The following is a 50,806-nucleotide window of genomic DNA, read 5'->3' on the forward strand; positions in this document are numbered from 1 at the left end:
CGAGCGTCAGTCGGAGCGTCTGGATCGCTATGCCGAGGCTGCTGACAAATTGCGCGAAATGGGCCGCTTCTATGAAGCGTTTGAAACGCCCACTGAACTGGACCTCAAGCGCAAGAAGCAACTGAACATGGGCAAACCGCCGGTTTACGACCGGGCCGCGCTGAACCTCAGCGATGCCGAGAAAGAGGCGCTGCGCGCCGAGCGGGGCAATGGCGTCTGGCGGTTCAAGCTGGATCATGAGCGGATCGAGTGGACCGATGGTATTCTGGGCGATATTTCGATCGATGCGGCCTCGGTCTCTGATCCGGTGCTGATCCGGGGGGACGGTCAGGTGCTTTATACCATCGCGTCGGTGGTGGATGATACCGAGATGGGCGTGACGGACGTCGTGCGCGGCTCGGATCACGTGACCAATACTGCAACGCAGATTCAGATCATTCAGGCGCTGGGTGGTAATTGCCCACGCTTTGCCCATCACTCGCTGCTGACCGGACCGCAGGGCGAGGCGCTGTCCAAACGTCTGGGCACGCTGGCGCTGCGCGATCTGCGTGAGCAGGGCGTTCAGCCGATGGCTTTGCTCAGTCTGATGGCGCGTCTGGGTTCTTCTGATCCGGTGGAATTGCGTTCGGACATGGCCGAATTGATCGACGGCTTCGATGTCAGCCGTTTCGGAGCGGCACCGACCAAGTTCGATGTACAGGACCTGTTCCCGCTGACCGCGAAACATCTGCAATCGCTGCCGCTGGCTGACGTGGCCGGGGCAGTCGCGGATGCGGGCGTTCCCGCAGAGCTGGCCGAGCCGTTCTGGGCCATGGCGCGCGAGAACATCACCACTCTGGGTGATCTCAAAGGCTGGTGGGAACTGTGCCGGGACGGGGCTGAACCTCTGATCGATGACGAGGATCGCGCATTTATTGCCGAGGCCATGGCGCTGCTGCCCGAAGGCTCGTTCGACGGCGAGACATGGGGCAGCTGGACCAAGGCGGTGAAAGAGGCCACAGGCCGCAAGGGCAAGGGGCTGTTCATGCCGTTGCGCAAGGCGTTGACGGGTATGGAGCGTGGGCCGGAGATGGCAGCGCTGCTGCCTTTGCTGCAGGTGATCCGGGCGCGCGGGTAGCGGAATCCCGCCTTACGGCGCTTGCTAACGGCGAAAATATTGTTGAACAAAAGAAGGGGCGGGCCGGTGTGCCTGCCTCTTTTCTTTATGCGGGGTGGGTGATCCTGCTGCCCAAACGGGTCAGGTGGTCGTCGACAAATCGGATCTCGTCCGGGTTCAGCTGCTGGTGGCGCGGATAGCGGGGTTCAGCGCGGTCGTTCAGGATTGGCGCCTCCCAGCCATCGGTTGTTGCAAAGAACCGAGCTGCGCCTTCGGGGCCGAACGCACGCAGGTAACCCTGCACTACGACATCGATATAGCTGAGCAGCAAGGGATGTTGATCTGATGGCTCGGTGTGCCTGCCCTGCGGAACCGCATAGACTGCGATATCGACCGCATGCGTAAGCGGGTGCGTGACGGCGTGAGTGGCGGCGATGCGGTCATAGGCCCATTCACGCTCGTCCAACGCCGCCCAGTCGTTTCCGGGCACATGGGCAATCATGCCGTCGATCTCTGATTCCGGATCGGGGATTGCCGTTAAAAAGGCAACGGGGCGCAGGTCGGTATGCCTCCAGGCGCGCCGCCAGCCTTTCAGCCGGGCCGGTCGCGGATCGGGGAAGTCATGCGTCGCGAGGTTCACGAGGCTGCCATAGCCAAAGAAATAGGGGTCTGCCATGCGGGCCACGTCCTTCGGTAACAATTGATGTATGTCAAACAGTCTTTTTACGAGACATGCAATAAGGCTTCATCTTGTTATGAGGGAGGCCGCTATGCGGATTACCAAACGGACAAATATCGCCGTGCGCCTGTTGATGTATTGCGCAGCCCATCAGGATCGGCTGGTAACCAAATCCGAGATCGCCGAAGTCTGCAACATCTCGGAAAACCATCTGGCGCAAGTGATCAATCAGCTTAGTCAGCTGGAGTATCTGAGCACACAGCGTGGCCGCAACGGTGGCATGGCGCTGGCCCGGCCTGCGGACCAGATTCGCATCGGGTCGGTCTTTCGCCACGTGGAAGGCGGTCTGCCGATCGCCGAGTGTTTTGCGGATGCCGACAACACCTGCCCCCTGACCGATGCCTGCCGGCTGCGGCTGGCGCTTCAGGACGCGGCCGAGGTGTTTTATGCCTCGCTGGATGAAATCACGCTGGACGCATTGGTTTGCGACAACGATCAGCTGCTGAAGATTTTGCAACCCGTTGCCTGCATGCGCTGAAATCAATCGCTGGCGCGCAGGATGCGCGCTGGCCGAACCGAGAGCGGGCGCAGGGCGAAGGCCACGCCCGCGCCCAGCGTCGCACCGATGCCCGCCAGCACAATGCCGAGGGCCGAGGACCAGATGATCGTAAACCCGGTATCGAAGATATAGGTGGCAACGGCCCAACCGCCCAGGATTCCCGTCAGCAGCGCGACACCGCCCGCGGCCGCGCCCAACAGGATCGCGCGCAGGGCAAAGCTTCGCAGGATGCGACCGCGGTCAGCGCCGAGCGTTTTCAGGATCGCCGCCTCGTAGCGCCGTGCGGGTTCACCCGCCGCTGCGGCGCCGATCAGAACAAGGAATCCGGTCAGCAACGAGACACCTGCGCCATAAGAGGTGGCTGCGGCAAGCCCTGCAAGCAAGCCGGAGACACGGTCGATGGCGTCCCGCACCCGGACCGCGGTAATGTTCGGGAACCGCCCCGCCAGATCCCGCAGGATGGCGGCTTCGGCCTGTTCTTCGGCATAGACTGTCGCAATGAAGCTGTGGGGGGCGCCTGCAAGCGCCTGCGGGTTCATGGACATGACGAACCCCATGCCTGCGGTCGAAAAATCAACTTCGCGCAGGGATGTCAGTTCGGCGGTGATATCGCGGCCGAGGATGTTCACCGTCAGTTCATCGCCCAGTTTCAGGCCCATCTCGGCGGCCTCTTCGGCGGCGAAGCTGACTTGCGGCGGGCCCGAGTAGCCCTCGGGCCACCAGCTGCCATCCGTGATGCGGGCGTTTTGTGGTGGCTGGTCCGAATAGGTGACACCCCGGTCGCCTTCCAAAACCCAATGATCCCCCGCCACCTCGCGGGCGGGCCGGCCATTGATCCGGGTGATGATCCCGCGCAACATCGGCGCGCTTTCGATGCGGCTGACGGCAGGGTCGGTTTCCAGCCGCTTGGTGAAGCCCGGCATCTGGTCTTTCTGGATGTCGACGAAGAAATAGGATGGCGCCACATCCGGCAGGTTGCCCGAGATGGCGTTGCGCAGCGTTCCATCGATCTGGCCCACCGCTGCCAGAACCGACAGGCCAAGCCCCAGAGACAGGACCACGGAGGATGCGCCTTCACGCGGGTCGGAAATTGCGGACAGGGCCCACCGCATGGCCGGGCGGCCTCGGGCCCATGGTGTTCCGGTCTGGGCCAGTTTGCGGATCAGGAAGGCCGAAAGCGCCAACAATGCAAGCGCACCGGCCAGACCGCCGCTGGTCCAGAGCGTCAGCCTGACTGATCCGCTGAACCACGCAGCTGCGCCGATCAACAAGGCCAGACCGACGGCTGTTGCCACAACATAGATCAAGCGCGGCAGACTGCGCGCCGTAGACAAGGCGTCGCGGAACAGGGTCGCGGCGCGCACTTCTTCGGTTCTGGCAAGTGGCCAAAGGGTGAAAAGGAAAGCGGTTAACACCCCATAGAGCGCGGCCTCGGCCAGTGGGCGGGCGTAAAGCGAGAAGACGGCGGGAACAGGCAGACGGGTTTCGATGATGGGGGCGATCAACAGCGGAATCGCGCCGCCCAGAACGAGGCCAAGGATGATACCAACGCCCGAGAGAACTCCGATCTGAATCATGTAGGTCTGGAAGATCGTTGCCCGATCCGCCCCGAGTGTGCGCAGCGTGGCGATGGTTTCCGTTTTCTGGGCCAGATAAGCGCGCACAGCGGCGGATACGCCGATGCCGCCGACCGCGAGGCCGGAGAGGCCGACGAGGATCAGAAAGGCACTCAGGCGGCCCACGAACTCGGATATCCCCGGCGCGCCGTTGCGCGCGTCGGTCCAGCGCATTCCCGTGCCGTCGAATGCTTGCTCTGCCCTGGCAGCCAGCGCCTGAAGCGCTACATTCGGCGGCAGGTCGAGCCGGTATTTGGTCGAGAACAATGTGCCCGGTGCCAGCAGGCCCGAGGTCTGCAAGTCCTGCGTACGGACCAACGTGCGCGGCCCCAGGGCAAACCCGTCTGCCGCGCCGTCCGGCTCGTGTTCCAGCGATGCCATCAGGACAAAGGACTGGGTTCCGAGGGCGAACCGGTCGCCTATGGAAAGGCCCATCCGGTCGATCAGAGACGGATCCATCACTGCGCCCGGCAAACCGTCGGACCCTTGGAACGCGTCGGACAAGATCATCTCTGGCAGCAATCGGACTGTGCCCAGCAATGGATAGGCATCATCCACCGACTTCACCTGCGTCAGGCCACGCTGAACTTCGTCGCCGTCACCCGCAACGGCCATTGACCGGAAATCGACGACCTCCGAGACCGCCTGAGCGGTGTTTCCCATCCACGCGCGTTCCTGATCATCGGCAAAGCGATAGGTGAATTCCAGCTGCGCATCGCCGCCCAGCAGCGCGGCTCCTTCCTGCGTCAGACCGGTCTGAATCGCCTGCCGTACCGAACCCACTGCGGCAATCGCCGCGACCCCAAGGGCGAGACAGGCAAGAAACACCCGAAACCCGCGCAACCCGCCGCGCAGCTCGCGCCGCGCCAGACGCCCGGCCATGCGCAAGCTCATTCGGCGGCCTCGCGCCTTGTATCTTCGGCCACCCGGCCATCCCGCAAACGTATGACGCGGTCGCATTTCTGCGCCAATCTGTGGCTGTGCGTGACCAGGATCAGGGTTGCGCCGTGACGGTCGCGCAACCCGAACAAAAGGTCAACGATCGCGGCCCCGTTGGTTTCGTCCAGATTGCCCGTGGGTTCGTCCGCCAACAGGATTTGCGGGCGCGGGGCCGCCGCACGGGCCAGAGCGACGCGTTGCTGCTCGCCCCCTGACAATTGCGCCGGGTAGTGGTCCCGGCGATGGGACAGGCCCACAGCGTCCAGTTCGGCCTGAGCGCGCGAAAACGCGTCCATGTGGCCCGCCAGTTCCAGCGGAGTAGCCACATTTTCCAGCGCCGTCATCGTCGGAATCAGGTGAAAGTTCTGAAATACGACCCCCATCGCATCGCGCCGGAACCGGGCCAGAGCGTCTTCGGTCATCGCACCCAGATCGTGGCCCAACGCGCTGACGCGACCCGCGGTGGCCTGTTCCAGGCCGCCCATCAGCATCAGCAATGATGATTTGCCCGACCCGGACGGGCCGACCAGCCCCAGCGTTTCGCCCTTGTCCACGGTCAAAGAGATGTCATGCAGGATATCCACCCGACCGGCATTGCCATCCAGCGATAAAGCGGCATCTTGGAGGGAGAGAACAGGTATCGTCATCAATCAGCCCAGTAAGGGGAGTGTGGTCCATTGGGATATGGCGTGAAACGGAAGCTACGCAAGGCTTTGATCCCCGTCGCGTTGATCTGTTGCGGTTTTGCAGCGACAGCCGAGCCGATCGTGATCGCCGCGCTGGGGGATTCTCTGACGCAAGGCTATGGCTTGCCGGAGCAGGAAGGCTTTGTCCCGCAATTGCAGCGCTGGCTGCAGGATCAGGGTGCAGAGGTCCGGCTGATCAACGCAGGCGTGTCCGGTGATACCACCGCCGGAGGGGCGGCGCGGGTCGACTGGACCCTGACGCCTGATGTGGATGGAATGATCGTGGCGCTTGGCGGCAATGACCTTTTGCGTGGCATTGACCCGGATGTTTCGCGTGCCAACCTTCAGGCGATCCTCAGCGCGGCCGATGCCTCGGAGGTAGAGGTGCTGCTGATCGGTATGCAGGCCCCGGGCAATTACGGGGCCGATTACAAGCAGCGTTTCGACGGCATGTACCCTGAACTGGCCCGGCAATTCGACGCGCTTTACGCCGAGAGCTTCTTTGAAGGCCTGACCGCCTCGGGCGATCCGGCGGCAGCGCGGCAGTATATGCAACCGGATGGGATTCATCCCAACGCGCAGGGCGTGTCTTTGATCGTTGAAGCGTTGGGGCCCGAGGTGTTGATCCTGGCCGAGGAGGCCGCGAAATAGGAGGGGTCCGATGCCCGGACGGTTCTTTCTGACACGACCGGTATCTCAGATCGCCGACGATCTGGGGGTTCAGCGCTGCCTCCCTCAGCAATCGCCACGCCATAACATCCAGCCGGGGCAGGAAGTGGTGGTTCTGACCGATGATGGGCTGGCCTTCATGCGCTGGGGGATGATCCCCGTTGGTCGGGTAAATGCGCGCGGACGACCGGTGATGGAGACCATCATCAATGCCCGATCCGAGACGGTTTTCGACAAAAGCGCCTTCGAAGGCGTCGGACGTGCGGTGATTCCGGTTGACGGCTGGTACGAGTGGACCGGAGAGAAGCGGCGCAAAACAGCCTGGCGTATTTCAGCCGAGGATGGATCACCTCTGCTGTTTGCCGCAATCACCGACGCCTGGCAGGCACCCGGAGGGTTGCGCGTCGATCAGGTGGCTGCGGTGACCTGCGCGCCAAATGCGGACGTGGAGCCGATCCATCATCGGATGGGGGTGTTGCTTGACCGGGATGCGGTTCAGATGTGGCTGACCGGAACGGAAGAACAGGCCAAAAGCCTTGTGCGCCCATGGCCCGAAGGGCGGTTGCGCATCGAGCAGGCGGGCGATGTGGATTGGTCGGGTCCCTAGATCACTGTCACCACGGTTCCGATCGGCACCCGGTTGTAAAGGTCGATCACATGCTCATTCAGCATGCGAATGCACCCGTTCGATGCCGCACGTCCAATGGTCTGCGGCTGCGTCGTTCCGTGAATGCGGAAATACGTGTCAACCCCGTTCTGGAACAGGTACAGCGCGCGGGCCCCCAACGGATTATCCCCTCCGCCCGGCTGCACATATTCGTTGTCCTTGAAGCGCGCATAGGCCACCGGATCACGCTCGATCATCTCTTCGGTCGGTCGCCAAGTGGGCCATTCTTTCTTGACATCGATGGTTGCGGTGCCGGTGAACTCCAGCCCCGCCTTGCCGACGCCGCAGCCATAGCGAACCGCTTTGCGCGGCTCGGTCACATAATACAGATAGAAAGATCGCGGCACGACCAGCAACTGACCGGGCAGAAATTGCTTTTTGACCCGAACGAATTGCGGTGTGGGATCATACTCCACCGCCTTCTTGGCGCTGGCGATACCCGGCATCAGGCTGGCAGCCGTTCCGGCAAGAAACACGCGGCGTGTGAACATGGTGGGCCTCTTCAATTGACCAATTCAATCGTGACGTCACTGTCAGGATGATAGCAAATCTGGTCAATTCTAGGGCAGGTATTACCAAAATGTGATGTGTTCTGTGGCCCTGACATCACGCAATACGAGTAGGGGCGAGGATTGCGCCTCACCCCATTCCCGAGCTTATGCCAGCTCGATATTGTCTGCGCTTTCGCGACCGTCACGGCCGGCGCGCAGTTCGTAGGTGACTTTCTGGTTGTCGGCCAGACCGGTCAGGCCCGAGCGTTCCACGGCCGAGATGTGCACGAACACGTCTTTGCCGCCTTCTTCTGGTGCGATGAAGCCGAAGCCTTTGGTGGTGTTGAACCATTTTACGGTGCCTGCGGGCATATCCGTTATCTCCTGTTTGTTGCTGCCCACGGAGTTGCGGCAGCCTGGCGTCGTCGGTCTGGATCGAGTGACTGAGCGCCGTAGAAGGAGACAGTAGGTCGAAATAGAAAAACGTATGCCCTTTGCATATGGCATCGGGGCGGGAATGTGGCAAGGGTGGATTGTCTGGTTTGTACAAGGGTTAAAGGGTGGATCGTCCGACTTGTACAAGATTCCGCCGATGGGTTTGGTTATCAATTTTGGCTCTTTGATAGCGTTGAATTATACATCCGCCGCGCCCGGCGGGTATTCAGAATCCATTAACCCATCCTGTGATCAAGTCTTGGCATGAGCAACTACCGCCGCGCCCGCATCCCCGGAGCCAAGTATTTTTTCACCGTGTCTCTGGCCGACCGAACATCGGATGTGTTGGTGCGAGAGGTGGCGTATCTGAGGGCAGCCTTTGCGGTGACGCAGGGGGAACGGCCGTTCTGGTGCGATGCGTTTGTTGTGTTGCCCGATCATCTGCACGCGGTCTGGACCCTGCCGCCGGGGGATGCGGATTATTCGACGCGGTGGGGCGCGATCAAATCGAGGTTTACGCGTGGGGTGAAGGCGTCGGGAGTGGTGGGGTGGAACCCCATCCTACGCTTGCTTCGCCCGGTTCGTAATTCCTCAAGGAGTTATTAGCCCATTCTCTTCCAGATGTATCCGAGGATAAATATCCCCCCATCGACCGCCAATATACATCGCGTAGTTATCGAGGCTGCGATTAATGAGCGCATCATTGTTTTCTTTGATGGCGGCACTTGCAACTTTATGAAGTTGTTCTTTGAATATTTTCCGCACATCAAAAAAGTCAGTGTGAAAATCTTCATATTTTTTTGCATAAGGAAAGCTATTTCTAGATTCTAGAAGCCACTTCGCATTGTGCGGCTTATCCTTATCTTCTTGGTCTCTATTTTTTATCGCACTAGCCAAATGCGCGATCCCGCGGCGCGCAAATCTGTCATAGGGCGTTATTAGTTTTGGGGAGTGAAATGTCAGAAGTTTCGAACATAGGGAGGTAAATCGCCCTCTATTTCCAGAGGAGACCTTTATTCCGACTTCTTTCAAGGCTTCGGACAAGAGTTCTTCGAGCTTGGGAACTGAGTGCTTATTTATATTATTAATGGTTAAAAAGTTGCCACCTTCGTGGAAAATTTCGCTCAACGTTCCTCGGACGTTTGCTCTATTCTCTATTGCTCTCTTTTTTCTTTCTTTATCGTTTAGGCGGTCGTTTTTTTCTTCACTTTGGATGGTCCTTGATAGTGAATATTCCTGCATAAATTTTTCAAACCTTGTGGATTTGGGATCTTTCAGGAGATCCAAGAACCCTTCTTCGGTTTCATATTCTTCTTTCCAAGAGCGCCAGTTAACTTCCGCTGACAGCGCCGACGCTGTTAATATTCGCGATACAAGTTTCATATTGCCAAGTTTCCAGAAATAAAACCGTGAGACAAGAATGAGAATTTCGAAATTAGGTATACGCAAAGCCCCTGCGGTAAGGGGCTTTGCTTGCAAGGTTTTCTCCTATTTGCTCTACCGCGCAAATTTCTTATGCTTCAACCGCTTGGGCTCCAGTGCGTCCGGTCCCAGACGGCGCTTTTTGTCCTCTTCGTAATCTTCGAAGTTGCCCTCGAACCATTCCACATGCGCGTCACCCTCAAACGCCAGAATGTGCGTGGAGATCCGGTCGAGGAAGAAGCGGTCGTGCGAGATGACCACGGCGCAGCCGGCGAAATCGACCAATGCGTCTTCCAGCGCGCGCAGGGTTTCGACATCCAGATCGTTGGTCGGTTCGTCGAGCAGTAAGACGTTGCCGCCCTCTTTCAGCAGGCGGGCCATGTGGACGCGGTTGCGCTCACCGCCTGATAGCAGCGAGACCTTTTTCTGTTGGTCGCCGCCCTTGAAGTTGAAGGACGAGCAATAGGCGCGGGAATTGACCTGCGCGTCGCCCAACTGGATGATCTCGGCGCCGCCGGTGATCGCTTCCCACACGGTGTCGTTGTCCTTGAGGTCGTCGCGGGACTGGTCGACATAGGACAGTTCGACCGTGTCGCCCAGCGTGATGGTGCCGCTGTCGGGCTGTTCCTGACCGGTGAGCATCTTGAACAGGGTCGATTTACCGGCACCGTTGGGGCCGATGACGCCGACGATGCCGCCGGGGGGCAGGGCGAAGTCCAGCCCTTCGATCAACTGCTTGTCGCCCATGTGTTTCGACAGGCCCTCGACCTCGATCACCTTGCCGCCAAGGCGCTGGCCGTTGGGGATGACGATCTGGGCGCGGGTCAGCTTTTCGCGTTCGGACTGTTCGGCCAGCTCGTTATAGGCGTTGATCCGGGCCTTGGATTTGGCCTGACGGGCCTTCTGGCCCTGACGCATCCATTCCAACTCTCGCTGCAGGGTTTTCTGCTTGGACTTGTCCTCGCGGGCTTCCTGCTCCAGCCGTTTGGCCTTTTGTTCCAGCCATGCGGAGTAGTTGCCTTCGTAGGGAATGCCGCGGCCGCGGTCGAGTTCAAGGATCCAGCCGGTGATGTCATCCAGGAAATAGCGGTCGTGGGTGACGATCAGGATGGTGCCCTTGTAGTCGATCAAGTGCTGTTGCAGCCAAGCGATGGTCTCGGCGTCCAGGTGGTTTGTCGGTTCATCAAGCAGCAGCATGTCGGGCGCTTCGAGCAGCAGCTTGCAGAGCGCCACGCGGCGTTTCTCACCGCCCGAGAGGTTGGCGATGTTGGCGTCGTCCGGCGGGCAGCGCAGCGCCTCCATCGAGACGTCTATCTGGCTGTCGAGGTCCCACAGGTTCTCGGCGTCGATGGCGTCCTGCAGGGTGGTCATTTCCTCCATAAGCTCGTCCGAGTAGTTCTCGGCGATTTCCATGGCGATTTCGTTGAACCGGTCGACCTTGGCCTTTTTCGCGGCCACGCCCAGCATGACGTTTTCGCGGACGGTCAGCGATTCATCCAGCTGCGGTTCCTGCGGCAGATAGCCGACCTTGGCGCCCTCGGCGGCCCACGCCTCACCGGTGAAGTCGGTGTCGAGGCCGGCCATGATCTTCATCAGCGTCGATTTACCCGCACCGTTGACGCCGACGACGCCGATTTTCACGCCGGGCAGAAAGCTCAGGTGGATGTTTTCAAAGCACTTCTTGCCACCGGGATAGGTCTTGGAGACACCCTGCATGTGGTAGACATATTGATAGGCGGCCATGTCGCGTCCTCTGGGTCGGGGAAATTGAGTTGGGCGGTGTGATAGCGGATGCGGTTGGTGGGGGCAATGAGAAGGCTTGAAGGTCGATTACCTATTTTTGCAATAGCGCACTCGTGTCGTAGGTCTCCAGATACAGTTCGCATATTTGGGATAGCGACAATCGGGTCGCAGAACCCGCTTCACGGTTTCCGCTATCTGAATTGAGAACTTCATCCCAATAGCTGGTGTCTACATCGTTACAATGGATGAACTGCTGAAGCTCTTCGAGAGTTAGGGCGTTACGGCGCATCTTCTCATATGGAGGAGTGGCGCAAGCTTTCAGCAAGCAAGCCAAAGCGACACATTCATAATACTGAGAATGTCCTCGCCGATAAGGCACTAGCGCCAGAATCGAGAGAAAATGCTGTATTGTACGCAGCGTCAGGGGGGCAGACCTATGTAGTTCTCGACTTTGTGGCGTGCTGGGCGATGTAACTCTGCGTGAATTTCCATACTGCCTGCAGCGAAATCGAAGTAGCGCAGATAGTCAGGAAGAAGATCTGATATTTTGGGCAAGCGAAGCGCAATTGAATAGAACTTCTGGAGATAGATCGCCGCGTCCACATTGCTCCCATATCTAACACGAACGCTATTTTGCAGTTGCTCTAGGTTCACCCCAAGAACGAAATGCACCCCATCAACATCAAAAAAATGCTTGATGATTTCCAGCAGCGACAGAGCATAGTCAAGGCGGCAGCGGTCTAATTCGTCAACGACAACTACGAGTTTACGTGTGGGTTGGCCATCTTTGTCGCGCTCTGTAAGATCTTCCAACGCTTGTTTGAAGCCCTTCATCGCCGCACGTTTGCCTTTTTCTTGTTCCCAGAAACTGTCAATCGCGCCCCTAAGCTCATCTGGGATTGTTCCGATTGCAGCATCCGCCAATTCGTCTGCACTAGCCACCAACCCTGATGTCGCGACGGAAACACCGGTGCGGATGATTGCCCGACCGATGGCAGGGGCGACGCGTTTGGCTTTCTCCCAAGAACGTTGCGCCGATGTGTTGTTGTCAGCTTCAAATTGTTCGGAAATCGCTCCAGTCAGGGCGATCAAACGATCGTCCAGATAGTCATGCTTAAATGCGTCGAAATATACGGTTTCGGTCGAACGTCCGTATTCTTCTTTGACATGTTCGTGCACCCAGCATTTTAAGAAGAACGATTTGCCTGAACCCCAGGCTCCGTCCAGCGCAATCACCAGAGGATCATTTATTCTCTCGACAAGCTCGGAGAGTTTTTCTCCGGTCACGTTGCGCGAAAGCTTGTCGTGCTCTCCGAAGCCTTGCTTGAATAGTTCTTCTTTGGGTTCGGGGATGGTCAGGCGCATGTTTGGCTCCAATTCACAAATCAATCAGCGTTACTCTTAGCGGCTGTGTGTGAGAGGACCAGACTGCTAGATGAGGGGAGGTATGGTGTAGGAAAGGCCTGATATGTCTCTGAAAGACCTCATTGCAGGGTGGGCTCAGCCCGGTCGTTTGGACTGGATCGGTCTCAGACCGGATCGGCGGGTTGGGACGGAGATTGTGGACGCGGCCATGATCTCACCCGACGGTCTCGACGGCGACCGTGGCCGTGCAGGCAAGCGAGCGGTGACGCTGATTCAGCGGGAGCATTTGGCGGCGATTGGGTCTTATCTGGGGCAGGAGCCTGTGGCACCTGAAATCCTGCGGCGCAATCTGGTGGTTTCGGGGATCAATCTGGCGGCGCTCAAAGGGCGTGAGGTGCAGGTGGGCGAGGCCATCCTGCGCTTTACAGTGATCTGCGCGCCGTGCAGCCGGATGGAGGAGGCGCTGGGCAAGGGCGGCTATTCCGCCGTGCGCGGGCATGGGGGGTGGTGCGCTGAAGTGATCACGCCCGGGCGGGTTGTGTTGGGGGATGTGGTGCAACCTGTTGATTGACAACGCCGCCCGGTTCTGAACATCAGCAGGATATGGAACGCTATGACATTCCATATGCGCGGCCCGGGCAGGTTGTCGGGCTGTTCGGCGGGTCTTTTGATCCGCCGCATCGCGGTCATGTGCATGTGACGCGTGAGGCGATGAAGGCGTTCGGGCTGGACCGGGTGTGGTGGCTAGTGTCGCCGGGGAACCCTCTAAAAGCGCGCGGGCCTGCGCCTCTGGCGCGGCGGATCGAGGCGGCGCGGGCCGTGATGCAGCATCCGAGGGTCGAGGTGACCGATATCGAAGCACTGACGGGGACGCGGGCGACGGCGGATACTCTGGCAGCGCTCAGGCGACTTTATCCGCAGGTCTGGTTTGTCTGGCTGATGGGGGCCGATAATCTGGCGCAGTTTCATCGCTGGCAGAATTGGCGGGCGATCATGGACAGCGTGCCGGTGGGCGTGGTGGCGCGGCCGGGGGATCGGATCTCGGCCCGGATGTCGCCTGCGGCGCGGGTCTATTCAAGCTATCGCATCGACGGGCAGGCGCGGCATCTGCTGGGGCGGGCACAGGCCCCGGCCTGGTGTTTCGTAAACGTGCCGATGGTTGACGTCAGTTCAACTGATCTTCGCAATCGCGGCATCTGGGGCGATGAGGTGTTGCCGGAATGACTCCGGTCGGCGCATAATCTTAATCTGGTGATTGTCTGCATTTAAACTCTGGGATTCAAATAGACCCATGGTTGATCGTATTTCACGTCGTTTGTTTCTGGGCGGATTGGGGGCATCTTTGGTGCCGGGCACGGGTCTGGCCGAGGCGCCTTTGGTATCTCTGCGCCCGGTGCTGCGGGGGCCGCAGTCCAGCGGCGCCGAGCGGCTGGTGCAGGCAGCGGGGCTGAAAGGTGAGGTTGTCTTTGCCGTTGCCGATGTGAAGACCGGCGCCCCCCTTGAGGTGTATGGCGAAGGGGCAAGCCTGCCGCCTGCGAGCGTCGCAAAGGCGCTGACCGCGCTTTATGCACTGGATGTTCTGGGGCCGGAGTTTCGGTTCGAGACGGCTCTGATCGCTGATGGGCCGGTCGAGAACGGGATTTTGCAGGGGGATCTGATCCTTGCGGGCGGCGGAGACCCGCTGCTGGATACCGATGCGCTGGCGCGTATGGCGGCCAATCTGCGCGAGGCGGGGATTACCGAGGTGCGCGGTGCGTTCAAGGTTTATGACGGGGCGCTGCCTTATGTGTTCAGCATCGATCCCGGGCAACCGGATCATCTGGGCTATAGCCCCGCGATCAGTGGGATCTCGTTGAATTTCAACCGGGTACATTTCGAATGGAAACGCGAAAGCGATGGCTTTGGCGTGACAATGGATGCGCGCAGTGCGAATTACACGCCCTCGGTCGACATGGCCGCGATGCGGATCGAGAACCGCAGCCTGCCGATATACACCTACCAGCCAAGCGCGCGGCAGGATCGCTGGACCGTGGCCAAGGGGGCGCTGGGCAATGGCGGGGCGCGGTGGCTGCCGGTGCGCAAACCTGCGCTTTATGTTGGTGATGTGTTCCGAACGCTGGCGCGGGTGAACGGGATTGTTCTGGGTCGGGTGCAAGTGACGCGGCAGGTCCCGGAGGGGGTGCCTTTGGTGGTGCATCAAAGCGACCCGTTGCAGAGCATCCTGAAGGGTATGTTGAAATATTCGACCAATATCACCGCCGAGATGGTCGGGATGGCGGCCACCAAAGCGCGTGGCCTGAAGCCCGAGAGCCTTGCAGAGTCGGCAGCGGAGATGAACCGCTGGGCGGCTGAGCGGTTCGGTGCGGACGGGATCGCGATGGTGGATCATTCGGGTTTGGGGGATGCTTCGCGCATGGTGCCGGTGGCATTAACCCAGGTGTTGGCGGCGGCGGGCCATTCGGATCAATTGCGGCCTCTGCTGAAACCCTTTGTGCTGACCGACAAAAACGGGCGACCCGTCAAGGATCACCCGGTTCAGGTGGATGCAAAGACGGGGACGTTGAACTTTGTCTCGGGTCTGGGCGGATATCTGACCACGACGGACGGGGCCGAGTTGGCCTTTGCCATATTCACCGCCGATGTCGCCCATCGCGCCACGATCCCCCGCGCCCACCGCGAACGGCCCGAAGGCGCGCGCCCGTGGAACCGGCGGTCGCGTAACTTGCAGCGGGCGCTGTTGGAGCGTTGGGGATCGCTTTACGGCAGCTAGACGGTGTGCCGCGCCCGTGCGCCGCGTTCGATGGCGGCGGCGTGCAGGCGGTCGATGCTGAGCTCATAGCGGATTTCTTCCAGCAGGCGCAGTTCGGTCTCGGCCAGCGCACCATCGGCGGCGGCGACATCACAGGCCAGCGCATAGGCGGTTTCGTTCAGACGCTCGGGCAGGTTGTCGCGGATCAGGCCGAACAGGGCATCCAGCCCGTCCTCCTGCTCGAACAGGTCGAACACGATCTGCGAAACGACGCGGGTGCGGTCGATATCATAACCGGCAAAGACCGGCAGCATGTTGACGGCGGCCTCGATCTTGACCAGTTCGGCGGTGCGGATGTTTTCGTCCGAGGCGGATACCGCGACCATGATTGCCACAAGGCAATCCTGCGGGGACATGGGGTGTGGGATCTGCTCGGTCATGGAAACGTCCTGAATGTTTGTGCAGGCGCACGATAGGAGGGGGCGGGGCCGGGTTCAACTGGAATATGCGCATCGCTGAGGCCCGCGCATTTGCGGACGATTCATTCGAGATAGACCCAGTTTCCGATCCCCAGTTTTTCGAGATCGATCACGTGCATCCCGTCCCGAAAGCTGTGGGCGTCGTTGGCTGTTTTTCTTGGATCGGGAAAGGCAAGCTTCAGGTCGGGTCGCGCCCTGATGTGAAGTTGCCCTGCCAGCGGTTCGATCCGGAACGAGCGTTCTTCGGGGGCCGCGCGCCCGGACAATGAGACGAGAATGCGCCCTGATTGCGTGATCTCTTTGGTGTCGATGCTTTGTACTGCGACGGCGGCCATTGGGTTTTCGACATTGAAAACGACATCCGTGGTGGTGACGGTCTCGCCGGAAAGCTGACCGGCCACTGCCTGGGTGCTGGCTGTATCGACAACGAATAGACCCTCGGAGAACGCACGATAAAAATCGCCGGTATCTGCGGTAACGGTTTGCGCGTCCGCGTCCAGATAAGAGCGTTCGAGGTCCAGAGTTTCAAAGGTCTGATCCTTCAAATCCGTTGCCTGCAGCCAAGGCAGCGCGGGGGTGTCTGGCATGCAGGTGACCAGCCTGCTCTGTTCTGCGATGGTTCTGATGCCGATCGATGAGGTCGGAGTGATCGCGTTGCCGAAAAAGACCTCATGATCGGGGCAGATCGCATAGGTCTTCGCCGCCAGTCGCACATGGCCTTGCCGATAGAGCAGGGCCGCTGCGGGCATCATTGACATCATCACTGGGTCTTCGGCCATGCTCCAGTTGCTGGGGCGCAACGGGCCGTTCAGCGGTTGCTGCGCATAGCCGTAGACGATGGGCGCATCCCATCCCTGATGGGCGGCACGAACGGCGACGCTGAGCGGCGCGATAAACCGGTCTTCGCCGGGAAATTCGTGGATGTTCCACTCAGAGACGCTGAACGGCAGTCCGACGACCTGCGCGATGGCCAGCCAGTCCAGAAAGCCGGATTGTGCCTTCGGGTCATAAAACACCTCACCCGCCATGCCATAGCTGTGCCCGTCGATCATCGAGCCCCGCGTCAGTGAGGGCAGCCCGGCAACCGACATGCCACCCCAAATGCTGGTGGTGGTGATCAAGCCCTCAAATCCAGTCGTGTCGATGTTTTCGATCATCCTGTCGTTGAAGCGACGCTCAAGGTCATTGAGGAACAGCTTGGATGGCCCGTGCTGCCACGATCGCCAGGTGGCTTCCGGGTCGAGACCGTTTTCAGCCGCAAAATCGCGTGCGGCTGCCATGTAGGTTGCGTTGTGGCGGGGGACGTTCTTGTCCGGCAGCAGCGCGTTGCCGAAATGGTGGGTCAAATCGTTTTCGTTGGTGATCATCACCGCAACGACGGCGGGGTCTTCGGCATAGGACAGGCCGGTGATCTTGTTGACGTGCCGCAGATAGCTGTCCTGAAAATCCAGCATCAGCTGTTCGATGCCGGGCGAGATGTAGTTGAAACCTTTGATACTGGCCAAAGGTTCGCCCTTGGCGATTTCTTCGAAATCCGCGATCCCGTCTGCGGCGGTGATCCTTCGACCGACATGCAGATCGAGCCAGATGTAAATGCCTTCGGCCTTCAGCGCTGCGATCCACTGGTCGAGCTTTTTCATCGAAAACCCGTCGAGTTTGCGGGTTGTCGGAGCTTCGCTTCCAAAGACGTTCGGCTGCACCCAATGCGAGTCGTGGTGATGGATGCGCACCAGATTGAACCCAAGTCGCGCAAGGCGCTGAGCATGGGCGCGCATGAAGCGGGGCTCGGTTGTGAACAGCGCATAAGCCTGCAGGTTCGCCCCCCAAAACCGGATGGGGGTGCCATCGGCAAAGAAAAGGTCCTCTCCGACAGCTTGTATCTTGCCGTGGATGCCCGCGGGGCGGTGGTTCAATCCGCTGAGATCGGGGACCGGCGTTTGCAGCCAAAGCGCCCCGTTTGGCCAGGATTGCGCACCCTCGCTGGTTTGCGATTGCGCAGCCATGGGCATAAACCCGATGCAAACCGCCACAATGGCCAGAACAATACGGATATTTGGGCGGGCCATCGGGCACCTCGTGATCGGGCTGCGTGTTGAAGGGCAAGGTAACGCGTTGTCCGGAAATTCAAAACGGTTCTGTTTGCCGGACCTGGCGTGAATTTGGCAGGGTCGGATTCAGAAAAAGCCCTCGGTTTTATTGACTCATGCTGCACCAGCACAATAACAGGGGCCGGGCTGGGCGCATGGGGTGTCCGGCACGTTTCCCTATGGAGTATCTCAATGTCTGACCTGCGTGAAACCGCGATGACGTCCAAGGCGTGGCCGTTTGAAGAGGCGCGGCGGTTGCTCAAACGGTATAAGCAGGGCGCTCCGGAGAAGGGATATGTGCTGTTTGAAACCGGCTATGGCCCCTCGGGTCTGCCGCATATCGGCACCTTTGGCGAGGTGGCGCGGACCACGATGGTCAAGCGCGCATTTGAGGCGCTGTCGGATATTCCCACCAAGCTGATCTGTTTCTCGGACGATCTGGACGGGATGCGCAAGGTGCCCAGCAACGTGCCGAACCCAGAAGCGCTGGAAGAATATTTGCAGCGCCCGCTGACCTCGGTGCCTGATCCGTTTGGCACGCATGACAGCTTTGGTGAGCATAACAACGCCATGTTGCGCCGGTTCCTTGATACCTTCGGGTTTGAGTACGAATTCTATTCGGCGCGCGACTTCTATCGCTCGGGGCAGTTTGACGAGATCCTGAAACGGGCAGTCGAGAAATATGATGACGTGATGGCCATCATGCTGAAAAGCCTGCGCGAAGAACGTCAGCAGACCTATTCGATCTTCCTGCCGATCCACCCGGAAACGGGCCGGGTTCTGTACGTGCCGATGAAGAAGGTTTGCGCCGAGACCTATACCGTCACCTTCGATGACGAGGACGGCAAGGAATGGACGCTGCCGGTCACCGGTGGCAACGTCAAGCTGCAGTGGAAGCCCGATTTCGGCGCGCGCTGGGCGGCGCTGGGCGTGGATTTCGAGATGTACGGCAAGGAACACGCCACCAACGAGAAAATCTATGACGCGATCTGCCGGGCTTTGGGCGGTCGCGCGCCGGAGCATTTCAGCTACGAGCTGTTTTTGGATGAGAACGGGCAAAAGATTTCCAAGTCGTCGGGCAATGGTGTGTCCATCGATGAATGGCTGACCTATGCGCCGACCGAGTCGCTGGCCTATTTCATGTATCAAAAGCCCAAGACGGCCAAGCGGATGCATTTCGATGTGATCCCCAAGGCCTATGATGAGTATCATCAGCAGTTGCGGGCCTATCCGGGGCAGGACCTGAAAGCGCAGCTGAACAACCCTGTCTGGCATATTCACGGTGGGGATGTACCGGTGTCCACGCTGATGGTGCCGTTTGCGATGTTGCTGAATCTGGCGTCCGTGTCCGGGGCCGAGGACAAAGAGGCGCTGTGGGGCTTCATCCGTCGCTATGCGCCCGAGGCCACTGCCGAAACGCATCCCGATCTGGATCAGGCTGCGGGCTTTGCGGTGCGCTACTTCAACGATTTCGTCAAGCCGACGCGTCAGCACCGTGCTCCGACCGATCAGGAGCGCGAGGCGCTGGAGGCGTTGAAGGCGGCCTTGGAGGCCTATGACGGGCCAGCGGAAGACGAAGCGCTGCAATCGGTGGTTTATGCCATCGGGCGCGAGCGGTTCGATCCGATGAAGGGCTGGTTCACTGCGCTGTACGAGGTGCTGCTGGGCGCGTCTCAGGGGCCTCGGTTCGGTGGGTTCATCGCGCTTTATGGTGTGTCCGAGACCATTGCCCTGATCGACAAGGCCCTGGCCGGAGAGCTGGTCTGATTTGACCTGATCCCGTGTGGGGCTACCCTTCGATCAGGAGGGGACCCCATGCGTCGACTGTTGCTTGTTGTATCTTTGAGTGCCGGACTGGCCTCGGGCGCGTTTGCGCAGAACGCCGAGATCGAGGCGAATATCTCGGCACAGATACAGGCTTTCAAGGCGGATGACTTTGCCACCGCCTTTACATTCGCCAGCCCTAATATTCAGCAGCTGTTCGGTACGCCCGAGAATTTTGGCACCATGGTGCGGCGTGGTTATCCGATGGTCTGGAGGCCTGCGGACGTTCGTTTTCTGGAACTGCGCGAGATCAATGGCGCCTTGTGGCAGAAGGTGATGGTCGTGGATGGCGACGGCCGTATTCATATCCTCGATTATCAGATGGTCCGGCAGGAAAACGGCTGGAAGATCAATGGCGTGCAACTGCTGGGCAACTCCGACCCGGCGGCGTGATGCAACACCACCGTCACGGTGACTAGAGCGGCGGTTAATTCCTTTTCGATAGCAAGACCTTCGCGCTTGGGGCATGGCCCCGGGCCTTTGGGATTTGGCGCGCGCTTGGCGCGATTGGGAAAGGGATTTTTCATGAACAAGACAATCACAGACGGCATCGTGTTCATGCCGCCCGCGTTTGCAGACGGTCTGGGCGTGTGGTCCAGCGGCGACGGCACGCCGGGTTCGCCGACCTATGATGGCTCGGGTACGGGTTTCTTTGTTCCGGCGGATTCGGATTTTGCGGGCTGTCTGGAGATTTACAAGACCACGGCCACGCAGCAACTGCGCTATATGGGGCAGACGCAGTTGTTGCCGGGCTGTTATCTGCAGATCAAGGCGCGGGTGAAGGCAATCAGCGGCCCGCTGCCCGAAGTGCGGATTGCGGGTTGGGCCGGGGGTGCCGGCGATGCCCATGTGACCGGCCTGATCGAGCAGGGCCCGGCCACGCAGCTGACAGGCTATGGCACCGTGCATGAGATAACGGCGATTGTGGGCATCGGTCAACGGTCGGGCGTGGACATGCCCTGGGGTCCGGCGGCGCTGTATGGTCATTTCGGGTTGAATATCGATGGCAGCAACGGCGCCGTGGTGCGGGTTGACGATCTTGAGATCGTCGACATCACGAGCGCATTCCTGCGCGATATGATCGGCGTGGTCGATGTGCGTGATTTTGGCGCTATGGGCGATGGCGTGACCGATGACTCGGCAGCGTTCGAGGCGGCGGATCAGGCCGCGAACGGACGCAAGGTTTATGTGCCGCAAGGGGTGTTTCAACTGGATCAGGACACCAGTATCGGCTCGGACGTCGAGTTCGACGGCACTGTGACGATGCCCGACGACAAGATGCTGCTGCTGACAAGGAATTTCGACCTGCCCACCTATATCTCGGCCTTCGGGGACGAGATGCTGGCGTTCAAGAAAGCGTTTCAGGCGCTGCTGAACAATTCGGACCATGAATCGCTGGATCTGGGCGGGCGCAAGATCGCGGTGACCGAGCCGATTGATATGGCCGCTGCCGTGCCCAATCGTACCGGCTATGCCACCCGCCGCGTGGTGCGCAATGGACAGTTCGATGTCAAAAGCAGCGCTGCCTGGGATACCGAAACTTTCACCTCGGTCGCGACCTATGATCCGGGCGATTCCCGCAAGCTGACCAACGTGGCCAATATCGCCAACATTCCGGTGGGATCGCTGGTCACCGGCAGCGGGGTTGGGCGTGAGATTTACGTGCGGTCCAAGGATGACGGCGCGGGCGAGATCACCCTGAATGAGCCGATCTATGACGCGGCGGGGACGCAGGACTTTACCTTCACCTCGTACAAATATCTGTTGGATTTCAGCGGCTTCAGCGCATTGCAGAAATTCAACATGGAAGGGATCGAGTTTCAGTGCAATGGCCGGTGCAGCGCAATCCGCTTGTCGCCCGGCGGTAATACATTTGTGCTGAAGGATTGCTTTGTCAGCCGCCCCAAGGATCGCGGCATCACGTCTATCGGGCGGGGGTGTCAGGGGATGCTGATCGACGGATGTCAGTTCCTGTCGACCGAAGAAAGCCTGGATGTGGCCGACCGCAGCTCAATCGCGCTGAACACCAACGCCAATGACGTCAAGTTGCGCCATAACCGGGCCACCCGGTTTCACCATTTCGCGGTGCTGGGCGGTGACAACAATCTGGTGCTGGGCAACCACTTCTTTCAGGGCGATGGCGTGCCGAGCGGCGTGCGCAACGCGGGGCTGGTGCTGATCGGCAGTTACAACAGTTCGTCGATTGCCGAGAACTATGTCGATAACTGCTTTATCGAATGGACCAATGAGCGGGACCCGGATCCCGATTACAACTCGGGCTATTCCTTCAGTGCGCTGAGCATCACCGACAACATCTTCTATGCCAGCGATGTCGCGCCCTGGTTCAGCTATTTCGTGATCCGGCCTTATGGGTCCGGGCACTACTTGAACGGGCTGACGGTGACAGGCAACAAATTCCGCATCAGCGGGGCGGATACCGAGCGGGCCGAACGTGTTGACACCAGCTTTGCTGATCTCAACGCCGAACGGCATGCAAATGTCAGCTTTGAAAACAACACGTTCCACGGCATCGAGACGCCATGCTCAAACCCGCTGCGCGTGCGCCATTCGCAAAGTTCACACGCGTCGTCATGGACAATCAGCTCGCAGGGGCGCCTTCCTTTTGGCGGTCGTGCGCGGGGTTGCGATGCGGTGGTAGCGATCGGATCGCTCAGGACGGTATTGGATTCGCGACGCTATACCGCGCCGTATGTCGAGCTGAAGCAAGGGTCGAACCAAAACAATATCCGCTTGCGCTGGTCTGAGGGCCTGAGGGGCACGGTTTCGGCCATTTTGCGGATCGATACCTGATGCAGGGGTGGCTCAGAAATCGACCCAGACAGAAACTCTGAACCCGGTGTGGTCGCGGGCCGAATTCCGTTCGGCCCCGACGATCCAGTTGGTATTGCCGGTCTTCGGGCGATAGATCAGCGACGGCCGGGCGCTCCAGTACCAGGGGCGGCCCGGCACATAGGAGGTTTCGATCTGCAGCAACGGGTCAAGCCGTCGGCCCGACGACAGGCCGGCGGTGAAATCCAGCTTGCGGATCAATGCCTCATGCGTGCGGTATTCCAGTGCCGTATCGACGGCCAGCCAGCCCGCGCCCAGCCCTGTATTGATACCTTTGCCATAGGACAGCGTAGCCTTGTACATCGCCCAGGCATCATATTGCCGGTGATGCGCGCCGACACCGAATTCAGCGGCCAATCGCCCGGCGGCGCCGAAATCCGCAACGGGAATGCGGGCGAAGATCAGGGCGTGCCCGTAGAGATTCTGATGTTCTTCCGCATCAAGCCCGATGGTGAGATTGTCGCGCGCGCCCCATTCGGCATAGAGTCCGGTTTTGTACTTGAAGATGCCATCTTCTTCGCGAAACCCGGTGACCGATGTCGCGGCGAAGCCGGATTCTTTCTCGCGCAGCCACGCCCCGGCGCTGACGGGGCTGCCGAGCAGGAGGTTCAGAATGAGGATGACAGCAAAACGGGCCATGGGCGCAGCATCTGCGGACATGGTTAACGGATCGTTAGCTTCCTGTTCATTACTCGGAAAGATTTTTGCAAAAGCAGGGATTTGACACAGGAAACAGGTTGCGTTTTCGAAAGCTGTGCTAGGCTGGGTTCAGCCACGAAGGAGAAGCCACATGCCGCAGATTTCCAAATCCAACAGCTATCAGACCGTCATCACCACGTTCGAGATGACCCCCGGCACCTGTCAGGACCTTCTTGAGGCGCTGACCGATGCTTATGCGCAGTTCATCTCAAAGCAACCCGGGTTCATTTCGGCGGGTCTGCATGTGAATGACGCGCAGACGCGGATCGCGAATTATTCGCAATGGGAACGGCGCGAGGATTTCCTGTCGATGTTGCGCACCCCGGAAATGCGCGAGCGCAACCGCCAGATAAATGAGCTGTGCAAGAGCTTTGAGCCGGTCATGTATGACGTGGCTGAGACATTTGGCGATAGCTGACCTGGATCAAGGCGGCGCTGCCGGTTTACGGCGACCATTGTGGCGCAATGAAGGAGATGTGCCATGTATCACAATATTCTCGTACCGATATCCTTTGATGCCGAACGGGATACCTCGGCACCTTTGAAGCTGGCGCAGATGTTGGCAACGCCCGACGCGAAGGTCACATTATTGCATGTGGTCGAGCATATTCCGGACTATGCGATCTCATACATGCCGACCGAATACCTCTCGGAGGCCCGCAAAGCCATCCAGTCCGAGCTGGATTCGCTGGCGGCCAAGGTTCCTGGCGCGCAGGGGGAGGTGATTGAGGGGCATTCCGGGCGCACGATTCTGGACTGGGCAGAGGTGAATAAGCCGGATCTGATCATCATGGCCTCGCACCGTCCGGGCATGCAGGATCTGCTGCTGGGTTCGACTGCGACTCATGTGGTGCGCCACGCGAAATGCGCGGTGCATGTGGTGCGCTGATATTTTGCGCCAGCGGTGCCGTTGGCCATGGCTTTGCCACATAGGCATCGTATTACGGCCCGTATGAGCCCCGCGAGACAAACAGAAGAAACAGAGCCTGGCCCGCGTTTGACCAGACGGCAGCGTCGGGCCGAAGCTGTGCGCCGAAAGGCGCTGTCGCCGATCCGGATCCTGACGATGGTTCTCGCGCTGCCGCTGACCACCGGGATGATTGCCGTCGGTGTCTATCTGCGCACCACGGATTATGACCGGCCTGCGGCGGTGGTGCATCTGGTGGCTCTGGCGGGGTGCGATGTTGTACAGAGGCTTGTCGCAGGGCCATTTCGCGAAGGGGAACCGGGATATCACCGGCGCAATGACCCGGATGGCGATGGCGTGGCCTGCGGCTCCATCACTCCGGTCGCGGCCAGTGACGTGTCGGCCGAAGTTCAGACGCCCCGGCAAAGGACGGTGGGAACCGCCAAATTCCTGAAGCCGTGAGGGGGCGAAATCTTGAAAAGATTTCGGGGCCGCGTTCTTTTCAAGAAAGCGATGCGCGGCTCAGGTGAGCCAGCGCACCGGGGCGCGGTTGCAGAAGATCACGATCTGACCCGAATTCTCGGCCACCTGAAAACCGCGCCGGTGTATCTCGGTCATGAACCGCTCCATCCCGGCAAAGCGTTCGATGTCCCGCGCTTTGCGCCGGATCACGCCGCCCTGCTGCACCGCTTTTGAGGCGAAGAGGTCCTTGAGCCAGAGGTCGGGCGACAGCGGAGAGTTCCTGTTGTGCATGACCACAGATGTGCCGCATCAGAGTTAACGGCGGGTTAAGCCGAACAGGCCACCGAGCTTGCCTCCCCCGACCGGAACCGCCATGGTCGCCACTATGACCCGCGATGAATTCAACACCTTCTGCGCCAGCCTCAAGGCCACAAGCCACGTTGTGCAATGGGGCAACGCGGATGTGTGGAAGGTGGGCGGCAAAGTGTTTGCGATCTGCGGCTGGAACGACGGCAAGGACGCCTTCACCTTCAAGGCCACCGATCTGGCTTTTGAGGTGCTGAGCGACGAACCGGGCATCCGGCCTGCGCCTTATCTGGCATCGCGCGGGATGAAATGGCTGCAGGTTTATGAGGCGCGCGGAATGAGCGATGCCTCGCTGCGCGAGCATATCGTGACGTCGTATGCGATGGTCGTGGCGAAACTGACCAAGAAGGCGCGGGCCGAGTTGGGGGTGTAGGATGGGGTTTTACCCCATCATTGCGTGACGATTGGACAAGATGGGTGCGTGCACCCATCCTGCGCTTGCCACAAATATCAGTTCATCATTTGATCGTAAGCTTTGCAGATCAACCCTATGAGGAACTGATCATTCAGTCCCTCATCATCGGACTTCAAGCTAAATTTATAGGTTCCATACCTTTGGTTGTAGCCAAGATAATCGCACTTAGATTCTTCGATTGATGCCAATATCTCGGCTTCTTGAGGTAGCTTAACCTCAAGGACCATTGTCGATTTTCTGGGATGAAAGACACAAAAATTTCGCGAACGACCTTCGATTTTAGGTCCAATATAATGTCTGGCAAAATTTAGCTCAGAGTTCGGTATCTGATCTTTTATCAATTTGAAAACCCGTTCAACAACAGCAATTGAAGCTGAAGATGCTCGTTCAATCCAATATGAGCGATCTACCTCAACGTACTCGTCGAGTTCCTTATCGCCGCCATAATACTCTTGTCGTGTATCTAAGATTTTGGCAAACATGATACTCAAGCCGAGATCACTTTTTGTGGCCGAAAGCTTAATAGCAACTATCGGCACTGAGTTTCCTAGCAGTGTAATCACGTTAAAAAAGCGACCGGTGATTTCTTCTGCAATCAACACGCAAACGTGATCGATTCCTTTGTAACGCGAGCGCTGCAAATCCCAATACTCTATTGCTCGAATAATGTGAGAGGGGTCAGTTTTGCCAAGTTGAATTTCTACTCAATAACGAGCCGGCTCATCATCTTGAAGAAGAAGATCGAGAAAGCCGCCGCCAACCTGCGGAACTTCAACGCCAACCAAATCCAATTCACCTAGTCCGAGGCACCCCGGTGATTTCTTAATCAATTCCGCAATTTGTTTTTCGCTAACACTTTTCTCGTTTTTGAGGTTAATTTCATTAAGTATATCTAATTTCATACTTTTTCCCTACTATTTGCGGAGCGAATCCATCATCGCTTCCTCCGTTTCACATTCCCACCCCGCTGCCCCGGCCGTCCAGCCGTTGACCGTCCGCGAGACTTCACCGCATCCTCAGACGCCTTCTCGACCGCCCATTGGCGCGCCATGGGGTCGTCGGCCACCGCCAAATCGACCGCTTCCAGACGTTTGATCTCATCGCGGATATTGGCGGCCTCTTCGAATTCCAGGTTCTCGGCGGCTTTGCGCATTTGCTCGCGCAGACCGTCTAAGTGCGCTTCCAAATTCGCGCCGTGCATCGGTTTGTCGATGGTGGCAGTGACGCGGTTCATGTCGACGTCGCCCTCATAAAGCCCGGCCAGAACGTCCTCGACATTCTTTTTCACCGTCTCGGGGGTGATGCCGTGTTCTTCGTTATAGGCGAGCTGTTTGGCGCGGCGGCGGTTGGTCTCGTTCAGGGCGCGTTCCATCGAACCTGTGATCTTGTCGGCATACATGATCACCCGGCCATCGGCGTTGCGCGCGGCGCGGCCGATGGTTTGCACCAGCGAGGTTTCCGAGCGCAGGAAGCCCTCTTTATCGGCGTCCAGAATGGCGACCAGCCCGCATTCGGGGATGTCGAGCCCCTCGCGCAGCAGGTTGATGCCGACCAGCACGTCGAAGGCGCCCAGCCGTAGGTCGCGCAGAATCTCGATGCGCTCCAGCGTGTCGATGTCCGAGTGCATGTAGCGGACTTTGATGCCCTGTTCGTGCAGGTATTCGGTCAGGTCTTCGGCCATGCGTTTGGTCAGCGTGGTGACTAGCGTGCGGAAGCCGTTGGCGGCGACCTTGCGCACCTCGTCCAGCAGGTCGTCCACCTGCATCGACACGGGGCGGATTTCGACTTCGGGGTCCAGAAGGCCAGTGGGGCGGATCACTTGTTCGGTGAAGACGCCGCCGGTCTGTTCGATCTCCCACTTCGCAGGCGTCGCCGAGACGAAGACGGATTGCGGGCGCATGGCGTCCCATTCCTCGAACTTGAGGGGGCGGTTGTCCATGCAGGACGGCAGGCGGAACCCGTGTTCGGCCAGCGTGAATTTGCGCCGATAGTCGCCCCGGTACATGCCGCCGATCTGCGGGACGGAGACGTGGGATTCGTCGGCGAAGACGATGGCGTTGTCGGGGATGAATTCGAACAGGGTCGGGGGCGGCTCGCCCGGTGCGCGACCGGTCAGGTAGCGCGAGTAGTTCTCGATCCCGTTGCAGACGCCGGTGGCCTCAAGCATTTCCAGATCGAAATTGGTGCGCTGTTCCAGACGCTGCGCTTCCAGCAGTTTGCCTTCGCCGACCAATTGGTCCAGCCGGATGCGCAGTTCCTTTTTGATCCCGATGATGGCCTGCTGCATCGTCGGTTTCGGAGTCACGTAGTGCGAGTTTGCATAGACCCGCACCTGTTCCATGGTGGCGGCGCGTTCGCCGGTCAGCGGGTCGAATTCGGTGATGGTTTCCAGTTCCTCGCCGAAGAACGAGAATTTCCATGCGCGGTCCTCAAGGTGGGCGGGCCAGATTTCCAGTGAATCGCCCCGCACCCGGAACGAGCCGCGCTGAAATGCCTGATCGTTGCGGCGGTATTGCTGCGCGACCAGATCGGCCATCACCTGCCGCTGATCGTATTCGTTGCCGACCTTCAGATCCTGCGTCATCGCCCCATAGGTTTCAACCGAACCGATACCGTAGATGCACGAGACCGAGGCCACGATGATCACGTCGTCCCGTTCCAGCAGCGCCCGGGTGGCCGAGTGGCGCATCCGGTCGATCTGTTCGTTGATCTGCGATTCTTTCTCAATGTAGGTGTCCGAGCGCGGCACATAGGCTTCGGGCTGGTAGTAGTCGTAGTAGGAAACGAAATATTCGACCGAGTTCTCGGGGAAGAAGCCCTTGAATTCGCCATATAGCTGCGCCGCCAGCGTCTTGTTCGGGGCAAGGATGATGGCCGGGCGCTGGGTTTCCTCGATCACCTTGGCCATGGTAAAGGTCTTGCCCGTACCGGTCGCGCCCAGCAGCACCTGATCGCGTTCGCCGTCATTCACACCCCCGGCCAGTTCCTGAATCGCGGTTGGCTGGTCGCCTGCGGGGGCAAACTCGGTATGCATGACAAACTGCTTGCCGCCTTCCAGTTTCAGGCGCGCGCGCACGTCGTCGGCGGTCAGTTGGGTCTTGTCGGAATGGGCGTATGGCATCGGCAGGCTCCGGGTCAGGCCCCTACATTTGTTCTTATTTTGTCCGTCTGCAAGGGCTGATCCGGATTCATTTCCTATCACGCGGTCCTTGGCTGCGCGTTCGGGTTCGCTTGCGCCCTGAGTAACCGATCCTGATGACAGTTTCTGACATAAGCCTCCGCGACAATTGTCATCTTGTCCCGGCGCGCTGTGTGACGCATAAACGGGCCTAGCCAAGTGAGTACGGAGAGGCGACATGCGCGCACGGATTTACCAGCCTTCGCGAAACGCGATGACATCGGGGATGGCCAAGACCCGCAAATGGGTTCTGGAATATGCCCCTGCCTCGTCGCGTGAGGTCGATCCGCTGATGGGCTGGACCTCGTCCAAGGATACGCAAACGCAGGTGCGCCTGAAATTCGACACCAAGGAAGAGGCGCTGGATTATGCCAAGGACAACGGCATAGACGCGCAGGTGACCGAGCCGCACAAGCGCAAGCCCAACCTGCGCGCGCGCGGTTATGGCGAGAATTTCGCAACCGACCGGCGCGCGCCCTGGACGCACTGAGTGATCGAAATCCGCGAAGCCGACCCGACATCGGACGCCCTGCGCCCGCTGGTCGAGGCGCATTTTGCCCATAGCGAAACCGCCGGACCTGCCGAGAGCAACCATACCATGGATGCAGCGGCGCTGACCGGTCCGGGGATTCGTTTCTGGGCGCTTTATGAGGCGGGGGAGCCTTTGGGCTGTGGCGCGCTCAAGGCGTTGCCGGATGGCACGGCTGAGGTAAAATCGGTGCATATCCTGTCTGCGGCAAGGGGGCGGGGATTGGCGCGGCAGATGATGATCTATCTGGCTGATCGGGCCCGCGCCGAAGGCATAAAGGCGCTTGTTCTGGAAACTGGTGCTGCCCATTTGCCCGCCTATGATGCCGCGCGGCGATTGTATGAAACGCTGGGCTACAGCTATTGCGGCCCGATCCACGGCTACGCGCCCGATCCAAACAGCGCCTTCATGCGCTTGGCCCTTGAAACCGGGTCGTAAAAACAGCAAGAAGGGCGCAAGCGGTCCCTTAGCTCAACTGGATAGAGCAGCTGACTTCTAATCAGCAGGTTGAGGGTTCGAGTCCTTCAGGGATCGCCACTATTTTCAAAGATTTAAGAGGATTTCTCACATCTATCGCCCCTTTCAGGTAAGCGCAGGGTAAGCCTGGGTGTTGTTAATTTCCGAATATTGTTGCCATTTTTTCTGCTGTGCCTCAGCTTTGGGTAAAACGAGGAGGAGAGCATGGGCCATATTCGGCTGGGGACTTTACCGCAGTCCAAAAAGTGGCGGGAGGTCGTTGCCCTTCTCAACTCAGGCGCGCCTCTGGAGCTGATCGCACAGGCAGCGGCAGACGCCTCAGAGAGGGATCTGAAGAGGGCGTCCGACGATCCGGTTTTTCAACATGTCTCGAACCTTCTGGTAACACTTCCGTAACAGGCACGCTCTCCATCATTCTTGGAGTTTGTGACAAGCCTTGGCCTGAGTGAGGAGAACCTCACATCCGTCACGGGCCTGCTTTTGGCACAACCGGTCCGCTTCATAAGCGGCGATGTCGTTCTCGTCATAGAGAACACGTGCTCCGATTTTGAGAAACTTTGGCCCTTTGCCGAGCCAACGCCACTGTTCCAGTGTCCGTGGCGACAGGTGCCAGCGCTCTGCCAACTGCTTTTGTGTGATCTTCGCCATTACTGCCTCAATTGCTCGCTGCGGTACGAGGAACTTCGTCCCGCTTCTGACGAATAATTTGAGCGTCAGACGGCCAAAAAGTATGTGGTCAGACATCAGGAAGACGTGTCTCAGACAGCCGTTAAGTCATTGAAAAACATGGAGTGGTGTAGGCTAGCTGTGACCTAAGCCCGAAGGAGCGTGACGGTGCGCGATCTGGTTTTTGAGAATCGGTCTTTCGACTGAATCACCAGCCGGGTTGTTGTTTGCCCAAAGACGGCAATTAAGCTGAAAGCAGTCATCTGCCAGAAAGACTCAGATGACTGCGTTGAGCCTATTTCGTTGAAAAACTCTTGCTTGATCGTGAGGTAAGTCGCTGATTCAGTTCTCCCCGAGGATGGGAGGACTGAGCGATGATGGGGCCGAAGCAGGAAGCGCAGGCGGCGTTGTTCTACGAATTCTCTCTTGAGGATCATGTTCCCCAAGATCACCTGCTGCGCTCGATTGATCGCTTTGTCGATCTGGATGGCATCCGCGCCTATCTCGCAGATTTCTACAGCCACACCGGTCGGCCAGCCTCCCAATGGTTCCGTCGGAGCGAATGATTATCACATCGCCAAGCCCTTCAATTGGCCAATTCTCAAACTGTTGCCGGAGCGACCGCGTTGCACGAATAACGCTTGGGCCGCATTTGCCCCTTTCCCCGGTTCGCTATGCGACACGCTCATAGGCCGCACGACCGAGACGGGTCATGTGGTTGAGGGCGTTGACAGCGATGCGGGCTTCGGTTGTCTGGGTCTCCATGTTGCGGCTGAGCAGTTCCGGTCCGATGACCTGTTTGTAGCGCCCGATCTGAACCTCGCCGCGCGATCTCTGACCATAACCGGTGGCCTTCTGCCATGCCATTCGGCCAGTATCGGTAATCATGTCGATATGCGCGTTGCGTGCCTGGCAATCTCCGGGAACGGCGTTCTTCGGCGGCGGAATGATCAACTCGACATCCGGGCCAAACACGTGCCGGATGGTCGCGGCGGTTGGTACAACATAATAAGCGCTGTCACCGATGAAACGGCGCACCGGACCGGGCACCTCGGCAAGAAGTTCGGGCAAAGCGCCGGTGTCCCCGACCTGCTGGGGCGTCAGGCAGGACGCCACAAGCTCGCCGCTCTCCAGATCGAAGCCGATATGCAGTTTGCGCCATATCTTGCGGGCCTTCGGCAGCCCGTGCTTCTCCCGCATCCACTCGCGGCCACCGTGGACACGCAGCCCTGTGCTGTCTACAACCAGCGAGATCGGACCAATGGCTGTCCGGGTGTCGGGCGCGATCTGAAGCGATGGCGCACGTCGGCAAAGCGTCGAAAAATCCGGCGCGGGGAGTTCCGTCTGCATGAGCCGCAGCAGACTGCGGACAAAGCCCTGCGTTTGGCGAAGCGGTAAGCCGAACACGGCGCGCAGGGTCAAGCAGGTCTCGATCGCCAGATCAGAATATCGTTGTTGACCACCGCGCTTGCCGGAGCGCACTGCGCACCAACGAGACACCGCGTCTTCGCTGAACCAGACCGTTACGTCACCACGCTGCCGGAGCGCCTCGTTGTATTCGGCCTAGTTCGTCACACGGTACTTTGCCTTCGCAAACTTATCCCGCCGCGACGCGTTGAATTTGAAAGGCATCCCAGCATCCCGCAGTCAAATCGAAGAACCAGATACGCATCGGAAACGATTTGTGCAACACGCTCTCGTCAACCCAAGGTATGCCATGCGATTTCCGAAAGAAGGGTTTAAGACGCACCATCTGCGTGTCGGTCCGCCCAAATACATCGCTCATGTCACCGCTCTGTTTTCGGAGCTCTGAATAACGCGACGCGGCGGAAATCAATGCATCTAGACCCTAGAACCGATAGGTTGCACCCAGCACTGGACCCGACTGATCGAATGTAAAATCGTTGCTGTCGATTTCATGTTCGAATGAGATATAGCGATAACCACCGCGTATCAACCATCTGTCGTTGATTTTATAATCAGCCGTCAGCAGAACCTGCCAAGTTTCGCTGCTGCTGCGGAAGCCTCCGTAGTCGATAAAACCGGTGCCCGACCATTTGTCCGAGAACTGAACGCTTGCTCTGGCGCCTATGACGGGGTCGGTCCAGCTATCGTCGGTCGTTGTCGTCCTCCCCGGTGCTGCGCCGGGTAGAAGGGTGAACTCCGTTTCGGTGCTGAACCACCGGAAGCCTCCTGCAATGTCCACGGAGATAGTTGGTGCTTCATAGACTCGGTATCCGAGATAACCACTTAAGTATTGCGTGGTAAATGATGTCTCAAGGCCCGAACTGGCAGGTCCAGGCGTGCTATTGCTGAAAGACAAATCCGTGTAGTTGTAGTCTGCCAGTATCAGCCAACGACCATTCGTAGCCGAGAACGCCCCCATAAAGGCCAGATCTAGGTTTTCGAGGGCATCGGAAAAGCTAAGTGTACCGTCCAAAGTGCCCAATGCTGTGCTCAAGGAAGTTTCCGTTTCAGGCATAAACAAGTAGATTGTGGCCTCATAAGACCAATCAGATTGCTGTGCAGAAGCGGCTGTGGCCACAGATGCAGATAAGGCCGCTCCGCACGCGAAGCTCTTCACCCATATTGACGAAATCATTCTGTACCTCCCGTCGAATATACAAGTTTGAACAATTGGTGATAAGTTTATGGTTGTTTGGCCATGAGCTTCATTCTGCGGCATCCCCAGTTGCCATCGAACTGCTACCGACACGGTTAATATCTGTGTTCGGGAAGAACTCGGACCAGACGTGCCAGAACACGCCTGCGCGCAGGGTTTCGACACGTTTTAGCTGACCCTGATCTGAATGGCCCCAGAAATTGCAGCGCGTTACCGGTTTACCGAAATCATTATACCAAACGCCAAGGCTTTCATATTTCGGATCCAAGCTGATCACGATATCCCTTCCTCCCACATTGGCATTCACGATCCAATCGTTTTCGACGATGAAATCATCGGTCCAGCAAGCCGCATCTTTGCCAATCGTAACCCCCCAAACATAAGTCTTGTTCGGCAACCGATCATCTGAACGATCCATGTTGTCCATAACGGGTGCGTCTTCTTGATGTTGGCGCCCGATGCCCCAGCCAAACGTAATCTCGGTCATCATGTCCAGCAGGCGCAGCAAGGGGTTCGGGGATGGTTTGTTCAGAAACACCTCACCCTCGGGGTAGGCTTTCTGAAACCCGCGGAACGTCATTCGAAAGGTGGGCCAAAGCTTCATTTGCGCTTCGGGCCTGAGAGGGCAAGCAAGACCATCAGGATTGGGATCGCGGTCCACCTCGCGAAAGCCGTAGATATGCTGGATCGGCTCGCTTGTGTCGTTGTCACGCAGGATCAGATTGTTGCCATGCTGAGCCAGAACCTCAAGGTTCAGCCGCCGACCATCTATTCGCGGAGTGTACCCCTGACCCAGATTGGCCATCGCGCAATAGGTCATGACCACATCATCGCCTCCCAGCCCCTCTGAATCACCAGCCAGATGAGGGCGCATGATCTGCGCATCCGGGTGCGCGCGCGCGTGACCGTTGTGTTCAATGACTATGACCGGCGCTGTTGGACCGACATATTTCCGGGCTTCCTCGATAGGAAAATACTGGGCGTCGTTAAGTTGGTTTCTCAGACCCAAATGCACCCACACATAAGGAAACCCATAAAGAAGCAATGTCAGCGCGGCCGTTACAAGCCAAAGCCAGAAAGGGCTGCCCCCCAAAAGGAAATGTGCAAGCGTTGCCACTACAAATCCGCCTAGGCCAATGCCAATCAGGCGGTATTCATGCCGGATAAAGCGCACCATATTCTCACGCTTTACCTTCAGCAGCATTTGCGAGACATCGCCAAGGTCGCGGAAATAGACAAACCCGATTCCGAGTGACACGATCAATCCCAGTGCGAAAATTATGCTGCCAACCATGCTGAGATCCTCGATTTTGGTGATTACAGTCCTTCGCGGGTCATTACGAAAGAACAGGCCTACTTCTGGGGCGACGCGCGCTTGATCATGAAAGCTTCAACGGCTTGCTGTGTCTCAGGACGAATGTTCTCAATCCCCTCATAAGGCATGCCGTAGGCGGGCGGAGTATCGGGGTATTTCTCTTTCCGCGCCTTGTGGCGGCCCAGTATGCGTACGAATTCCTGCCCGCCCCAAGATCCGACTTCGGTTGAGACCGAGTATTCTTCGCGGGTGTCGCGGTAAAGATCGAAGAATTTTGCTAAAATTGCGCTCTCACCCGGCCCCGGCAGTTTGAGCTTGAGCTGATCCTTAACGATCGCCTCGGGTTTCGCGACCGAGTAGATGATCACGTGATCGCGTCGCGCTTTCGATTCATCTGCAAACAGTAGCGCCGCCGACTGATCGACACCATCGACCAGACGGTCCCTGGGAATGAATTCATCCGCCCCTGCAAATCGCGAGAGCGTGGTGTAGAGGTCTGAGACGTGAATGATGCTGTTTAGCAACCCGTCGGCTTCAATCATGCCCGGCCAGCGGATGAAGGCATCGACGCGCACGCCACCTTCGGTCGTGTCGCCCTTACCGCCCGCGTAGATCAGTGGGGTAAACCCGGATTGCGGCGCGTATTTGGTGAAATGCCCATTGTCGCCCATGACCACAACGATGGTGTTGTCGCTGAGCCCCAGATCATCCATTCGGGTGAACAGATCGCCCAGCCATTGATCCAGAAGCTGCATCTTGTCGACATACAAGCCACCATTGGCACTTTCTGGCCCGTCACGGCCGGCGCGGGTATTGTCCAGCGGGATCATCGGCCAATATTGCAGGAAGAACGGTGCATCCCCTGAGGCCAGGCGGTCAAGTTCGGATAGGGTTTTGTCCTGAAACGCCTGGTTCATCTCGTCGTATTTCTCGGCGTTCCAGCGTTCTCCGGCTTTCATGCGGATTTCGCGAATGGGGCCGCCGGCCTCGCCCTCGATGACGGTCATCATCGCCGAGGCATCTGGTCGGAACCAGCCATCCAGCGTGTATTTGTCGTCATAATCCCGGATTGCCACCGAGACCTGTTCCTTGATCGCATCATCGTTGAAGATGGTCAGTTGGCCCTGCTGGTGAATGGCGTGTTGAGCGTAATCAAAGCCCTGATTCATGGCCCAGCTTTCGGAAATGTCACCCATATGCCACTTGCCGACATGGCTGGTTGCATATCCTGCTTGTTTCAAGACCTCGGCCAGTGTCACTTCATTGTCGGGTAACCCGAAGCCAGCGATATCAACCGTCGTGTCGCCCATTCCCATACGTACCGGCAAGCGACCGGTCATTTGTGCCACACGAGTCGGGGTGCAGGACGGTTCAGTATACATCCGAACCATACGCATCGCTTCGTCCGAAAAGTCGTTGATGTTCGGGGTGTTGTACCCACGAACAGCGTTGAGCTCGGGTATACCCATATCGCCAAAGCCCATATCGTCAATCAGAACGCTGACGATGTTTGGGGGTTGCCCATTGTTGCCGTCACGAAAAGCGGCCAGAGTCTGATCGACGGCAGCATCATCCTGCACCCATTGTTCCGCGTGTTGGGTTTGCAGAATGTAAAACTCAGCATCGTGTTGAATAGGTGCGTCCTGAGCCTGCAAAGGTGAGGTGGCAATGCCTGCACACAAAACCAGAAGCCATTGTTGTTTCATTCCATCTCTCCCAAGCTCGAAGCAAAGCTTCGGTTTTTGATCTTCGATGCGGTGACAATCTATAACATCGTTATATTCAAATAATTACCAATTTTGTGATCTCACTGCCAACTCATGAATACGTCGCGGGTCAGTTCGGATTCCGGGCGCAGGTTTTCTATGCCTTCATAAGGGGTACCTTTGCCAATCTCTGAATGCGGATACTTGGCGATCATCTTCTGGTGACGCTTGATCATATCTTGAAAAGATGCCCCGGCCCAAAGCGAGTAGCCCACCAACGGATGTTCCTCTCGGGGGTCCCGATAGATATTATAAGTCGGAGCAGCCGCGCCGGGTTGGCCGGGTGCAGGAAGATGCATCTTGAACTCCTGCTTGACGACCGAGCGCAAGACAGGCCCTTCGTAGATATAGACATAGTCGCGCCGCCCGTTTCCCTCGCCGTTCAACAGCAAGGCCGTCTGGTCGATGCCGTCTATCACGCGGTCCCTTGGGATAAAGTCTGTGGCTCCGGCAATCCGCGCCATCGTGGTGAATATATCTGAGACATGAAAGATGTCACCGACTGCACTGTTGGCTTCGATCACACCAGGCCAGCGAATGAACGCATCAGTTCTTACGCCGCCTTCAAGATGCTGGGTCTTGCCACCGCGATAGATCAGCTGGTTCAGACCGGATGAGCCTTCGTAGTGATACATAAGGCCATTATCCGCCATCAGAACAACAATTGTGTTGTCCGCTTTGCCGGTTTCTTCAAGCTTGGCCAAAAGATCTCCGATCCAACCATCAAGCAGTTGCAGCTTGTCGGCATGAAACCCGCCATTTCGTGAAATTGCCTGATCAGGGTAGACGAAGTTCAACGGGTAAAGCGGCCAGTATTGTAAGAAGAATGGCGCATCCTCGGAAGCGACGCGTTCAAGTTGCTCCAGCGCCTGCCGTTGATATCGCTCGTTCATCTCTTCATATTTGGCCTGCGTCCACACCTCACCGGCTGACATTTCTACTTCCTGGGCGGGTCCACCGGCTTCGGCCTCGACACCGGTGACAAGGCCATATGGCTTGAACCGTTCATCCAGCAGGAACTGATTGTTCTGCCCCTCGGGCACATAACCGAGCATGGTGTTTGACCGCATTGCCTCGGGAGTCATCAGGCTCAGCTGTACTTGCTGGTGAAGTGGAAATGCGGCCCAATCGAACCCCTGATTGTGGGGGTACGATTGTTCGATGTCGCCTTGGTGCCATTTGCCGACATGCGCCGTATTGTAGCCGACCTGCTTCAGAATCTCGGGCAATGTCACTTCACTGGCCGGAAGGCCCTCGCCGACCAAAGCCACCTTGACCTCTTCCACACCTGCGCGAATTGGGTGGCGCCCTGTCAACATGGCGGTGCGGGTCGGGGTGCAGGAGGGTTCGGTATACATGCGCATCAGCGATAAACCTTCGGCGGCCAATTGATTGATGCTGGGTGTCTCGATCCCCATGACGTAATTCATCTTGCGGTCACCCATCTGACCAAAGCTAACGTCGTCGATTAGGATGTAGAGAAAATTAGGAGGCTTGCCGCCATTGGCGTCACGTATTTCGGCCAACTTGGCGTCGACTTCAACGTCTTGTGCATCCCATGCCTCACCAAACTGCGCGCGGAGGAATTCAAACTCGCCGTCATGAACAATGGGGGTTTCCTGAGCAAGCACGGAGCCAGCACCAATCAACAACGTAGGCAAGATATATCTAAGTTTCATGTCAAACCTCCAAATCTTTGTTCCGTACCGATTCCGCATGCGCGCCCTGAGCCCGCAGGAGTCCGTCAATACTGCTTCGCAGGTCCGAAAGGCTTTCTGCCAGATCGGCAAGGTAGCGTATCTGCAGAACTGACTGAGACTTTGATGGCGCCGCCAGTTCTGCAAAAACCTCTTTGTAGTCGCGGCAAATTTGATCGAACTCTTGGTCTTTTTCCCGCAGGTTCCGTAGCAGACGACCCGCTTTGGGAAATTGAGATTCAAAGAATTCATCATCCGTCATTGGCAGCGCTTTTTTAGGCATACTCCCTCTAAGCATGCATCCAAAAGAATATATATTGCACGTTTCAAGCCGCATGATACGGTAGCAACGTGACGTCAAACCCTTATTGTGAAAGGATAGTTTTTGAACGTCAGCGTGGGCAATCAGGGCCAGACTGGAACTCAATCGTTCTCGGGCGAGCAGGTGCGTGCCGCGTTGGATAAGGTTCTGGGGTCGGATGAATTCAAAGGATCCGCCCGCATGCGATCATTCCTATCTTACGTGGTGACGGAAACGCTGGAGGGTCGTTCCGACGATATACGTGCCAAGACCATTGCGATGGATGTTTATGGATACGACGCGGATGAGTTGTTGAAACGCGAGGGCGTCGTGCGTGTGGATGCCGGGCGTGTTCGGCGAAAGCTGCAATCTTATTATGATGGTAACGGGATTGCTGACAAATTGGTTATCTCGCTGCCCGTTGGGGGTTACGCACCCGAATTTTTGCCGGGCTCCAGTCGAAGCAGACGAAGCTTACGCGGAAGGCGACGGGCTACCGCAGTCGTTATCTCGCTTTCACTGTTAATAGTAGGCATTCTTTTTGGTGTCCTGATTGGCCGCATTTCGCAATCTGTAGCACCCAAAACCGGCAAAACTGCAATCTACGACGTGTCACCTGCCCGTGTCGAGGCAATGAACCTAAGCGACGCAGGCCGGGATCTGATTTTCCCTGTTACGGATCTGGCCCGGCTTCGGCCCGCGTTGTTGATTTTCAAAACAGCGATTGAACGAGACCCGTTATATTACGGGGGTTATGCTGGTGCTTCTCAGGTCGAAACAATGCTCGCCATTATGCAATCGGGCAAGCCCGGTTCAGACGAGTTTTTGCACGCAGCGGACAAGAATAGTGCTTACGCTTTGGAAATGGTTCCGAATGCACCTTGGTCGCTTTCAGCGCGAGCATGGTTTGAATTTGGGGTGGGCAATTACGATGGCGCAGTTCAATTATCCCAACGGGCCACAGACTTGGCACCCGATGATTCACATATTGCTGAATTCGACGCCTTGATCTCTCTTTATACATCCGATTTTGAACGGGTTCTGTCGCAATCAGCGAGATATCGAGCACTGGCCCAGAACGGAGGGGGACTTGTCTTTGACAATGCATTGGGTGCGGCTCAGTTCCACACCGGGGATTATGCTGCCGCAATCCGAACGTTTGATGAAACAATATCTCGCGGCGGGCCGTTCGGACCAATTTCCGCAGCTTACCTCATGGCAGCTCACTGGCGGAACGGGGAAAAAGCCGAGGCACAACGGCTAGCAAAAGTGTATTCGAACACATGGCCAAGCTTCCCCCTCGAAGCACTGAAGACTCGGGTGTTTGTAGACCCGCAACCAGTTCAAGAACTGATCAGTGCAATAAAAGCTGCAGGTTGGTCAGGACCCGCCAGGCCCTGACGCTGTGCAATAGGATGTGTCATAAATATTTAGCTCAGATTGGGATAGCTTCTTTTAGGTGGCTATTTCCGAGACGTCATATGTCATATGGATTTGCGAGTATTGTTCATAAGGGCGTTCTTCCAACAAGGATGCGCTTTTGTGTCGAAGTGGACGACCTTCCAGATAAAATCAAATGTAGAGTCGATCGATACTGATTGGGCGTGTGATGGTCAGACAAAGGTCCGCTCTAGGTACCTTCGGCCCTTAGCTGCCCTCCAGCGACGACCCCAGTTTCTGCAATCGGGGCCTGCTTAGCAGCCGTTCGCTGCGATAGAGAAACTTCGACGTCGGCGAATGAGAAAAGTGCGGGACCAAGCTGTCACTCGATCATCTCGCTCGAACTGGCGCGACGCGGCAAATCCGGACATAAAACGCGGTGACCAGTCGCCGCATTGGGGCCAGCAGGATCGGACATCCGTTGCACCGTCGAAATCTTGCCCAGCTTGCACTCACAATGTGTAGTTGAAGCCGCCCAATGTGTGTTCAGTATGTGCTGCTAGAATGTATTTTATCTGTCGGTGTCCAGCGCTCTAGTAAAGAGCATCACTTGCCAAGACAAAGTCAATTGACCGGTCAATATAGACGGCGCTCTTGTCTGTCCGATGATCGCAGGGATACGCGGGACGCCAATGTGTCAAGGTCGATCCGAGCCAAGGGCAGCGGGCGGCAAGAGAGCTTCGGGCGGCACGGCCGGCCCGCCCAGTTCCGCACGAAACCCCAGAAGCGTCAAGTCGTCCGGCAAGACTTCGAGTGCCTCGTTCACAATGGACAACGCACGTTCCCGCCCTTCGATTGCCGCCGCGATCCGGGCGCGCATGACCCAGGCCGCCTGTCTTTGCGGGTCGAGGCGGACGACCTCAGCGAAGGCGCTCTCCGCCGCGAGCATATTGCGCATCGTCAAGGAAACACCGGCGATCTGCAGATGCGTCTCAGGAAAGTCGAGGCGGCTGCCGAGTGCCGCACGCCACTCTGCCATAGCGCCATCAAGATCAGCCTGCGACGTGCCCGGAAGCCGGGCAATTGGCGCATCGATCAATTCCCTCGCTGCGGCCATGCGCACGGCACGCACGGGGTCGGAAAGTACAGGCAGAAGGCGCAACACACGGTCCTGCGGCGCAGCCATGCGCTGAGCGCCAATCGCCGCGACGCGCACGATCGGATCGGCGTGGGACAGAAGCGGCGCAAGACGCTGGGCTGCAACCGGGTCGCCCGCTGCCTCCAGAAGCCAAAGCGCCGTGGCGCGGACAATACCTGGCTGATCCTCGTCCGCAGCGAGGTCCGACAAGGCGTCTGTCGCAGCAACCGCGCTCTCTCGCCCGTGCGCCAGTGTGGCACCGAAATGTGGGCCGCGGTTCGCACTGTCGGGAAAGCGCGCCGCGATTTCGGCTGCCGCCCAGGCAGGATCGCGATCGGTGTGACAGGAGGTGCAGGCGTCGGGTGCGCTGGTCTTCTCGGCAAGATCAGGCCGTGGAACGCGGAAGGAGTGATCGGCCCGCCAGTCGTTGCCCATGTAGACGCGTTCGGGCGCATGGCACGACTTGCATTGCGCTCCTGGTGTGCCCGGTTCGTGGAAGTAATGCCCGGAACTGTCGTAGTTCGCTGGACTCAGGGTCTCGAAGCGCGGATTTCCGGCGGGAGAGTGGCACTGGGTGCAAACTCCATTCCCCTGCGCCACCCGCTCGGCACTGTGGGCGTCATGGCAATCAAGGCAACCCACGCCGGCAGCGTACATTTTCGACTGCAAAAACGAGCCGTAGACATAGACCTCGTCGAGGATCTGCCCATCGGCGTGGTAGAGCCCCGGTCGCAACAAGGCGAGCGAATAGGCGTCGTGATATGCCGTGCCCGGCAGCGGAGAGGCGTCGTCAAATGCCTCCCTGCGCGAGTGGCACGTCGCGCATTGCTGGATCGTGGCCTCGGTTGTCGCGAAGCTTTGCTTGAAACCATAGGCATCGACTGCGATGCCCGGCAATTCGATGTCCAGCCCTTCCGCCCACCTCAGATGCGCCGCGCCGGGGCCGTGACAGCCTTCGCAGCCCACCCCGATCTCGACCTGCTTCGAAGCATATGTGCGCGTGGCGGGGTCGTAATTCTTCTCGTATCCGGTTGCGTGGCATTCCGCGCAGCGGGCGTTCCAGTTCTTGTACGGACCTGTCCAATGCAGTCCGTTATCCGGCGGCAGATCTTCGTTCGGGTAGAGATGAAACCAGCCGCCTGTATCGCTGTCCCAGACGACATCGAAACTCTGAAGCCGTCCAGGTTCGGTTTCCAGCAGGTATTGTTGCAGCGGCTCGATCCCGGCAACGGAATGCACGCGGTAATCGGTCGTCACGCCGTCCTTTTCCGTCACCTCGACGTGATAGTCGCCGCCCTCGATGCGAAAGCGGGCGGTCATGCCATCGTGGTTAAAAACGGTTCCATCGAAATCCGCGACTACCGTATCCGGCGAGGGCATTGTCCACGCTCGCGCATGATGGGACGTGCGCCAAGCCTCGTAGGCATCGACATGGCAGTCCCGGCACGCTGCCGAACCCACGTAATCCTGAGCAGGGGCCGGCGTGCTGAACGCTCCCGCCACAAGCCATACAGAGAGGCAACTTTGAATGGTACGCATTAGGAATGACCGGACGGCTGGTTTCTTTTTCAAAATATCTCTCAATTTAAAGAACTGTGGACTGTCGCACGCCTCTAGTCGCCAAAAACTTCCAAGAGCGGCTGGCCCACGGCACCGCTTGGCTGTTTCGTGCGCATCAGGGCCGCAAGTGTGACGGCGACATCGACCGTTTCCACGTACCGCTCGACGCGCTGGCCGCCGTCTATGCCTGGCCCCATGAAGATGATGGGAACATGGGTGTCATAGGTCCAGGGTGAGCCATGCGCCGATGCCACGTGAAGACCGTCGAAATTCGCGACGAACCAGTGCGGCTCGAAGACGATGTAGATGTCGCCCGAACGATCCGGATGAAAATTGGCCAGCACCGAGGCACTCACGCGCGTGTCGGCGACCTCGCCGCGCGCCAGCGCCCTGCTGGAGACGGCAAGGGCGATGCCCGGCAGCTTTTGCAACTCCTCCGCCACCGCCGTCTCGACCACAGCAGGATCAAGAGCCAAAGTCGCGATCACCTCGTGATCGAGATAGATGTAAGGGTTGGTGAAGCTCTCGATCAGGAATTGCCCGGTGCCTAATTCCTCGCGCAAGCGCGCCAGGCCAGGTCTCGTGTCCACATCTTCAAAACTGAAATTCCGTGCCTCGATGCCGAGAGTGGCAAGATAACCCGCCGCTTCTGGCGCGCCATGATCTGCCGAGAGCACTACAAGCGTTCTCTCAAGACCGACGGTCTCATCCACAAAGGAAAGAAGATCGGCAAGTGTCCGATCCAGACGTTTGATGTTGTCCTCCGATTCAAGGCTGGAGGGCCCAAAAAGATGCCCGACGTAATCCGTGGAGGACAGGCTGACGCTCATGAAGTCGGGCACGTCGTCCTGCCCTACCTCTTCGGCGTTCATCAGCGCCTTGGCGAAATTGACGGTAATCTCGTCACCCGCCGGACTGAGCGTCAAGAGCGTCGTGTAAAATTTGCTGTCGGCTGAGCCATAGTGATGCGGAAAGGTGCGACCATAGCTCGGAAAATCCGTCTCCCATGATTGGTCATCCTTGTCTGCGAAGTTATAGGCCTCCTTCGGCAACGTCAGGGTCCAACTCGTCCCGGCATAAGTGCCCACTAACCCCGTCTCTTCCCAAGCGGCAATCCAATCGGGGTAGCTGTCGCGGTAGAAGGTGCTGGTGACAAAACGCCCCTCGGCCTTGGAAAACCAGTAGGCCTGACCGGCATGCCCGGCAAAGGAGATCGCACCACGGTCCTTGACCGACACCCCAAAAACCTTGGACGCGGGTCCGTAATGCAGGCGGATCTCGTCGCCGATCGTCGAGGTGAGAATGTTGCGCGGCGATCTGCCGTCTGTCGTCGCGGCGCGCTGCGTCGGGTCGATTTCCGTGTCGGCATCGACGCCTTTCGCGCCCACGAGCGGGTAATCCGGGTCCTGTACGTTGTAGAAGGTGCTGCCGCTGTTGCGGTCGAACCACAAGTTGGCGACCATGCCATGAATGCCCGGGTCAGTGCCTGTCGACAGCGTGGTATGGCCGACGATGGTTTCGGTGTTGGCGTGGCGATGGTGGGCATTGGTGTACCAAGTACCGTTAGTGATGAGGCGGTTGAACCCGCCTTCGCCCAACCCGGCGCCGTATCGGTCAATCAGATCGCCACGCAACTGGTCTACCGTGATCTGCAGCACAAGCCGGGGAACGTCCTCCGCGGCAGCTACACATCCGGGGAGCGAAAATGCGCATACCCCTATCCAACGGAATAGCATTGGTGGCCTCCTCTGCGGGTTGTATCCCAATCGAAAACCGCCGCCCCGAAGGCTGTCGGGGCGGCAAGAAATCATTTGCGCGTTTATTGCGCGCCGCCGGGTTGCGACAGCTTCTCCATCACCTTGTCCAGACTGAAGCTCGCCGCCTCTTGCCGCGGTGGATACTCGGCGAAGGTGGAGAGGAACTGCGCTACATAAGCCTGCGCCGGCACCAGCATGAAAGCACGGTCGATCATCCAGTCATAATAGGTGTTGGATGTCCGGTAAGCGCGTTCATAGGGGTCACGCCGCAGATTGAAGACCAAAGGCACTCGGAGCGGTGTCAGCGGCTCCATCCATGCGCGCAGAGTTCCCCATGCTTTCTGCTCGAGGAAGGTGATCTTCCAGTTCTGGAAGCGCAACGCAGCCAAATCGCCGTCATCGGTGAAATAGAAGATTTCGTTTCTGGGGCTTTCATCCGTTTCGCCGGTTAGCATCGGCAGGATGTTGTAGCCATCGAGATGCACGCGATACTCGCGACCCGCCATCGCATCCACGGTGACGCCTTCCAGCAGATCTTCCTTGATCGTTTCATTGCCCGCCGCCGCGAGGAATGTCGGCAACCAGTCCATATGATGCACGATCTCATTGCTGATTTCGCCTTCCGGAATCTGCCCGGGCCAGCGCACCATCGCCGGAACACGCCAGCCGCCTTCCCACTGGGTGTTCTTCTCGCCCCAGAAGGGCGTCATCGCCGCATCAGGCCATGTATTCATATGCGGGCCGTTGTCGGTCGAATAGAAGACAATCGTATTCTCCGCGATACCCAACTCGTCGAGCTTGTCCAGAAATTGTCCGATGTGACCATCGTGCTCGATCATACCGGCGGTATACTCGTCCGCTATGCCCTTGGTCTTGTCCTGGGCCGCGTCAATTACTTCATCGCGGACATGGGTGCGAAAATGCATCCGGGTGCCGCTCCACCAGACGAACCAGGGCGTGCCCGCCGCGGTCTGTTCTTCGATGAAGGCAATGGCTGCTTCTGTGGTCTGGTCATCCACGACCTTCTGGCGTTCGATATCGAGCGCACCGGTATCCTCGATCTCCTGGGTGATCTCCGTCTCGCCATATGTCGCGCTGGAGCGAATAACGCCGCGTGGCCCGAAACGGTCGAGGAAGGTCTGCCCATCCGGCAGTACGGCATCACGTGGATAATCCGGGTTTTCCGGCTCCTCCTCGGCGTTGAGGTGGTAGAGGTTGCCGAAGAACTCATCGAAACCGTGGTTGGTCGGCAGGTGTTCGTCGCGGTCACCGAGGTGGTTCTTGCCGAACTGGCCGGTGGCGTATCCTTCGGCTTTCAAGAGGCCCGCGATGGTCGGGTCTTCCACCTGCATACCTTCTTCAGCGCCAGGCAAACCGACCTTGGACAAGCCGGTGCGAAACACGGATTGTCCCATGATGAAGGAGGAGCGTCCGGCGGTGCAGGATTGCTCGCCGTAATAGTCCGTGAACATCATGCCTTCTCGCGCAATCCGGTCGATGTTGGGTGTCTGGTACCCCATGACGCCGAACGTATAGGCCGAGATATTGGACTGGCCGATGTCGTCCCCCCAGATGACAAGAATATTAGGCTTGCCCTGTTCCTGAGCGGCGAGTGGCAGCCCAATCAAGACGGCGCCGACGGCGGCCAGCGCTGTACGGAATAACATTTTGGTTTCCTCCTAGTTGGCAACTGTATCTTGTTGCACTGAAAAGGCTTTCGGATCCTATCGGCGGGATGTCGACATCCGACCGATGCCAAGAGTAACACCAAACCTGCGAGTTGACTTGCCATTTTGTGACATCGCGTGGAAACTCTGCGTGGTGGGTAAACTCGCGATGACATATGCGACCGGGATCGGTCCGCTGCCGGATCTGCTTGAGGCGCAAAGCGGATCAAAGGCGGTCGAACGCGCCTTTCGGGGCGCAGGCTTGCCGCTCGTGCTTGTCGATGACCGGGCGCATCAGGTACCTCTGGGAGCAGTTATCAGGCTGTTCGACGGCGCAGCGCGGCTGACGGGCGATCCAATTCTGGGTTTGCGTGTGGGAAATGCTATGCAGCCCGGCGAGTACGGTCTTTGGGTGAATTATTCGCTACAGGCGCCAACCTTCGCGGGAGCCATCTCGCGGTTGTCCCGCTGCATCGTCCTGCATCAGATCGGCGGGGAACTTTCACTTGAGCACCGACGAGGCGATCTCGTGGTGTGGAGCTATCGGCAGACGGCCGTTACAGGTGCGGGCGCGACACAGCACGCCGACCATATTCTGCCCGTAATGGCAAAGGTAGCGCGGGCCTATTGTGGCCCGGATTGGAAGCCTTCGCATATGGAAACACGCACCGCAGGGACCGGCTTGGAGGCGGCGTTGCGCGAAGACTCTACAGGTATTCCCTGGCACTTCAATTCAGCTGTCGACGGGATCGCGTTCCCATCGGCTGCGCTTTGGTCCCGTCCCGCGCTGGGGTCCAGGGGGAGGCAAGCGCTTCGGCTCAGTTCGCGCGACATTCTCGCGGAAATCAAATTGCGGCGACAGGAATGCGACATCGACCGCCTTGCCGCTGTCATCACGCTACGCCTGATTGACGGTCACACGGACATCGACGGTGCCGCGGGAATGGTCGGTGTCGCCCGGCGCACGCTGCAACGCTGGCTCGACGCTGAAGGCCTGTCCTACCGTATTTTGCTCGATCGTGTGAGACTGGACCGGGCGCGCGCACTGATCCTGGAGACCGAGGCACCCCTGTCAGAGATCGCCATGCTCGCAGGCTACAGTGACCATGCCCATTTCACGCGAGCCTTTGGTCGGCGTTTCGGGCGCTCTCCGTCAACCGAGCGGATGTCCAAACCAAGAGGTTAACCGCACAACTTGATCAAATATCCTCCGATCTGAATTGCCCGGGCGGCAATGAAAGCCTTCTTTATCGGCGTGCCATTCCGAGTGCCGATTTCTGACCACAGCCGCAAAGGCAAAGAGTTTGCCGGTTCATTTGCAAAAACCAAAGTTTAGAAAACCTGCAATTGTTGAAGCTCAAGGTTGGAGCCGCGACCGCCGCAAAGAAAATCGTGATAACCCAGGCGGCGTTTTTAGAAAGGGTCGCTGCAGTATTCGCCAGCTGTCTGCGACTGCAGAGAAGGTCCGGTGTCCGCCCTTCGCGAGAAATACTGCGAAAATCACCAGTGAGCGGTATGGGCTCGCTATCAGATTTCGCCGCCTACGTCCTGAACATCGGCTCATTGATATCCAACGGCAGCACATCGTCAGAGCCCCTGCAAAATCAAGGTTCTGGCGAGATTGGCAAATGGCCGGTCTCGCTCATCCCGCCGCAAAGGCATTGCCGCATGGGCGCTGGTCGGTTGTGAGCCAAGGTGACAATTGCTGCATAGTGCCCCGAATGACCGTTTTATACCCAGATGAACCGCTGCAACTTGTTGGTTCTTGTCTTTAGAATGAGCGATCGGCTGCAAGTATTCGTTCAGAAGGAAATGGAAGACAACATTCGGTGTTGCAACGTGTTTCTCATTCCACGATTGACGCATCCACGAATCTGCTGATATCGCTCACTTTGATGGAGTTGGAGTAAGTGATTCCAACACAGGGAATACGGTGCGGCTTTGGCCAATTCCGTGACTGCCCCCGCAACTGTAAGCGGCGAGCGACCCGATGATGCCACTGGCCCGAAGAGGCTGGGAAGGATCGGAGAAGCGACGACCCGCAAGTCAGGAGACCTGCCATCGTAACGCAACTCAACCCGGGCGGGGTGCCTCGGAAGGAGACCACGATGGAACACTCGGCTGTAGCCGTAAACATGGCTGGCTCGCAATCAACCCCGCAACTTTGCGGAGGGCGACATGGGCCGGACTGCCACACACAGAATTACCGTTTGCATCTCTTGCCGACACAAGGGCAAAACCTGCCAGCCTGGTTATGAGCTGATCGCCCGGCTGCGAAAGGCTTTTGAAAACGCCAAGGACGCAATTCCCGAAGATTTCGAAATCTCGGGCGTGGCATGTATGGCGGGATGTGATCGACCCTGCACGGTGGCTTATCACGGCTCGCACAAGGCGACATATTTGTTTGGCGATATTGACCCGGACACCGATGTCGATGATCTGATCGAATTTGCCCGGCGCTATGCCCATCTACATGACGGGTGGAGCAGCTCTGTCGACAGACCAGGCAAGCTGCGCAAATCCACACTGGCACGGGTTCCGGCCAGCATCATCGCCCTTGAGCGCAGCGCGGAGCCTGTTCAATGAACGCCGCGGAGCTGTATGTCGAGAACGTAAGTTGGCGGCCCTCGGCCAGGGTGCCGCTGATTTTGCATCCAATCAACTTTCATCTGAAGGCCGGGCGCATTTTGGGGATCGTCGGACCGAACGGGGCGGGGAAGTCCTCGTTATTGCGCACGCTCTATCGGTATCATCGGCCGTCCAGCGGTACGGTCAGGATTGATGGTGAAGATATCTGGACCATGCCGCCGAAGACAGCTGCCCAAACGGTTGCAGCGGTTTTGCAAGAGCAACCCAATGACTTTGCCCTGACGGTGCGCGACGTGGTGGCATTGGGCCGCTTGCCACATCGCCAGAGCTTTTCAACACCCGGCCAGCACTGTGCCGAGGTCATCGAGAACGTGCTGCGCCAAACCAAGCTGATACATCTGCGCGACCGGCAGATCGGCACCCTGTCGGGCGGTGAACGCCAACGGGTGATGATGGCCCGTGCCCTGGCGCAAGCGCCGCGGCTGCTGGTTCTGGATGAGCCAACCAACCACCTCGATATCCATTATCAGCTAGAGCTGCTTGAACTTGTGCGCGACCTCCACATCACCGTTGTCGTGTCGCTACATGACCTCAACATGGCGGCCACGTTCTGTGACGACATTCTGGTAATGCAGAATGGCCAGTCGCTGGTGTTCGGCCCCCCGCAGGATGTCCTGACCGAAGACCTCGTGTCGGGTGCATTTCGTGTCTCGGCCCGGCTGGAACAGCTGAGCCGCAGTCAGAACAATCACTTCTCTTTCCAACTGAACTAAAGGATCACCTGAATGAAACTACTCCCCCTGGCATTGGGGCTGTCCTGTACAGCAAGCCTGGCACTGGCAGAAACCACGGTACGAAGCTGCAACCGTACCGTTACCTTTGACGAAGTCCCGACAGCAGCGATTTCCAACGACGTCAACCTGACCGAAATGATGTTGGTGCTGGGACTGGCGGACCACATGGTGGGCTATACCGGTATCTCTGGTTGGAAAACACTGGATGAGAAGATGCGCGAAGGAGTCGAGCAACTACCCGAGTTGTCTTCGAAATACCCCAGCAAGGAAGTATTGATCGGGGCGGATGCCGATTTCTTCTTTGCCGGTTGGAACTATGGCATGAAGGTTGGTGGCGAAGTCACGCCCGAAACCCTGGCCGCGTTTGACATCGACGTCTATGAGTTGACCGAAAGCTGCATCCATATCGGTGAAAAAGACAAGGCCAGCATGGATGACATGTATACCGATCTGCTGAATCTGGGCCGCATCTTTGCTGTCGAGGATCAGGCGCAAGAGCTGGTGGACGGCTACAAGGCAGAGCTTGCAGATTTCAACGCCGATCTGGATGCCGGTGACGAACCGCTGCGTGTATTTGTCTATGACAGCGGCGAGGACACTCCCTTTACCGCGGGACGCTATGCCATGCCCACCGCCCTGATCGAAGCCGCAGGCGGGCGCAATGTTCTGGACGACTTCGAGAAGAGCTGGGCCACGGTGACCTGGGAAGAAGTCGTCGAGCGCAACCCGGAAATGATCGTGATCGTGAACTACGGCAATGTGACTGCAGAGCAAAAGCGCGAGTTCATGATGTCGAACCCGGCATTTGCTGATATTGACGCGGTCAAGAATGATCGGTTCGTGACGCTGGAATATGTCGAGGCAACCCCCGGGCCCCGCAACATCGAGGCGATCAAGACCCTCGCCTCGGCCTTCTGGAGCAACTGATCTATGTACACCGAAGCAGTCAGCACATCCCGACCCAGAAGACGTTGGCACTTGCCTGCCTCTGTTTCGCTGGTGATCCTTCTGTTTGCTGTTTCGGTGACCTTTGCTGTGAGTGTCGGCGCGGTGCCCATCCCCGCCGGCACGGTTTGGGGGGTGGTTCTTGATAAACTTGCCCCCGGCCAGATCGACGTTACTTGGTCAAAAGGCAAATCGGCGATTGTCTGGGATATCCGCTTTCCCCGTGCCCTGCTGGCGGCAATGGTCGGGGCAGGGTTGGCTGCGGTCGGAGCTTCACTTCAGGCGGTGACGCGCAATCCCTTGGCGGACCCGCATCTGCTGGGCATTTCGTCTGGCGGGGCCTTTGGCGCGATCCTCGCATTGCTACATACCGGGCTGTTTCTGGGTCTCCTGACTGTACCGTTGCTGGCTTTTGTTGGGGCATTATGCGCTACAGCGCTCGTCTTGGGTGTTTCGAGCTTTGCGTCAGCCACCAGTGCGGACCGGCTGGTTCTGACGGGTGTGGCGATTTCTTTCATCATCATGGCGGGCGCGAACATCCTGATCTTTCTGGGTGATCCACGCGCCACCCATACCGTTGTGTTCTGGATGCTGGGCGGGCTGGGCCTGGCGCAATGGTCACATCTGATCTATCCGCTGGCAATCCTGCTGCCTTGTCTGGGCTGGATGTATCTACGCTCTGCCGATCTGAACGCCATGACGATCGGTGATGAAACGGCATCCTCGCTGGGGCTGGACGTCGTGCGGTTTCGCCTGAGCGTCTTTGTTATCGGGGCCCTGATCACCGGCGTGATGGTGGCCTTTTCCGGGATGATCGGATTCGTGGGACTGATGGTGCCGCATATCGCCAGACTGATTGTCGGCGGAGATTACCGCCGCCTGGTGCCCACCTCTGCGGCCGTGGGTGGCCTGTTCGTGCTGTGGGCGGATGTCGTGGCCCGCACCATCATGGCCCCCGAAGACATGCCCATCGGGATTGTGACCGGATTGGTCGGCGGGTGTTTCTTTGTGTGGCTTCTGCACAAGCGACAGGCGAACGTTTCGTGAGCTACTCAAAAGCGGACATAGGCTGAAATGGAATGAAAGCCCGCTTGGTCCCGCATAGCAGTCGTTCGACTTAACTGCGGCGAATGACTGCTTTGGGCTGATTCTGTTGAAAAACAGCGTGTTGCTGACGCAGAAAGTGATGCGCTGAACAGAGCGCGAGTGCCTTTCTGAT

General features: G+C 58.2%; 48 protein-coding genes, 1 tRNA gene, 2 pseudogenes and 1 riboswitch (1 of these 52 only partly in view). Of the genes and pseudogenes, 25 read left to right on the forward strand and 26 right to left on the reverse strand.

The genetic code is table 11. The annotated features are described in order from the left end of the window. On the forward strand, nucleotides 1-1,117 hold the 3' portion of the coding sequence (gene gltX / locus ACR0K9_RS15375; RefSeq protein WP_480824466.1) for a glutamate--tRNA ligase. The gene continues 209 nt to the left of window position 1, outside the view; only the last 1,117 of its 1,326 coding nucleotides appear in the window; the start codon falls outside the window, past its left edge; the stop codon is at nucleotides 1,115-1,117. 85 nt (nucleotides 1,118-1,202) lie between these two features. Here gltX and ACR0K9_RS15380 read toward each other — a convergent pair whose 3' ends face one another. After that, nucleotides 1,203-1,772 carry a gamma-glutamylcyclotransferase family protein gene (locus ACR0K9_RS15380; protein ID WP_480824468.1) on the reverse strand — a complete coding sequence of 190 codons (570 nt, stop codon included), beginning with the start codon at nucleotides 1,770-1,772 and terminating at the stop codon, nucleotides 1,203-1,205. Nucleotides 1,773-1,866: 94 nt separating this feature from the next. Here ACR0K9_RS15380 and ACR0K9_RS15385 point away from each other — a divergent pair, with 94 nt between their 5' ends. Then, nucleotides 1,867-2,313 (forward strand): RrF2 family transcriptional regulator, encoded by a 447-nt coding sequence (locus ACR0K9_RS15385; RefSeq protein ID WP_480536498.1) that lies wholly within the window; start codon nucleotides 1,867-1,869, stop codon nucleotides 2,311-2,313. Between the two features lie 2 nt (nucleotides 2,314-2,315). Here ACR0K9_RS15385 and ACR0K9_RS15390 read toward each other — a convergent pair whose 3' ends face one another. Both ACR0K9_RS15390 and ACR0K9_RS15395 read right to left on the reverse strand, forming a co-directional pair. Next, nucleotides 2,316-4,844: an ABC transporter permease gene (locus tag ACR0K9_RS15390; RefSeq protein ID WP_480824470.1), complete on the reverse strand. Its 2,529-nt coding sequence runs from the start codon at nucleotides 4,842-4,844 to the stop codon at nucleotides 2,316-2,318. After that, entirely contained in the window at nucleotides 4,841-5,536 is a 696-nt protein-coding gene (locus ACR0K9_RS15395) for an ABC transporter ATP-binding protein (RefSeq protein ID WP_480824472.1), read from the reverse strand. The genes ACR0K9_RS15390 and ACR0K9_RS15395 overlap by 4 nt, the downstream gene beginning before the upstream one ends. A 42-nt stretch (nucleotides 5,537-5,578) precedes the next feature. Here ACR0K9_RS15395 and ACR0K9_RS15400 point away from each other — a divergent pair, with 42 nt between their 5' ends. Then, complete coding sequence (locus tag ACR0K9_RS15400; protein ID WP_480824474.1) at nucleotides 5,579-6,226, forward strand: arylesterase; 648 nt, start codon at nucleotides 5,579-5,581, stop codon at nucleotides 6,224-6,226. Nucleotides 6,227-6,236: 10 nt separating this feature from the next. After that, on the forward strand, nucleotides 6,237-6,851 hold the full coding sequence (locus ACR0K9_RS15405) for an SOS response-associated peptidase (protein ID WP_480824476.1): 615 nt from the start codon (nucleotides 6,237-6,239) through the stop codon (nucleotides 6,849-6,851). On the opposite strand, the gene ACR0K9_RS15410 is transcribed toward ACR0K9_RS15405, so the two are convergent. Beyond that, the gene (locus ACR0K9_RS15410; RefSeq protein ID WP_480824478.1) at nucleotides 6,848-7,402 is read right to left on the reverse strand and encodes a L,D-transpeptidase; all 555 of its coding nucleotides are present in this window, start codon (nucleotides 7,400-7,402) and stop codon (nucleotides 6,848-6,850) included. The two genes, ACR0K9_RS15405 and ACR0K9_RS15410, sit on opposite strands and share 4 nt — an antisense overlap. Before the next feature lie 165 nt (nucleotides 7,403-7,567). Further along, entirely contained in the window at nucleotides 7,568-7,774 is a 207-nt protein-coding gene (locus ACR0K9_RS15415) for a cold-shock protein (RefSeq protein WP_008757902.1), read from the reverse strand. 327 nt (nucleotides 7,775-8,101) lie between these two features. Here ACR0K9_RS15415 and ACR0K9_RS15420 point away from each other — a divergent pair, with 327 nt between their 5' ends. Next, the gene (locus ACR0K9_RS15420; RefSeq protein ID WP_480824480.1) at nucleotides 8,102-8,443 is read left to right on the forward strand and encodes an REP-associated tyrosine transposase; all 342 of its coding nucleotides are present in this window, start codon (nucleotides 8,102-8,104) and stop codon (nucleotides 8,441-8,443) included. On the opposite strand, the gene ACR0K9_RS15425 is transcribed toward ACR0K9_RS15420, so the two are convergent. From ACR0K9_RS15425 to ACR0K9_RS15435, 3 genes are all read right to left on the reverse strand, one after another. Further along, the gene (locus ACR0K9_RS15425) at nucleotides 8,429-9,316 is read right to left on the reverse strand and encodes a hypothetical protein (protein WP_480824482.1); all 888 of its coding nucleotides are present in this window, start codon (nucleotides 9,314-9,316) and stop codon (nucleotides 8,429-8,431) included. The two genes, ACR0K9_RS15420 and ACR0K9_RS15425, sit on opposite strands and share 15 nt — an antisense overlap. A gap of 18 nt (nucleotides 9,317-9,334) precedes the next feature. Beyond that, nucleotides 9,335-11,002: an energy-dependent translational throttle protein EttA gene (gene ettA, locus ACR0K9_RS15430; RefSeq protein WP_480824484.1), complete on the reverse strand. Its 1,668-nt coding sequence runs from the start codon at nucleotides 11,000-11,002 to the stop codon at nucleotides 9,335-9,337. A 420-nt stretch (nucleotides 11,003-11,422) separates the two neighbouring features. Further along, nucleotides 11,423-12,367 carry a KAP family P-loop NTPase fold protein gene (locus ACR0K9_RS15435; RefSeq protein WP_480824486.1) on the reverse strand — a complete coding sequence of 315 codons (945 nt, stop codon included), beginning with the start codon at nucleotides 12,365-12,367 and terminating at the stop codon, nucleotides 11,423-11,425. Between the two features lie 103 nt (nucleotides 12,368-12,470). Between ACR0K9_RS15435 and ACR0K9_RS15440 the strand changes: the two genes are divergently transcribed. The 3 genes from ACR0K9_RS15440 (at nucleotide 12,471) to dacB (ending at nucleotide 15,137) form a co-directional block, all read left to right on the forward strand. Continuing rightward, nucleotides 12,471-12,938 carry an MOSC domain-containing protein gene (locus ACR0K9_RS15440; RefSeq protein WP_480824488.1) on the forward strand — a complete coding sequence of 156 codons (468 nt, stop codon included), beginning with the start codon at nucleotides 12,471-12,473 and terminating at the stop codon, nucleotides 12,936-12,938. 32 nt (nucleotides 12,939-12,970) lie between these two features. Beyond that, nucleotides 12,971-13,591, forward strand: a complete 621-nt coding sequence (locus ACR0K9_RS15445; protein ID WP_480824490.1) for a nicotinate-nucleotide adenylyltransferase — start codon at nucleotides 12,971-12,973, stop codon at nucleotides 13,589-13,591. Between the two features lie 67 nt (nucleotides 13,592-13,658). Continuing rightward, nucleotides 13,659-15,137 (forward strand): D-alanyl-D-alanine carboxypeptidase/D-alanyl-D-alanine endopeptidase, encoded by a 1,479-nt coding sequence (dacB, locus tag ACR0K9_RS15450; protein ID WP_480824492.1) that lies wholly within the window; start codon nucleotides 13,659-13,661, stop codon nucleotides 15,135-15,137. On the opposite strand, the gene ACR0K9_RS15455 is transcribed toward dacB, so the two are convergent. Both ACR0K9_RS15455 and ACR0K9_RS15460 read right to left on the reverse strand, forming a co-directional pair. Next, complete coding sequence (locus tag ACR0K9_RS15455; protein ID WP_480534517.1) at nucleotides 15,134-15,556, reverse strand: tellurite resistance TerB family protein; 423 nt, start codon at nucleotides 15,554-15,556, stop codon at nucleotides 15,134-15,136. The genes dacB and ACR0K9_RS15455 overlap by 4 nt on opposite strands. Nucleotides 15,557-15,657: 101 nt before the next feature. Then, nucleotides 15,658-17,661 (reverse strand): cellulase family glycosylhydrolase, encoded by a 2,004-nt coding sequence (locus tag ACR0K9_RS15460; protein WP_480824494.1) that lies wholly within the window; start codon nucleotides 17,659-17,661, stop codon nucleotides 15,658-15,660. A 213-nt stretch (nucleotides 17,662-17,874) separates the two neighbouring features. On the opposite strand from ACR0K9_RS15460, the gene ACR0K9_RS15465 reads away from it, so the two are divergent. The 3 genes from ACR0K9_RS15465 (at nucleotide 17,875) to ACR0K9_RS15475 (ending at nucleotide 22,317) form a co-directional block, all read left to right on the forward strand. Next, nucleotides 17,875-19,449, forward strand: coding sequence for a lysine--tRNA ligase (locus tag ACR0K9_RS15465; RefSeq protein ID WP_480824496.1), 1,575 nt, complete (start codon nucleotides 17,875-17,877; stop codon nucleotides 19,447-19,449). Between the two features lie 48 nt (nucleotides 19,450-19,497). Beyond that, nucleotides 19,498-19,899, forward strand: coding sequence for a DUF4864 domain-containing protein (locus ACR0K9_RS15470; RefSeq protein ID WP_480824498.1), 402 nt, complete (start codon nucleotides 19,498-19,500; stop codon nucleotides 19,897-19,899). Between the two features lie 132 nt (nucleotides 19,900-20,031). Continuing rightward, nucleotides 20,032-22,317 (forward strand): glycosyl hydrolase family 28-related protein, encoded by a 2,286-nt coding sequence (locus ACR0K9_RS15475; RefSeq protein ID WP_480824500.1) that lies wholly within the window; start codon nucleotides 20,032-20,034, stop codon nucleotides 22,315-22,317. A gap of 12 nt (nucleotides 22,318-22,329) precedes the next feature. Here ACR0K9_RS15475 and ACR0K9_RS15480 read toward each other — a convergent pair whose 3' ends face one another. Next, the gene (locus tag ACR0K9_RS15480; RefSeq protein ID WP_480824502.1) at nucleotides 22,330-22,995 is read right to left on the reverse strand and encodes a hypothetical protein; all 666 of its coding nucleotides are present in this window, start codon (nucleotides 22,993-22,995) and stop codon (nucleotides 22,330-22,332) included. A 151-nt stretch (nucleotides 22,996-23,146) separates the two neighbouring features. Here ACR0K9_RS15480 and ACR0K9_RS15485 point away from each other — a divergent pair, with 151 nt between their 5' ends. The 3 genes from ACR0K9_RS15485 (at nucleotide 23,147) to ACR0K9_RS15495 (ending at nucleotide 24,424) form a co-directional block, all read left to right on the forward strand. Beyond that, nucleotides 23,147-23,473: an antibiotic biosynthesis monooxygenase family protein gene (locus ACR0K9_RS15485; RefSeq protein ID WP_480534529.1), complete on the forward strand. Its 327-nt coding sequence runs from the start codon at nucleotides 23,147-23,149 to the stop codon at nucleotides 23,471-23,473. 63 nt (nucleotides 23,474-23,536) lie between these two features. After that, nucleotides 23,537-23,944 (forward strand): universal stress protein, encoded by a 408-nt coding sequence (locus tag ACR0K9_RS15490; RefSeq protein ID WP_480534531.1) that lies wholly within the window; start codon nucleotides 23,537-23,539, stop codon nucleotides 23,942-23,944. 108 nt (nucleotides 23,945-24,052) lie between these two features. Then, the gene (locus tag ACR0K9_RS15495) at nucleotides 24,053-24,424 is read left to right on the forward strand and encodes an excalibur calcium-binding domain-containing protein (RefSeq protein WP_480534533.1); all 372 of its coding nucleotides are present in this window, start codon (nucleotides 24,053-24,055) and stop codon (nucleotides 24,422-24,424) included. A gap of 60 nt (nucleotides 24,425-24,484) precedes the next feature. Here ACR0K9_RS15495 and ACR0K9_RS15500 read toward each other — a convergent pair whose 3' ends face one another. Then, entirely contained in the window at nucleotides 24,485-24,715 is a 231-nt protein-coding gene (locus tag ACR0K9_RS15500) for an aspartate aminotransferase (protein ID WP_480534535.1), read from the reverse strand. Between the two features lie 94 nt (nucleotides 24,716-24,809). Here ACR0K9_RS15500 and ACR0K9_RS15505 point away from each other — a divergent pair, with 94 nt between their 5' ends. After that, nucleotides 24,810-25,163: an MmcQ/YjbR family DNA-binding protein gene (locus ACR0K9_RS15505; RefSeq protein WP_480534828.1), complete on the forward strand. Its 354-nt coding sequence runs from the start codon at nucleotides 24,810-24,812 to the stop codon at nucleotides 25,161-25,163. Between the two features lie 77 nt (nucleotides 25,164-25,240). On the opposite strand, the gene ACR0K9_RS15510 is transcribed toward ACR0K9_RS15505, so the two are convergent. The 3 genes from ACR0K9_RS15510 to uvrB all read right to left on the reverse strand — a co-directional run bounded on the left by ACR0K9_RS15510 (nucleotide 25,241) and on the right by uvrB (nucleotide 28,326). Continuing rightward, a complete protein-coding gene (locus ACR0K9_RS15510; RefSeq protein WP_480824504.1) occupies nucleotides 25,241-25,846 on the reverse strand; it encodes a hypothetical protein in 606 nt (201 codons plus the stop codon). A gap of 63 nt (nucleotides 25,847-25,909) precedes the next feature. Next, on the reverse strand, nucleotides 25,910-26,107 hold the full coding sequence (locus ACR0K9_RS15515; protein ID WP_480824506.1) for a hypothetical protein: 198 nt from the start codon (nucleotides 26,105-26,107) through the stop codon (nucleotides 25,910-25,912). 32 nt (nucleotides 26,108-26,139) lie between these two features. Further along, a complete protein-coding gene (gene uvrB / locus ACR0K9_RS15520; protein WP_480824508.1) occupies nucleotides 26,140-28,326 on the reverse strand; it encodes an excinuclease ABC subunit UvrB in 2,187 nt (728 codons plus the stop codon). 235 nt (nucleotides 28,327-28,561) lie between these two features. On the opposite strand from uvrB, the gene ACR0K9_RS15525 reads away from it, so the two are divergent. From ACR0K9_RS15525 to ACR0K9_RS15535, 3 genes are all read left to right on the forward strand, one after another. After that, nucleotides 28,562-28,873, forward strand: coding sequence for an ETC complex I subunit (locus ACR0K9_RS15525; protein ID WP_480534541.1), 312 nt, complete (start codon nucleotides 28,562-28,564; stop codon nucleotides 28,871-28,873). Beyond that, the gene (locus ACR0K9_RS15530; protein WP_480824510.1) at nucleotides 28,874-29,350 is read left to right on the forward strand and encodes a GNAT family N-acetyltransferase; all 477 of its coding nucleotides are present in this window, start codon (nucleotides 28,874-28,876) and stop codon (nucleotides 29,348-29,350) included. Between the two features lie 22 nt (nucleotides 29,351-29,372). Further along, nucleotides 29,373-29,449, forward strand: a tRNA-Arg gene (locus ACR0K9_RS15535). Nucleotides 29,450-29,800: 351 nt separating this feature from the next. On the opposite strand, the gene ACR0K9_RS15540 is transcribed toward ACR0K9_RS15535, so the two are convergent. Continuing rightward, a complete protein-coding gene (locus tag ACR0K9_RS15540) occupies nucleotides 29,801-30,037 on the reverse strand; it encodes a helix-turn-helix transcriptional regulator (protein ID WP_480824512.1) in 237 nt (78 codons plus the stop codon). 392 nt (nucleotides 30,038-30,429) lie between these two features. Between ACR0K9_RS15540 and ACR0K9_RS15545 the strand changes: the two are divergent. Next, nucleotides 30,430-30,594, forward strand: a pseudogene (locus tag ACR0K9_RS15545) (transposase); the annotation flags it as partial. Between the two features lie 133 nt (nucleotides 30,595-30,727). On the opposite strand, the pseudogene ACR0K9_RS15550 reads toward ACR0K9_RS15545, so the two are convergent. The 7 genes and pseudogenes from ACR0K9_RS15550 to ACR0K9_RS15580 all read right to left on the reverse strand — a co-directional run. Continuing rightward, nucleotides 30,728-31,603: pseudogene (locus ACR0K9_RS15550) on the reverse strand (IS5 family transposase); the annotation flags it as partial. A gap of 49 nt (nucleotides 31,604-31,652) precedes the next feature. Then, nucleotides 31,653-31,841, reverse strand: coding sequence for a hypothetical protein (locus ACR0K9_RS15555; protein ID WP_480824514.1), 189 nt, complete (start codon nucleotides 31,839-31,841; stop codon nucleotides 31,653-31,655). A 63-nt stretch (nucleotides 31,842-31,904) separates the two neighbouring features. Then, nucleotides 31,905-32,657 (reverse strand): outer membrane protein, encoded by a 753-nt coding sequence (locus ACR0K9_RS15560; protein WP_480824516.1) that lies wholly within the window; start codon nucleotides 32,655-32,657, stop codon nucleotides 31,905-31,907. 70 nt (nucleotides 32,658-32,727) lie between these two features. Beyond that, on the reverse strand, nucleotides 32,728-33,972 hold the full coding sequence (locus ACR0K9_RS15565; protein WP_480824518.1) for a DUF3179 domain-containing (seleno)protein: 1,245 nt from the start codon (nucleotides 33,970-33,972) through the stop codon (nucleotides 32,728-32,730). A gap of 59 nt (nucleotides 33,973-34,031) precedes the next feature. Beyond that, nucleotides 34,032-35,699, reverse strand: a complete 1,668-nt coding sequence (locus ACR0K9_RS15570; protein ID WP_480824520.1) for a sulfatase-like hydrolase/transferase — start codon at nucleotides 35,697-35,699, stop codon at nucleotides 34,032-34,034. A gap of 101 nt (nucleotides 35,700-35,800) precedes the next feature. Further along, nucleotides 35,801-37,438, reverse strand: a complete 1,638-nt coding sequence (locus tag ACR0K9_RS15575; RefSeq protein WP_480535239.1) for a sulfatase-like hydrolase/transferase — start codon at nucleotides 37,436-37,438, stop codon at nucleotides 35,801-35,803. Nucleotide 37,439: 1 nt separating this feature from the next. Continuing rightward, nucleotides 37,440-37,739: a hypothetical protein gene (locus ACR0K9_RS15580; protein WP_480535240.1), complete on the reverse strand. Its 300-nt coding sequence runs from the start codon at nucleotides 37,737-37,739 to the stop codon at nucleotides 37,440-37,442. A 102-nt stretch (nucleotides 37,740-37,841) separates the two neighbouring features. Between ACR0K9_RS15580 and ACR0K9_RS15585 the strand changes: the two genes are divergently transcribed. After that, on the forward strand, nucleotides 37,842-39,158 hold the full coding sequence (locus tag ACR0K9_RS15585) for a tetratricopeptide repeat protein (RefSeq protein ID WP_480535241.1): 1,317 nt from the start codon (nucleotides 37,842-37,844) through the stop codon (nucleotides 39,156-39,158). A gap of 676 nt (nucleotides 39,159-39,834) precedes the next feature. Here ACR0K9_RS15585 and ACR0K9_RS15590 read toward each other — a convergent pair. From ACR0K9_RS15590 to ACR0K9_RS15600, 3 genes are all read right to left on the reverse strand, one after another. Next, nucleotides 39,835-41,814 (reverse strand): multiheme c-type cytochrome, encoded by a 1,980-nt coding sequence (locus tag ACR0K9_RS15590; protein WP_480824522.1) that lies wholly within the window; start codon nucleotides 41,812-41,814, stop codon nucleotides 39,835-39,837. Between the two features lie 74 nt (nucleotides 41,815-41,888). Beyond that, nucleotides 41,889-43,493 carry an alkaline phosphatase family protein gene (locus ACR0K9_RS15595; protein WP_480824524.1) on the reverse strand — a complete coding sequence of 535 codons (1,605 nt, stop codon included), beginning with the start codon at nucleotides 43,491-43,493 and terminating at the stop codon, nucleotides 41,889-41,891. A gap of 161 nt (nucleotides 43,494-43,654) precedes the next feature. After that, complete coding sequence (locus tag ACR0K9_RS15600) at nucleotides 43,655-45,259, reverse strand: arylsulfatase (protein WP_480535244.1); 1,605 nt, start codon at nucleotides 45,257-45,259, stop codon at nucleotides 43,655-43,657. A 151-nt stretch (nucleotides 45,260-45,410) separates the two neighbouring features. Between ACR0K9_RS15600 and ACR0K9_RS15605 the strand changes: the two genes are divergently transcribed. The 5 genes from ACR0K9_RS15605 to ACR0K9_RS15625 all read left to right on the forward strand — a co-directional run bounded on the left by ACR0K9_RS15605 (nucleotide 45,411) and on the right by ACR0K9_RS15625 (nucleotide 50,634). Then, nucleotides 45,411-46,445 carry an AraC family transcriptional regulator gene (locus tag ACR0K9_RS15605; RefSeq protein WP_480824526.1) on the forward strand — a complete coding sequence of 345 codons (1,035 nt, stop codon included), beginning with the start codon at nucleotides 45,411-45,413 and terminating at the stop codon, nucleotides 46,443-46,445. Nucleotides 46,446-47,138: 693 nt separating this feature from the next. After that, nucleotides 47,139-47,336, forward strand: a riboswitch (cobalamin riboswitch). 101 nt (nucleotides 47,337-47,437) lie between these two features. Continuing rightward, nucleotides 47,438-47,845 (forward strand): DUF1636 family protein, encoded by a 408-nt coding sequence (locus ACR0K9_RS15610; protein ID WP_480824528.1) that lies wholly within the window; start codon nucleotides 47,438-47,440, stop codon nucleotides 47,843-47,845. Then, entirely contained in the window at nucleotides 47,842-48,621 is a 780-nt protein-coding gene (locus ACR0K9_RS15615; RefSeq protein ID WP_480824530.1) for an ABC transporter ATP-binding protein, read from the forward strand. The genes ACR0K9_RS15610 and ACR0K9_RS15615 overlap by 4 nt, the downstream gene beginning before the upstream one ends. A gap of 12 nt (nucleotides 48,622-48,633) precedes the next feature. Further along, complete coding sequence (locus tag ACR0K9_RS15620; protein WP_480824532.1) at nucleotides 48,634-49,569, forward strand: ABC transporter substrate-binding protein; 936 nt, start codon at nucleotides 48,634-48,636, stop codon at nucleotides 49,567-49,569. Between the two features lie 3 nt (nucleotides 49,570-49,572). Further along, nucleotides 49,573-50,634 carry a FecCD family ABC transporter permease gene (locus ACR0K9_RS15625; protein WP_480535249.1) on the forward strand — a complete coding sequence of 354 codons (1,062 nt, stop codon included), beginning with the start codon at nucleotides 49,573-49,575 and terminating at the stop codon, nucleotides 50,632-50,634. Nucleotides 50,635-50,806: the final 172 nt, after the last annotated feature.

The organism is Ruegeria sp. L12 (assembly GCF_056531745.1).

Coding starts and splice junctions, on each gene's coding strand:
- ACR0K9_RS15380 (WP_480824468.1), bottom strand. CDS start 1,772: ATGGCAGACCCCTATTTCTTTGGCTATGGCAGCCTCGTGAACCTCGCG.
- ACR0K9_RS15385 (WP_480536498.1), top strand. CDS start 1,867: ATGCGGATTACCAAACGGACAAATATCGCCGTGCGCCTGTTGATGTAT.
- ACR0K9_RS15390 (WP_480824470.1), bottom strand. CDS start 4,844: ATGAGCTTGCGCATGGCCGGGCGTCTGGCGCGGCGCGAGCTGCGCGGC.
- ACR0K9_RS15395 (WP_480824472.1), bottom strand. CDS start 5,536: ATGACGATACCTGTTCTCTCCCTCCAAGATGCCGCTTTATCGCTGGAT.
- ACR0K9_RS15405 (WP_480824476.1), top strand. CDS start 6,237: ATGCCCGGACGGTTCTTTCTGACACGACCGGTATCTCAGATCGCCGAC.
- ACR0K9_RS15410 (WP_480824478.1), bottom strand. CDS start 7,402: ATGTTCACACGCCGCGTGTTTCTTGCCGGAACGGCTGCCAGCCTGATG.
- ACR0K9_RS15415 (WP_008757902.1), bottom strand. CDS start 7,774: ATGCCCGCAGGCACCGTAAAATGGTTCAACACCACCAAAGGCTTCGGC.
- ACR0K9_RS15420 (WP_480824480.1), top strand. CDS start 8,102: ATGAGCAACTACCGCCGCGCCCGCATCCCCGGAGCCAAGTATTTTTTC.
- ettA (WP_480824484.1), bottom strand. CDS start 11,002: ATGGCCGCCTATCAATATGTCTACCACATGCAGGGTGTCTCCAAGACC.
- ACR0K9_RS15435 (WP_480824486.1), bottom strand. CDS start 12,367: ATGCGCCTGACCATCCCCGAACCCAAAGAAGAACTATTCAAGCAAGGC.
- ACR0K9_RS15440 (WP_480824488.1), top strand. CDS start 12,471: ATGTCTCTGAAAGACCTCATTGCAGGGTGGGCTCAGCCCGGTCGTTTG.
- ACR0K9_RS15445 (WP_480824490.1), top strand. CDS start 12,971: ATGGAACGCTATGACATTCCATATGCGCGGCCCGGGCAGGTTGTCGGG.
- dacB (WP_480824492.1), top strand. CDS start 13,659: ATGGTTGATCGTATTTCACGTCGTTTGTTTCTGGGCGGATTGGGGGCA.
- ACR0K9_RS15455 (WP_480534517.1), bottom strand. CDS start 15,556: ATGACCGAGCAGATCCCACACCCCATGTCCCCGCAGGATTGCCTTGTG.
- ACR0K9_RS15460 (WP_480824494.1), bottom strand. CDS start 17,661: ATGGCCCGCCCAAATATCCGTATTGTTCTGGCCATTGTGGCGGTTTGC.
- ACR0K9_RS15465 (WP_480824496.1), top strand. CDS start 17,875: ATGTCTGACCTGCGTGAAACCGCGATGACGTCCAAGGCGTGGCCGTTT.
- ACR0K9_RS15470 (WP_480824498.1), top strand. CDS start 19,498: ATGCGTCGACTGTTGCTTGTTGTATCTTTGAGTGCCGGACTGGCCTCG.
- ACR0K9_RS15475 (WP_480824500.1), top strand. CDS start 20,032: ATGAACAAGACAATCACAGACGGCATCGTGTTCATGCCGCCCGCGTTT.
- ACR0K9_RS15480 (WP_480824502.1), bottom strand. CDS start 22,995: ATGGCCCGTTTTGCTGTCATCCTCATTCTGAACCTCCTGCTCGGCAGC.
- ACR0K9_RS15485 (WP_480534529.1), top strand. CDS start 23,147: ATGCCGCAGATTTCCAAATCCAACAGCTATCAGACCGTCATCACCACG.
- ACR0K9_RS15490 (WP_480534531.1), top strand. CDS start 23,537: ATGTATCACAATATTCTCGTACCGATATCCTTTGATGCCGAACGGGAT.
- ACR0K9_RS15500 (WP_480534535.1), bottom strand. CDS start 24,715: ATGCACAACAGGAACTCTCCGCTGTCGCCCGACCTCTGGCTCAAGGAC.
- ACR0K9_RS15505 (WP_480534828.1), top strand. CDS start 24,810: ATGACCCGCGATGAATTCAACACCTTCTGCGCCAGCCTCAAGGCCACA.
- ACR0K9_RS15515 (WP_480824506.1), bottom strand. CDS start 26,107: ATGAAATTAGATATACTTAATGAAATTAACCTCAAAAACGAGAAAAGT.
- uvrB (WP_480824508.1), bottom strand. CDS start 28,326: ATGCCATACGCCCATTCCGACAAGACCCAACTGACCGCCGACGACGTG.
- ACR0K9_RS15525 (WP_480534541.1), top strand. CDS start 28,562: ATGCGCGCACGGATTTACCAGCCTTCGCGAAACGCGATGACATCGGGG.
- ACR0K9_RS15540 (WP_480824512.1), bottom strand. CDS start 30,037: ATGGCGAAGATCACACAAAAGCAGTTGGCAGAGCGCTGGCACCTGTCG.
- ACR0K9_RS15555 (WP_480824514.1), bottom strand. CDS start 31,841: ATGAGCGATGTATTTGGGCGGACCGACACGCAGATGGTGCGTCTTAAA.
- ACR0K9_RS15560 (WP_480824516.1), bottom strand. CDS start 32,657: ATGATTTCGTCAATATGGGTGAAGAGCTTCGCGTGCGGAGCGGCCTTA.
- ACR0K9_RS15565 (WP_480824518.1), bottom strand. CDS start 33,972: ATGGTTGGCAGCATAATTTTCGCACTGGGATTGATCGTGTCACTCGGA.
- ACR0K9_RS15570 (WP_480824520.1), bottom strand. CDS start 35,699: ATGAAACAACAATGGCTTCTGGTTTTGTGTGCAGGCATTGCCACCTCA.
- ACR0K9_RS15575 (WP_480535239.1), bottom strand. CDS start 37,438: ATGAAACTTAGATATATCTTGCCTACGTTGTTGATTGGTGCTGGCTCC.
- ACR0K9_RS15580 (WP_480535240.1), bottom strand. CDS start 37,739: ATGCCTAAAAAAGCGCTGCCAATGACGGATGATGAATTCTTTGAATCT.
- ACR0K9_RS15590 (WP_480824522.1), bottom strand. CDS start 41,814: ATGCGTACCATTCAAAGTTGCCTCTCTGTATGGCTTGTGGCGGGAGCG.
- ACR0K9_RS15600 (WP_480535244.1), bottom strand. CDS start 45,259: ATGTTATTCCGTACAGCGCTGGCCGCCGTCGGCGCCGTCTTGATTGGG.
- ACR0K9_RS15610 (WP_480824528.1), top strand. CDS start 47,438: ATGGGCCGGACTGCCACACACAGAATTACCGTTTGCATCTCTTGCCGA.
- ACR0K9_RS15615 (WP_480824530.1), top strand. CDS start 47,842: ATGAACGCCGCGGAGCTGTATGTCGAGAACGTAAGTTGGCGGCCCTCG.
- ACR0K9_RS15620 (WP_480824532.1), top strand. CDS start 48,634: ATGAAACTACTCCCCCTGGCATTGGGGCTGTCCTGTACAGCAAGCCTG.
- ACR0K9_RS15625 (WP_480535249.1), top strand. CDS start 49,573: ATGTACACCGAAGCAGTCAGCACATCCCGACCCAGAAGACGTTGGCAC.